This window comes from Mycobacterium sp. 3-98 (assembly GCF_035918355.1).
GTDB lineage: Bacteria > Actinomycetota > Actinomycetes > Mycobacteriales > Mycobacteriaceae > Mycobacterium > Mycobacterium intracellulare.
This window is the reverse complement of the sequence record NZ_CP142360.1, coordinates 623,687-680,262: the sequence shown is the minus strand read 5'-3', so window position 1 is coordinate 680,262 and position 56,576 is coordinate 623,687. Positions and strand designations below refer to the sequence as shown.

The window sequence follows — 56,576 nt, the reverse complement described above, 5'->3', positions numbered from 1 at the left end:
CGCCGCGACCGACCTCGGGCTCAAGGTGGGCCAGCCGGCGACCGTGTTCATCAAATCGACCGAAGTCACCATCGGCGTCGACTAGGGGCGCCGAAAAGCCCTCACCCGGTTTACGTTTCGGCGAGGAAGGCCCGGACCCGATCCAGCACGAGATCGGGTCGCTGATCGACGATCCAATGGCCGACCCCGTCGACCAGTTCGACCTCGAAATCCTTGATGTGGTCGGCATATCCCTCGGTCAGGTCGGCCGTGATCACCGGGTCTTCGGTGCCCGTCAGCCAGCGAACGGGGACGTCGACGCGGGCCCCGTCGTACTCGCCGCGCATCCAGCTCAGCATCTCCCTGGTCTGAAACGACCGGTACCACCGCGACCCCGCCTCGGCGTGGCCCGGCTGCGCATGCACTCGAGGTACAGTCGCACGTCCTCCTCGGGCAGCGTGTAGCCGCCGCCGACCCACGACCCCAGCAGGCGGAGGAACCGCGGGTTCGACGCGCTGATCACCCGGGGGCCGATGACGGGCAACGAGATTGGGATCTGATACCAGAACCGCCAGACGTTGCGCAGCATCGAGGGGGAGCGCTTGACGAACGGCGCCGAGGTGTTCACCCCGAAAAAACCGGTCACCTTGTCCGGATGGCGCAGCATCATGATGAACGCGGCCGGTCCGCCCCAATCGTGGGCCACCAGCTTGACCGACGCGACGCCCAACCGATCCAGCACCCGGGCCAGGTCGTCGGCCATCTCGTCCTTGCGGTAGCTGGTGCGCGGCGCCGAGCTCCAGCCCGAGCCGCGCAGGTCCGGGCACAACACCCGGTACCCGTCGGCGGCCAGCGGGCCGATGAGCTCGCGCCATTCCCACCAGTTCTGCGGGAAGCCGTGCACCAGCATCACCGCCGGTCCGCTGGCCGGGCCCGCGTCCGCGACATGGATCGTCACGCCGTTTCCGAGCTCGACGTAGCGGTGTTCGACGCCGTCCAGCGCGGGCATGGTGACCATGTGTTGAGAACGTAGCGGCTCGGAAAGGGTTAGGCCAGAAACCGCTCCACATAGGGCGCGAAGCGCTGGCGCAGGCTGTGCTCGTTCAGGCCGAACATCTCATACGACGTTTCGACGTTGCCCAAGCGTCCGCGGCGGTGGCCCGCCAGGTAGCCGGCGACGGCCCGGCGCGCCTCATCGGTGTAGGGCTCGCCGGCCAGGGCGTAGACGCGCTCGGCCACGCCGGCTTCGTCGGCCATGAAGTCGTCGAACCGGATGTCGACCGAGCGGTCCGGGCCGATGGTGTCGCGGTCGCGCACCAGCGCGCTGAGCATCTGATCGAGGCGGTCGATCCAGGAGCTGGCGATCTGTTCGACCGGCACCGGCGAGCGGTGCATGCGCGCGGAGTAGGTGATCATCGTGATCATCGACAGCGCCACCGGCACCGGGTCGCGGTGGGTGAACACGACGATGCTGTCGGGGAACACCCGATCCAGCACCGGCACCTGTTCGAGGTGCTGCGGCGACTTGAGCAGCCAGCGCCGGCCCCCGCGCAGGAACTGCATCGCCCGCAGCTGGGTGGCCAGGTATTCGTAGTGCGGCGTCTGGTCGTGGGACTGGTAGTAGTCACGCCAGCGGGGCACGTGGGCGAGCGTCTCCAGCAGCATCGTGGAGACATCGTTGGCCAGCAGCTGGATCTCCTCGTGGACGTGGTCGGTGGTCATTTCGTGCATGAGCGCGAAATGCGGCATCACCGTGTTGATCACCCCGACCGCGACGTCCATCCGGGCCCGCCGCGGATCCGGCTGCACGCCAACCTCGTTCGGCATCGGGAAGGGCTCATTGCTTTCCCAGTACGGCATGGTGCGGAAGGTGGGTGGCGCCGCCAGCAGGTTGTGCAGGTGCGTGGTGCCGGTGCGGGGCAGCCCGGCGATCACCACGGGCGAGGTCAGTTCGATGTCGTTGATCTCGGGATGGCGCCGCAGCAGGTCGGCCAGCAGCAGCCGGTTCTTCAGGATCTGCAGCAGCTGCCCGTAGAAGTTGACAGCCCCGGCGCCGTGCAGCCCGTCGATCTCGCGCAGCGCGGCGAGGAAGACGTCGAGCCGTTCGCGGTAGTCGTCGGGCCCGAAATCGTGCAGGCCGGTGTCCGCACTGGCCTGGGCGTGCAGCGCGTCGGCGTCCAACGGGCACTGCGGGGCCATAGCGCTCATCATGTCGAGGATCTGCTGACCCTCGGCGCTGAATCGGGGCGTGGCCAGGTCATCGAGGGAAACGGAGCGAACGGCATCGGTCACGGCGACTTATGTTACTCTCAGTTTCGTAATGGATGGTGATTTTGGCCGGCCCCGTGATCCGCGTATCGACGCCGCGGTGTTGCGCGCGACGGTTGAACTGCTCGCCGAGTCCGGTTATCCGGGGCTGTTGGTGTCGGCCATCGCCGAGCGGGCCGGCACCAGCAAGCCCGCGATCTACCGCCGCTGGCCCAGCAAGGCGCATCTGGTGCACGAGGCGGTGTTCCCCATCGGCGCGGGCACCGCCATCCCGGATACCGGCTCGACGGCCGACGGCCTGCGCGAGATGGTGCGCCGCACAATGGTTTTCCTCACCACGCCGTCCGCCCGGGCGGCCCTGCCGGGCCTGATCGGCGAGATGGCCGCGGATCCGAGCCTGCACTCGGCTCTGCTGGAGCGCTTCGCCGGCGTCATCGGTGGCGGGCTGGGCGACTGGCTCGCGGCGGCGGCGGCGCGCGGCGACGTGCGCCCGGAGGTCACCGCCGCGGAACTGGCCGAAACCATCGCCGGCATCACGCTGGTCGCCCTGCTCACCCGCCCCACCGAGCTCGATGACGCGTGGGTCGATCGCACGACACGGTTGCTCCTGGAAGGAATCAGCGCATGACGCACGAATCGACGGTCGCGTGGCAGGATCTGTTGAAAACCCTTGGCGGCCTTGATCGCTCGTTTTTGGAGGGTGACCGCGCCGTCACCGATGACCGGCACATCGCCGACGGCTACCGCATGCTCGCCACCACGCTGGGCGTGGCGTTGGACACCTACCTGTTCCCCGAACCCGATCGGCCGCAATTCGTCGCGGTCAACACCCCGTTCCGCCGCGACCGCCGCTGGGGCGGGGACAACACCGACGCCTACTACCACATCTGCCCGGTCGACCCGGCGCGCCGCTACCGCATCAGCGGGAACAAGGGTGACAGCGTGTACTTTTCGGTCACCGCCTACAACGAGCCGACGCTCGGGGCGTGGTCGGACCGGGTGGTCGCGATCGTCCGCGACACCGACCTCGACGTCGACGCCGACGGCAACTTCGCCTTCGAATTCCCCCCGACGGCCGACGCGGCCGTGTTGATGACCCGCGACTACCAGGCCGACCCCCTGACCGGGCGCCCGGTTGTCTGGCGGATCGAGGCGCTCGACGAGCCGGCGCCGATCCGCCACGGCGACGCCGAGACGGCGGCGCGCCTGCGCGCGGTCGCGACCTGGCTGCAAACCATGTTCGCCATCGTGCCGCTGGCCGTGGGCAACCGGGTCGAAGACGCGCACGCCCTCGGGCACGAAACCGCCCACGCCGCAAACGCGTTCGCCGAGCCCTACCAGGTGCCGGACGCCAACTTCGGCTGGTCGGCGCGCGACGCCTGTTACTCGTATGGCAGTTTCGTGCTCGACGAGGACGAGGCGCTGGTGATCACGCATCGGCCGCCGGCGTGCAGGTTCTGGAACATGGTGGTGTGGAACCAGTTCATGGCCACCTACGGCGCCTCGGAGGGCCCCGACGCGCGCTGCTCGATCAACGGCCACAGCGCCGTCGCCAACAGTGACGGCTCGGTGACGATCGTGCTGTCCGGGGCGAAGACCGCGCACCCGAATTCCCTGACCACGCTGGGCTATCCGCGCGGCAACCTGGCCTTCCGGTGGTTCCTCGCCGACGGCGTGCCGCAGCGGCCGGAGGTGAAGCTCGTCAAGGCGGCCGACGCGCCGACGACGACCAGCTGAACCGCCGAGCGTGTAACGAGGGCGAAAAACGCGCGGAAAACCCGCCGCCAGTGCACGTTCGGCGGCCGTCAAGAATCCGAAGCCGCGCGGACCAGCTCGATGGCCCGGCCCAGCGTCTCGAGCTTGGCGTCCAGCGTGTCGCCCGCGGGATAGAGCCGCACGGTGTTCACGCCGGCGTCGCGCCACACCGCGAGGCGCGCGGCCACCATCTCCTCGGTCCCGATCAGCGTGGTCGCCAGCACCATCTCGTCGGTCACCAGCGTGGCCGCGCCGTCGCGGTCGCCGCGCTGCCAGCGCTCGCGTACCTCGGCGGCGACCTCGGACCAGCCCTGCCGGCTGTAGGCCCGGTTATAGAAGTTCGTGCTCGACGATCCCATGCCGCCGAGGCTGAACGCGAGCTCCTTCTTGCGGCCCGCGACCATGCCCCGCAACTCGACTTCGTCAGCGGCGAAGGCGACCTCGGCTCCCTGGCAGATGTCGATGTCGGCCCGGGCGCGGCCGGCGGCCGCCAGGCCGTCGTCAAGGTGGCGGAAATAGGCGTCCTCGGCGCCTTCCGGGACAAAGCTGGTGCCCAGCCACCCGTCGGCGACCCGCCCGGTCAACCGCAGCATCGCCGGTGACAGCGTGGCCAAATAGATCGGGATCGGGTGCTGCGGCCGCGTCGACAACCGCATCGGCACCGCCTCGCCGCCGGGGCGGGGAAGCTCGAATTCCTTACCGGTGTAAGAGATCTTTCCGCCCGCGAACGCCTGCCGGATGATGTCGATGGTTTCGGAGGTGCGCGCCAGCGGCCGCTCGAACGAGACGCCGTGCAGACCCTCGATCACCTGCGGGCCCGAGGCGCCTAACCCGAGCAGGAACCGCCCGTTCGACAGATTGGCGAGCGTGATCGCGGTCTGGGCGATCAGGACGGGCGAGCGGGTGCCGACCTGAATCACGCCGGATCCCAGGAGCATCCGCTCGGTGCGGGCGGCGAGGTAGCCCAGCGCCGACGGCGCGTCCGCGCCCCACGCCTCGGCCACCCAACACACATCGAGGCCCAGCTTTTCCGCCTCGACCGCGAGCGCCACCGCCTGCCCGGCGTCGTCCCCGGTACCGGAGAACTCCACCGTGGTGGCGGTCCGCATCACCGCACTCCGTGCTCGGCCAGCCGTTTGATCGAGGCCAGGGTCTTTCCGATCGCGGCCTCGAACTCCCGCATCCGCACGAACACGATCTTCTGTTCCTTGTCGGGCATCGAGTCGATCGCGGTCGACAACCCCGAACGTCCCGGCCCCATCTGCATCCAGTAGTTCAGGGCCGTGCCGCCGTCGCGGGGCGCCAGCCGGAATCGCCAAACCGAGGCCGGGTTATCGGGACCGCCGACGGCCCAGGCGAATTCGCGTGGCTCGTCGCACGCGACGATCTCAGACGTGGTGCTCCACTGCCCGAACGCCTCGTGCTCGTTGTGTCCGACGAAGCGGGCGCCGACCCGCGGGCCGTCCGATCCCTCGGCCCACTCCACGGCCTGGAGCTCGTTGCTGACCGCGGGCATCAGCTCGATATCGCAGACCAGGTTCCAGACCCGCTGCGGGTCGGCGTCGATCCACGTCGAGGCCTCCACCGTCGGGGTGTCCGCGTAGCGCGCGCCGGTCCATTCCACGGACCTCATTGTCCCCCTCGTCCGGCGCAAGGCAATGCGTCGACGGCACCGAGTTACGCGGCGACCGGCTCGCGGGCGGCGGGCGCGTCGGCGCCGGCTTTGGGCCGCCAGCTGTCCGGGAAGGTCAGCCTGACGATCTTGCGGACGACGGTGCCGAACTGCCGCAGCAGCGGACCGCGGTTGTACGGGATGCCGTAGCGCTCGCAGATCTCCTGCACCTCGGGCGCGATCTCCGCGTAGCGGCGGGCCGGCATGTCCGGGAACAGGTGGTGCTCGATCTGGTGGGAGAGGTTGCCGGAGAGCAGGTGAAAGAGCCGGCCGCCGGTGAGGTTCGCCGAGCCGAGCACCTGGCGGAAGTACCACATGCCGCGCGACTCGTCCCGGGTTTCCTCGACGGTGAATTCCTGTGTGCCGTCCGGGAAGTGGCCGCAGAAGATGATCATGTACGACCACACGTTGCGCATCAGGTTGGCCGTGAGGTTGCCGGTGAAGACGAACGGCGCGAACGGGCCGGCCAGCAGCGGGAAGGCGACGTAGTCCTTGAGCGTCTGCCGCCGGGTCTTGCGCCAGATGGCGCGCAGCACCTCGCGCTTGTCCTCGAGGCGGATCTCGCCGGAGCGGATCCGCTCGGTTTCCAGTTCGTGCAGCGCGACGCCGTACTGGAACAACACCATCAGCAGGAAGGCATACAGCGGGTTGCCCAGGAAGTACGGCTGCCAGCGCTGGTCCTCGCTCATCCGCAGGATCCCGTAGCCGATGTCGCGGTCCATTCCCACGATGTTGGTGTGGGTGTGGTGCATGTAGTTGTGCGAGTGCCGCCATTGATCGGCCGGGCACGCGGTGTCCCACTCGAAGGTGCGGCCGGAGATCGCCGGGTCACGCATCCAGTCGTACTGGCCGTGCATGATGTTGTGGCCGATCTCCATGTTGTCCAGGATTTTGGCGATGCCGAGCATGCCGGTGCCCAGCAGCCACGCGGGCGGCAGGAACAGCAGCACGCGCCCGCCGACCTCCAGCGCACGCTGGGTCTTGATGACGCGGCGAATGTAGTCGGCGTCCTTTTCGCCGAGGTCCGCCATCACGCGCTCTTTGATGGCGTCGAGTTCGCGGCCGAAATCCTCGGCCTGCCCGGGTGTCAGGGTGATCTTGCTGGGTGTCATGGCTTTTCCTCTCAGGTCCGTTGTCTACAGCGAGACGTCCACGTCACCGACCGGAACGGACACGCAGATCTGCACGTCCTCATCGGGTGCGGTCGAGACCGCGCCGGTGACCAGGTTGCGCACGGTGCCGGCGGTTTTGCGCCGCGTGCAGGTGTGACAGATGCCCATCCGGCATCCGTTTTCCGGGGACAGGCCGGCGGATTCGGCCTGTTCCAGCAGCGGGCGTCCGTCGTCGACGATGTCAACGCCGCTGTCGGAGAACGTGACTCGCCCTCCCGACGGGTCAGCCGGTGTTTCGAAGGCCGGCGGGACGAAGCTTTCGGTGTACACGGTGTCGCAGTGCTCCCGCACGGCCTCGACCAAAGCCGCTGGGCCGCAGACGAATACCGCGTCGGGTGAGGGCATCGCGGCGGCCAGGTGTTCCGGGCCGAAGCGTCCGGCCAGGTCGCCGCCGTCGGCGCGGGTGTAACCGCGCAGCACCCGCACCGACTCCAGCGCGGCCAGCTCGTCGCGGTAGCACGCCTCGGCGGGCGTGCGGGCGTAGTGGACGAAGGCGATCTCGCCGCGATGCCCCTGGGCTACCAGGGTGCGCAGCATCGCCATCACCGGGGTGATCCCGCTTCCCCCGGAGACGAACAGGATCCGCCGGGGACGCGGCGCGGGCAGCGTGAAGTCGCCGCCGGCGCCGGCCAAACCGACCACCATGCCGGGACGGGCGTGTTCGTACAGATGGTTCGAGACCAGCCCCCCCTCGTGGCGGCCGATCGTCAGCTCGAGGGTGGCCGCCCCTTCGGCGTTGGCCGGGGAATAGCAGCGGGTGTGCCGGCGCCCGTCGATCTCGACGGTCAGGTTGACGTACTGGCCGGCCCGAACGGTGTGGGTGGCCAGGAAGGTGTCGTTGGGTGTGAGGGTGAGCGTGACGCTGCGGGGTGTGGTCCGGCGCACGTCGGTCACCTTGGCGCGGGCGTCGCCCAGCGTCCATGTCGGTGCGACGAGCTCGGTGTAGCGGTCGACGCCGTGCGGACCGGTCAGCAGGTCTAGAAGCTCCGAACCCAACACGCGCTGGCGGAACGTCCGCGCGAGGACCCGGCCAGAAGCTTGAGCGTTTTGAGTGAACATATGTACACCGTGCGACCGCAACGGCTAGGTAGTCAAGGGTTTACTGGCCCGATGTGGTAGGGTTCACACAGTGAACAGCCGTACTCCTAGCTCACGGGCGCGCGGCTCCGGACGCGAACGCTCGCGGGAAAGTCAGTCGCGCGAGGAGCGCAAGGAGGCGACGCGGCGCGCCATCATCGCCGCGGCGCTCAAGCTCTTGCAGGACCGCAGCTTTTCCAGCCTGAGCCTGCGGGAGGTGACCCGCGAGGTCGGGATCGTGCCGGCGGCGTTTTACCGGCACTTCGAATCGATGGAGGCGCTCGGCCTGGTCCTGATCGACGAGTCGTTTCGCAGCCTGCGTGACACCTTGCGCGACGCCCGCGCCGGCAAGCTCGACCCGAACCGGGTCATCGAGTCGTCCGTCGAGATCCTGGTCGCCAGCGTGGCCGACCGGCGCGAGCACTGGAGGCTGATCGGTCGCGAGCGCAACAGCGGCCTGTCCGTGCTGCGCTACGCCATTCGCACCGAGATCCGGCTGATCACCTCCGAGCTGGCCACCGACCTGGCGCGTTTCCCCGGTTTGAACAAGTGGACCACCGAGGATCTCAACGTGCTGGCGACCCTGTTCGTCAACGCCATGATCGTCATCGCGGAGGCCATCGAGGATTCGCAGAGCGCCGAGGCGACCGAGGACATCCGCCGGCTCGCGGTCAAGCAGTTGCGGATGATCGCGACCGGCATCGCCGGGTGGCAGAGCACTCCCTGATCACATTGGCTGCAGTAAACAGGCGAGCACTGACTTACTCGTCGACCACGTCGTAGAGCGAATCGCCGTCTTCGGGGGTGCCGTCGATCTGGCCGCGATGCGCGCGCCGCGGCCCGTCGTCCACGGGCTCGATGTCATCGGGCACATCGGGCTCCTCGGCGGCCATTCGCTCGTCGAGGGATTCGCCCTCTCGTTCCTCTCTCGCCGTCACACCGAAGCGATTGGCCTCGCTCCAGCCCTCGGGGGGATCGACGACGATGTCGCCGTCGTCGTTGCGCAGTTCGTCGGAGTCGGTTCCTTCGCTCGCGTTCAGGGTGTCGCCCGGTCCGCCCTCCTCGGGAAAGTCGGCGGGATCGACCAGATCGTCGGCTTGGGGGTTCTCGCTCATGCCAAAACGGTTGCCCGCCGGATTGGGTGACTAAACGGCCCGCGGCGCCCGCCACATCGCCCACATCGTCGGGCCGTCGTCCGGCAGCACGATCTCGCGGGTGACGGTGAACCCGAAACGCTCGTAGTACGGGACGTTTTCGAATTTGGTCGATTCGAGGTAGGCCGGACAGTATTCGGCGTCGCAGCGGTCCAGCCGCGACCTCATCAGGGCTTGACCGAATCCCTGGCCACGGACCGCCGGGTCGCTGCCGATGACCGCCAGATACCAGTGCGGTTCCTCGGGGTGCACGCTCTTCATCAATTCCTGGACCGCGCGGCCGCGCATCGAGCGCAGACCGAACACCCGCAGGAACGTGGGCGTCATCGCCAGCTGCGCACCGGGCGTCTCCTGCCACTGGCCGGGCGGATCCCACAGCGCCGCAGCGCCGATGCCCGAATCCTCGGTGGCCACCTCCACGCCGCCGCGGCCGAGATGATGGTGGCGGGTCATCGTCGCGAACAGCCGGGCCAGGCCCGCGGTGCGCTTGTCCTGGTCGGGCATCAGCCAGACCATCACCGGATCGTCGTAGAACGCGCGGGCCAGCGTGCGCGACAGCTCGCGGACGTCGGCGTTGAGCGCCGGGCGGACGTGCGGGGTCATCCACGTCACGCTAGTGGGTGTTGAGGTGATGCGGCGCGGGTATGCCGACCCGGGTGACCGGCATGTCGCGGCGAGCGTTCGGGCGGGTGGCCGCCGCGGGCATGCTCGGGTCCGTCGGGCTGTCGGACGGCTGCACGACGCGGGGCACCGACCACGCCACGTCCGCCGGTCCGCCACCGCCGTCGGGCAAGGGCGTGGGGTTCGTGCTGTCCCACGAGCAGTTCCGCACCGACCGGCTGGTGGCGCAGGCGCAGGCGGCCGAAGAGGCCGGCTTCCACCACGTGTGGGCCAGCGACCACATTCAGCCCTGGCAGGACAACCAGGGCCATTCGATGTTCCCGTGGCTCACGCTGGCGCTGGTCGGCAGCGCCACCAGCCGGATCTCGTTCGGCACCGGGGTGACCTGCCCGACCTACCGCTACCACCCCGCCACGGTCGCCCAGGCCTTCGCCTCGCTGGCAATCCTCAACCCGGGCAGGGTGTTCCTGGGTGTCGGCACCGGTGAACGGCTCAACGAACAGGCCACCACCAATGCCTACGGCGACTACGCCGAGCGCCATGACCGGCTGGTCGAGGCGATCGACCTGATCCGCCGGTTGTGGAGCGGATCGCGAATCTCCTTCTCGGGGAGATACTTTCAGACGAACTCGTTGAAGCTTTACGACGTGCCGGCCGCCCCGCCGCCGATCTTCGTGGCGGCCGGCGGCCCGAAGAGCGCGAAACTGGCCGGGCAGCACGGGGACGGCTGGATCAGCCAGGCCCACGATGTGATGGACCCAAAACTGTTGGCGGCCTTCGGTTCCGGAGCGCAGGCCGCCGGGCGGGATGTCGCCACGTTGGGTAAACGCGCCGAACTGTTCGCGGTCGTCGGCGGCAATGCCGAGGCGGCCCGCGCCGCTACGCTGTGGCGTTTCACGGCCGGCGCCGTCGACCAGCCCAATCCCGTCGAGATCCAGCGCGCGGCCGAGTCCAACCCCGTCGACAAGGTGTTGGCCGGCTGGACCGTCGGCGCCGACGCGGCCCCGCACATCAGCGCCGTGCAGCGGGTGCTCGACGCCGGGGCCGTCCCCTTCCTGCACTTTCCCCAAGACGACCCCATCACCGCCATCGACTTCTACCGCACCGATGTCCTGCCGAAGTTGCGCTGAGCGAACTTGGGGCACCCGTCGTTTCGAAGCTGTTTCGAAGCCCCGGGCCCGGGTATCCGCACCCAACTTCGAGGGACAGCCCAATTGGAAGGCAAAGCATGGACGCAATCACTTTTCTCCGTCAGGACCACAAGAGCGTGCTCGGTCTGTTGGAGACGCTCGACGGCGCGCCGTCGGGCCCCGGCGCGCAGGCGAGCGGCCTGGAAACCATGGTCAACAACCTCATCATCGCCGAATCGCAGCACGAAGCGATTGAGGAGCAATTCTTTTGGCCGGCGGTGCGCGACGCAATGGGCGATGGACTCGTCGACAAGGCGATCGAGCAGGAGCAGGCCGGCAAGAAGCTGCTGCAGCGGCTCGAGGACGGTAAGCCGGGCGAGCCGGACTACCACGAGGCGCTGCAGGAATTCGTCGCGGCGGGGCGCGACCACATCGCCTACGAACAGAATGAGGTGTGGCCCCAAGTCGAAACGGTGCTCAGCCGTGAGGAGTTGGAAAAGATCGGCGAAAAGCTGGAAGCGGCAAAGAAGATCGCTCCGACGCGACCGCACCCGGACACGCCGCCGAACCCGGCCGTGCTCAAGACGATGGGGATGGGCGCGGCGATCGTCGACCACGTCCGGGACGCGGTGACCGGACGCGGCAAGGACAATCCGCCGGATCCGCAGATGCACTGACCCGGCAACGACGATGGCCGGGCGTCTTGATCGGACGCCCGGCCATCTCGTCTCCAATTAGCCTGTGGGAACGTGCTGTTCGTGCGTGAACGGTTTCTCGGCGTTGACGGCCGGCGAGCCCTGCGGGTTCTCCTTGGCGCCGGTGTTCTTGCGCGTGGCGCCGCCTAGCCACTGCTGCTCGGGCTTTTCCACGTACTCCCATTCCGTGCCCTCGGGCCAGGGGCCCTGTCCTTGGTTCCACGGACCGCGAACGGACTCGCCGCCCCCGTTGGACATGTTGAACGCCACGTTCTGGAACCGCGGGTCGCCGGGCAGCTGTCCCGGCGGGAAGTTCACCGGAAGCTCGTTGAGCGCTGCCGTGAACTGCTGATAGTGCGCGACCTCGCGCGTCATGAGGAACGTCAGCGTGTCCTGGACGCCGGGGTCGTCGGTGAACTGCTTGAGGTATTCGTAGACGATCTTGGCGCGCGATTCCGCCGCGACGTTGTTGCGCAGATCGACGGTCGGGTCGCCGTTGGCGTCGATGTAGGCGCCGGTCCAGTTGTTTCCGCCGGAGTCCTTGACGTCCGGTCCACCGCCGCTGAGCACCAGGAACAGCGGGTTGACCGCGACCGAGTGGATGAGGCCGTCCCGGCCGCCGCCGTTCGCCGTCACCGCCGGCATCCAGTCGCATTTCTCGTTGGCGATCTTGAGGTTGTCGTTGAGCCCGTCGAGCAGCATGGTGATCATCGATCCGACCATTTCGAGGTGGCTGAGCTCCTCGGTCGCGATATCCATGAACAAGTCATACATTTTCGGGTTCTTCTGGCGAAGCACGAAAGCCTGGGTGAAGTACTGCAGCGCCGCGGTGAGTTCACCGTTGGCGCCGCCGAACTGGTCCATCAGCAGCGACGCGAATCGAGGGTCGGGCCGGTCGACCCGTACCTCGAATTGAAGATCTTTGTTGTGCACAAACACTGGGGCCTCCCTGGGGGATCGAGATGGGGCTGGTCGACGCCGGATACCCGGGGCCTATGACGCCAAACTCGGGGCATCGCAACTTCCCATCGGTCGGCCGTCCGGCCGGGGCCGCTGATCGCCGGGGTTACGCGTCGGGGATCCATCGTGGAGAATGCGCCCCTATGGAGTCTTTGGACCCAACCTCGAAGCACGAGTTGGCCGTGCGCATTGCCGAGCTCGCCCGCGAGATCGCCACCCCACGTTCGCTGGACGACGTCTTCGCCGACGTGACCACCGCCGCGGTTGAGCTGATACCGGCCGCGGACATCGCGGGGGTGCTGCTGCTCAAGGCGGGTGGGGAGTTCGAATCGGTCGCCGACACCGACAGCCTGGTCGCGAAGCTCGACAAGCTGCAGCACGACTTCGGTGAGGGCCCCTGTCACGACGCCGCCCTGAATGAAACGATCGTGCGCAGCGACGACCTGCGCGACGAGCCACGCTGGCCCAAGTACGCGCCGGCGGCGGTCGAACACGGGGTGCTGAGCAGCCTGTCGTTCAAGCTCTACACCGCCGAGCGCACCGCCGGCGCCCTGAACCTGTTCAGCTTCCGGCCCAACGTGTGGGATACCGAGGCCGAGACCATCGGAACCGTGTTCGCCGCGCACGCCGCGTCGGCGATCATGGCCGGGCGCCACGGACGGCAGATGCAATCGGCCCTGTCGTCGCGCGACCGCATCGGGCAGGCCAAGGGCATCATCATGGAGCGCTACGGCGTGGACGACGTGCGCGCCTTCGAGTTGCTGCGCCGGCTGTCGCAGGAGAGTCAGACCAAGCTCATCGACATCGCCCAGCGCGTGATCGACACCCGCGGCGAGGATTGATCCGCGGCCGCGCGACACCCGAACGTGGACTTGTTGCGCGAAGAGGCCGCGTTTCGCCGCAACAAGTCGACGTTCGACGCGGCGTTTTCAGGCGTCGACGCGGCGTTTTCAGGCGTCGACGCGGCGTTTTCAGGCGACGAAGCGGACGACGCTCTCGGCCACGCACGCCGGCTTGGCCGACCCTTCGATCTCGACGGTGGTCGAGATGGTCGCCTGCACGGCGCCGTTGCCCACGTCGTCGACGCTGACCAACGAACTCTGCGCGCGCACCCGCGAGCCGACCGGGACCGGCGCGGGGAAGCGAACCTTGTTGAGGCCGTAGTTGATTGCGAGCTTGATGCCGTTGACGGTGTAGATCTGGTGCTGCAGTCGCGGCAACAGCGCCAGGGTCATGAAGCCGTGGGCGATGGTCGTGCCGAACGGCCCGGACGCGGCCCGCTCCGGGTCGACGTGGATCCACTGGTGATCGCCGGTCGCGTCGGCGAACAGGTTGACGTCTTCCTGGGTGATGGTGGCCCAGTCACTGTGGCCCAGCTCCTCGCCCGCGGCGGCGGCGAGGTCGGCGACTGATTCGAAGGTGCGCATTGGGTGTTCTCCTTGGTTTCGGCTGCTAACAATAACGGTGGGCCGCACGGTTAGCACCGAGCCCTCGCGGGTGGCAGCCGGTGGACGGACGAACCCATCTCGAGCCATCCCGACGAATTCAATGCGGCCCTGCTCGACTTCCTGGCGCGGTAGCGCCCGGGCGCCGAAGGCCGCGCCGCCCCCGTTTCGCCTGAGCCGTCGGGGGAATTCGGGAGGTGGACGTTGCCGCGCCAGGTGTTCGATGCCGCGGCGTCGCCGTGGGCTTCAGAAAGGAACCGCCATGCCAGACCGCAAGGGCCACAAAGCCGAGGAAGACGTGGAACCCGACACCCACCAAGCTCGGTCCCGCGCCGCCGCGGGTGAGGACGACGGCTCGTACGTGGGCGCCGCGGGCTCCGATGACTCGTTCGATGCCGGCGAATCGGGCGCCGAGGCCCGCAGCGAGCGCGGCTGACGGTTTACCCGAGTGCGCCGATCGCCGCTTGCAGCCTGGTGGTGGCCTGATCCGCGACCTCCTGCAGCGCCCCGGCTTCGCCGGTCACCTTGACCATGAGCTGGGGATCCATGGCCTCGACCAAGACCGCGCCGCCGGCGGGGTCGGAGCGCACCACCACGTTGCACGGCAACAATTGGCCGATTTGGCGGTAAGCGTTCAGCGCCCGGTGCGCCAGCGCCGGGTTGCAGGCGCCCAGGATGAGATAGTCCTCCATCTCCTCGCCGAGCTTTTGCTTGAGCGTGGCCTTGACGTCGATCGTGGACAGCACGCCGAAACCCTGGTCGGCCAGCGCTTGCGTGGTGCGCTCCACCGCGTCCTCGAACGAGGTGTGCAGCGTGGTGCTCAATCCCGGTGTCATGTGATTCCTCCTCTTTCAGCCGTGGACTACCCAGAATTTCGCCCACAATGGGTCGGTGAGGCTGCTGCTGATCGCCGATACCCACATCCCCAAACGCGCCCGCGACCTGCCCGCGCAGGTGTGGGATGAGGTCGCCCAGGCCGACGTCGTCATCCACGCCGGCGACTGGATCTCACCGGAGTTCCTCGATCGCCTCGAAAGCGCCGCGACACGCCTGGTCGGGTGTTGGGGAAACAACGACGGCCCGGCGTTGCGGGCCCGGCTCCCCGAGCGGGCGGACGTGACCCTGGCGGGCGTCCGGTTCACGGTCACCCACGAGACCGGCGCCGCAGCGGGCCGCGACGCGCGTATGTCACGGCTGTACCCGGACAGCCAGGTGCTGGTGTTCGGGCACAGCCACATCCCCTGGGACAGCACCACCGAGACCGGGTTGCGCCTGCTCAATCCGGGGTCGCCGACGGATCGGCGCCGCCAGCCGTTTTGCACGTACATGACCGCCGACGTCGACGACGGCGCCGTGACCGGCGTCGCGCTGCATCGCCTGCCCAGGTAGCGGGTACTTACCGTACGCGGAGCTTCCCCACCTAAATAGCTCGGCTACAGAGGTATCATGGCGGAAGTGAAGACACGCACCGACGTCGCAACCGACCTGTTCGGCGTGGTCGGCCGCTTCCGGCGGCAACTACGCCGGTCGGCCGGCCGGGCGTTCGATTCGTCGCGGCTCTCCGAATCGCAGTCCGAACTGCTGTGGCTGGTCGGCCGGCGTCCGGGAATCTCGGTCAGCGCCGCCGCGGCCGAACTCGGGCTGGTGCCCAATACCGCCTCGACCCTGGTCACCAGGTTGGTCTCCGACGGGCTGCTGCTCCGCACCGCCGGGGACACCGATCGCCGGGTGTGCCAGCTTCGGCTCGCCGAGCCCGCCCAGCAGATCCTCGACGCGTCCCGGGCCGCCCGGCGCGACCTGCTGTCCGAGCTGCTCGACGAACTCGACGCCGACGAAATCGAGTCCTTGGCAAAGGGATTGGAGGTCCTCGACACGATGACCCGCATGCTTCAGGAGCGAAGATCATGAGCGTGACGCTGCCGATGGCCATCGACGCCCGGCACCTGACCTACCGCTACGGCCAGTTCACCGCCGTCGACGACGTGACATTGCAGGTCCGGCCCGGCGAAACCATGGGCCTGTTGGGCCCCAACGGCGCCGGGAAGACGACCATGGTCCGGATGCTGACCACGCTGGCCCCGGTGCAGCAGGGCGAGCTCCACATTTTCGGGATGGACGCGCGCCGCCAAACCACCGACATCAGAAGCAACATCGGCTATGTGCCGCAACAGCTTTCGATCGAGCCCGCGCTGACGGGCCGGCAGAACGTGGAGTGGTTCGCGCGGTTGTACGGTGTGCCTCGCGCCGAGCGCTCCGATCGCGTCGATCAGGCGCTGGTCGCCATGGACCTGCTGGGCGTGGCCGACCGGATGGCGTCGGCCTACTCCGGCGGCATGGTCCGCCGTCTCGAGGTGGCGCAGGCGCTGGTCAATCGTCCGTCGCTGCTGGTGTTGGACGAGCCGACCGTGGGGCTGGATCCCATCGCGCGCGACGGCGTGTGGTCGCAGGTGCGAAAGATGCAGGCGCAGTTCGGCATGACGGTGCTACTGACGACGCACTACATGGAGGAGGCCGACGCGCTGTGCGACCGGGTGGCGCTGATGCACCACGGCGCGTTGCGGGCCGTCGGCGCACCCGACGCGTTGAAGGCCCGGCTGTCCAACGGGTCGCCGGGCGCCACGCTCGAGGATGTGTTCCGCCATTACGCGGCAACGGGTTTGGACGACGAGGCGGCGTCGACGGAGGAACCCGGGTCCATCCGGGAAATCCGTTCCAGCAGAAAGGCGGCGCGCCGTGTCGGTTGATGGCGCCGCGGCGGGGACACTGCTTCGCGCACCGCGGGGATGGCAGCGGGTCGGCGCGCTGACCGGCCGCATCGGAGCATTCGCGATCGTCGAACTGCAGAAGTTGCAACACGACCGGACCGAACTCGTCACCCGGATGGTGCAGCCCGCGCTGTGGCTGCTGATTTTCGGTACCACCTTCAGCCACCTACACGTCATCGCGACCGGATCGGTGTCGTATCTGGCCTTCCTGGCCCCCGGGATCATCGCCCAGTCGGCGTTGTTCATCTCCATTTTCTATGGGATACAGATCATTTGGGATCGCGACGCCGGCGTACTCGCCAAGCTCATGGTGACGCCGGCGCCGGCGTCGGCGCTGATCACCGGCAAGGCGTTCGCGGCCGGGGTGCGTTCGGTGGCCCAGGTCGTCGGTGTGATGGCGCTGGCGTACCTGATGGGTGTAGGACTGACGATCAATCCCCTGCGGATCGCGGCGGCGATGGGGGTCGTCATGCTCGGCGCCGCGTTCTTCGCGTGCCTGTCGATGACGCTGGCCGGCTTGGTGCGCAACCGCGATCGCCTGATGGGCATCGGACAGGCGATCACCATGCCGCTGTTCTTCGCCTCCAACGCGCTGTACCCGGTCGACGTGATGCCGGCGTGGTTGCGCGCGCTGAGCAAGGTCAATCCCCTCAGCTACGAGGTCGACGCACTGCGGGCGCTGCTGATCGGAACCCCGTTCAACCCGGTCGGCATCGTCGTGCTGGTGGTGGCGGCGGTGCTCGGAATCACCACGGCGTCAACGCTTTTGCGTCGCTTGGTCGCCTAGAGCGCCACGGCGGTGCTAGCGCGCCCGCCATCACGTCGCAAGGGCCGGCGCGGTACCGAGAGCCGATCGTGACCCGAACGTGATGATGTCTGGCCGACTCGCAATCGTTAGCTAACCGCGATCTGTCGCTGCGGCCGCGACAACCGAATTCGGCGCTCGCGCTGTGTTTCACTCCCCGAGAACAGATTCCACCGCATGGTGCGGCAGATGAAAGTTGGGATGGGTAGAGAGCTATGTCGTTCATCGAAAAGGTGCGAAAGTTGCGTGGCGCGGGGGCGAACATGCCGCGCCGACTGGCGATCGCTGCCGTGGGGGCCTCCCTGCTGTCCGGTCTCGTCGCCGCCACCGGAGGCTTCCCCACCGCGAGCGCCTTCTCCAAGCCGGGGCTCCCGGTGGAATACCTCGAGGTTCCGTCGCCGTCGATGGGCCGCAACATCAAGGTCCAGTTCCAGCCCGGCGGCGCGCACGCCGTGTACCTGCTGGACGGCCTGCGCGCGCAGGACGACTACAACGGCTGGGACATCAACACCCCCGCCTTCGAGGAGTTCTACCAGTCCGGCCTGTCGGTGATCATGCCGGTCGGCGGCCAGTCCAGCTTCTACAGCAACTGGTACCAGCCGTCGTCGGGCAACGGGCAGAACTACACCTACAAGTGGGAGACCTTCCTGACCCAGGAAATGCCGCTGTGGATGCAGGCGAACAAGCAGATCTCCCCGGCGGGCAACGCCGCGGTGGGGCTCTCGATGTCGGGCGGCTCGGCGCTGATCCTGGCCGCCTACTACCCGCAGCAGTTCCCCTACGCCGCCGCCCTGTCCGGGTTCCTGAACCCGTCCGAGGGGTGGTGGCCCACCCTGATCGGCCTGGCGATGAACGACGCGGGCGGCTACAACGCCAACAGCATGTGGGGCCCGTCCACCGACCCGGCGTGGAAGCGCAACGACCCGATGGTCCAGATTCCGCGGCTGGTCGCCAACAACACCCGCATCTGGGTCTACTGCGGTAACGGCACTCCCAGCGACCTGGGCGGCGACAACATGCCGGCCAAGTTCCTGGAGGGCCTGACGCTGCGCACCAACGAGCAGTTCCAGAACAACTACGCGGCCGCGGGCGGGCGCAACGGGGTGTTCAACTTCCCCGCCAACGGGACGCACTCGTGGCCCTACTGGAACCAGCAGTTGATGGCCATGAAGCCCGACATGCAGCAGGTGCTGCTGGCCAGCAACACCACCGCGCAACCCGCGCAACCGGCACAGCCGGCGCAACCCGCGCAGCCGGCGACCTAAATCCCGGCAAGCCAGCATCGGCAGTAGCGCACCGGTCAGCGCTACTGCCGATGCTCTTTTTCACCCGCGTCGAGCAGGGCGCGCCGATCGGAGTGGAAGTAGGTGTAGCCGGTGGTCAGCGCGCACACGACCGTGGCCACCACCAGCATCCACGTCCCGTTGACGAACAGGCTGATGAACCCGCCCACGGTTGCGCCCACCACGAAGCTGGCGAACAGCAGGAAATAACCCAGCCATTCGGCCGCCGTCCCACCGGCGAGGTGGCGTTCGATGCCCTGGCCCATCTTGACCAGCGTCCCGGTCACGTAGCTGAGCGAGACCGACACCTCGCCGTCCTTGACGAACGATGTGTTGAGGGCCCCAATGCCGAAGGCCACCAACATGATCGGCGCGAAATCGAGCAGATTCTCTTCCCAGCCCTCATCGATGACGTCCACCATGGTGGCCGCCAGCAGGCTGAACGTCGTCAGCACCGTCGGCCCATGCGGGTGCGCCACCCAGAAATGCCGCCGGCACACCGAGGCGATCACCACGCCTGAGACGAAGCAAACGATCAACACGCCCGCCGTCACCGACAGCAACACGTCGCCGCGGAAATACCCGAGCATGGCCCGCTGGGCGTTCCCGGTCATGAAGGTCACGAAGTAGCCGGCGGAATGGGTGAAGGCGGTCGCTCCCAGGATCCCCGCCAGCACCGCCAGCACCCAGGACAACCGCGACTCACTGTTATTGATCTCGTTCGGCACACGCACATGGTTCCAGACGGCGGCGGCGCGTGCAGCGCACGCCGCTTGCCGACGGGCGACTGCGCCCGGCTAAGCCGACGCTACGCAGATGGCGGCGACCCGCTGCGCCCCGGCTACGCCGCGCTTGCGATCGCCGCTCAGACGGCGGTCAGGCGGGCGATGGAACGCAACGGGATCGGCAGCCAGCCGGGCCGGTGCCGGGCCTCGTAGCCGGCTTCGTAAACGGCCTTGTCCAGTTCGTAGGCGGCCAGCAGCTGCGCCGAATCGCGGGGGTCAATCCCGGAGGCCGCCGCGTAGCCGTCGCAGAACGCGGTGCGGTTGCGTTCGACCCACTCGCGGGCCCGGGCCGCCAACTGCTTGTCATCGGCCTGGTCCACCAGCGGCCCGTAGGCGGCGTATTCGAATGACCGCAGGACGCCGGCCACGTCGCGCAGCGGCGAATCGGGCGCGCGGCGTTCCTCGAGCGGCTGCCCCGGCTCACCCTCGAAGTCGATGAGCAACCAGCTCTCCGGCGTGCGCAGCACCTGCCCCAGGTGCAGATCGCCATGGACGCGCTGCACGGTGATCGTCTCGGCGACCAGCTTGCGGAACCGCTCGTCGATGGTCGCGGCGAACTCCTCGAGCTCGGGCACCAGGGCCACGGTCGACGACAGCCGCGCCAGCACGTTCTCCACCGGGAAGACCGCCTGCGCGGTGCCGAGGGTCTCGGCCAGGGTGGCATGCACCGACGCCACGGCCTCGCCGAGGCGGAAGGACTCGCCGGCGAAGTCGCCGCCGACCTCGTACGCGTAGAGATCGGCCTCGGCGAACAGGTCGCGAACGCTGGCGCTGGCCATCGCCCAGCCTTCCGCGGCGTTGGCGGCGAACTCGGTCACCATGCCCAGCGGCCACGTCTCGTCGCCCGGACCCGTCATCTCGTAGGTGCCCAGCAGCCGGGCGACGTGCGGGTTGCCCGCGCGGCCCAGCACGCGGTTGAGCTCGATGTCGGGATTGATGCCGCCGCTGACGCGGCGGAACACTTTGAAGATCGCGTCGCGGTCGAAGATGACGCTCGTGTTGGACTGCTCGGCGTCGGACACGTGCGCCATCGCCTCCAGCGGCAGCTCGGCGTCGGGCTCCTTGGCGAATCTCACCTCGACGCCCGACGCGCCGCGCGCGGCCGACGAGTCGATGAGCGACAGCAAAAACTGCGGCGCGTCGGCGTCGTACATCGCGTCGAAGCCGGTCCGGTCGTCGGCGGCGCCGATGGTGGCGACGTTGCTGTACTCGACGACCGGGGCGGAATCCCATCGCACGATCACCTGGTAGCGGTCGCGGGAACCGTCGGCGTAGGAGGCGTCGACGAGCACCAGGTCGAGGTCGTCGCGCAGCGCCACGACGACGCTCGGCTCGGCGCTGGACAGTTCACGGTTGCGCCCGGCGTACCAACGCTGCTGTGGAAGCCACTCGGACCAGGGCAATTTCTCCGGGGAAGTCATCAGCGCCGCTCCTCTTTCTTGCCTGGATTGACGCCGGCGCGAGTGATCGTCATGCATCCTCCTCGCATCCGCTCAGCCGGAACCAATAGAACCCGTGTCCCGGCAGTGTCAGCAGGTAGGGCAGGTGACCGATGCGCGGAAACTCCACCTGCCCGGTCAGCTCGACCGGCGTGCGTCCGCTCCAATGCTGCAGGTTCAGTTCGATCGGCTGCGGGAACCGCGACAGGTTGTTGACGCACAGCACGGTGTCGCCGTCGCCGGACACCTGCCGCAGGAACGCCAGCACCGACGGGTTCGAGCCGCCCAGTTCCTCGAAACTCCCGATGGCGAAGGCCTCGTGGCGGCGCCGCACGGCCAACATCGTGCGGGTGAAGTTGAGCAGCGACGTGGACGTGTCGCGCTGGGCCTCCACGTTGACCGCCTGATAGCCGTACACGGAGTCCTGGCTGGGCGGCAGGTACAGCCGGCCGGGATTGGCCTTGGAGAAGCCGGCGTTACGGTCCGGCGTCCACTGCATCGGGGTGCGCACCCCGTCGCGGTCTCCCAACCAGATCACGTCGCCCATGCCGATCTCGTCACCGTAGTACAGGACCGGCGAGCCGGGCAGCGACAGCAGCAGCGCGGTGAACAGCTCGATCTGGTTGCGGTCGTTGTCCAGCAGTGGGGCCAGGCGGCGGCGGATGCCGACGTTCGCCTTCATCCGCGGATCCTTGGCGTACTCCGAGTACATGTAGTCGCGCTCTTCGTCGGTGACCATTTCCAACGTCAACTCGTCGTGGTTGCGCAGGAAGATCCCCCACTGCGCCATGTCGGGGATCTCGGGCGTCTGGGCCAGGATCTCCGAGATCGGGAACCGGGATTCCCGGCGCACCGCCATGAAGATGCGCGGCATCAGCGGGAAGTGGAACGCCATGTGGCATTCGTCGCCGCCGGTGCTGGGGTCGCCGAAGTACTCGACGACGTCGGCCGGCCACTGGTTGGCCTCGGCCAACAGCACCCGCCCCGGGAATTCGTCGTCGACGACCTTGCGGACGCGTTTGAGGAAGGCGTGCGTCTCCGGCAGGTTCTCGCAGTTGGTGCCCTCCCGTTCGAACAGGTAGGGCACCGCGTCCAGCCGGAACCCGTCGATGCCCAGGCCGAGCCAGAACCGCAGCACGTCGATCATGGCTTCCTGCACGGCCGGGTTTTCGTAGTTCAGGTCCGGCTGGTGCGAAAAGAAACGGTGCCAGTAGAACTGCTTGCGCACCGGGTCGAAGGTCCAGTTGGACTCCTCGGTGTCGATGAAGATGATCCGGGCGTCGGTGTAGCGCTCGCTCGTGTCGCTCCACACGTAGTAGTCGCCGTACGGGCCGTCGGGGTCGTGGCGCGACTCCTGGAACCAGGGATGCGAATCCGATGTGTGGTTCATCACCAGGTCGGTGATCACGCGGATGCCCCGCTCGTGCGCGGCGTTGAGCAGCGCGACGAAATCCTCGACCGTCCCGAACTCGGGCAGCACCTTGTAGAAGTCCCGGATGTCATAACCGCCGTCGCGCAGGGGCGAGTCGTAGAACGGGGGCAGCCAGATGCAGTCGATGCCCAGCCATTGCAGGTAGTCCAGCTGCCCCAGCAGTCCGCGCAGGTCACCGGCGCCGTCGGCGTTGGCGTCGAAGAACGCCCGCACCAGCACCTCGTAGAACACGGCGTGCTTGAACCAGGTCGGGTCGGTGGGTAGCGCGGCGGCGTTGTTGAAGTCCTCGGCGTCGGGGTGCTCGACGACGCCGTCCTGGACGTGACTGCCCCCTTCGGGATGGTGCTCGACAGCTTCTTTTGCGTCGTTCATCAAATCCACGATGCCACGGGTACCCGAGGCGCGACATTCGGAATCACGCCCACTCCTGGGCGACGAATCACGGCCGGGGGCAAACGAATTGGCCTCCGGCCGGATGTCGTCGCCGGGTGTGTCAGGCCGGCGGCCCCTCCGCCAGCGTGATGTTCGCGGTGCGGTCGCCGCCGTCGGTGGAGCGGTAATGCACGGCGATCGTGTCCCCGGGGTGGTGCGGGACGAGCACCTCGGTCATGGACGTCGCCCCGGTGATCGCGACGTTGTCGACCCCGGTGATGACGTCGCCCGCGGCGATCCCGGCCGCCCCGGCGGGCCCGCCGTTGACCACCCGCTGGACCCGCGCGCCGTTGCCGTTGTTGTCCATCACGCCCAGGCCGAGGAACGCGGTGGGGCCGATGTGCACGGTGTTGGAGCCGGCGCCGGACCTGATCTGGTTGGCGACACCCATCGCGCGGCCGATCGGAATCGCGAAGCCCTGCCCGCCGGACATCTTGTAGCTGTCGGTGGCGGCGGTGTCCACACCGATCACCTGCCCGGCGCTGTTCACCATGGGCCCACCGGAGTCGCCCGGCCTGATCGGCGCGTCGGCCTGGATGAGGCCGCCCAGATTCTCCTGCGCGCCGGTCAGGGTGTCGGTCGCCGAGACGCTCTGGTTGAGCGCGAGGACCTTGCCCGTGACCGCGCTGGGGGTTCCGCCCTGACCGCCGGCGTTCCCCAGCGCGACGATCGGCTCGCCCACCCTGGCCTCACCACCGATCGCGGCGGTGGGAAGCCCGGCGGCACCGCGCAGCTGCAGCACCGCGATGTCTTGTGTGCGGTCGTAGCCGACCACGTCCACGGCGTAGGTCTGCCCGTTGCCGACGGCGAAGGCGCTGATGTCGGTGGCCCCCGAGATCACGTGGTTGTTGGTCAGCACGACACCGTTCGGGTCGATCACGATGCCGGTGCCGGCACCGACGGCGTTGTTGTAGCCGAACTTGGTGTCGATGTTGACCACCTGCGGCCCCACCTGACCGACCATCGCCGACGGGTCCAGCGGCAGGGCGGGCGGTGACGCGGTGGCCATTCCGAGGCCGATACCAGCGTCCAGACCGAGGCCGAGTGCGACCACGGCCACCACGCTGACCACCCTGGACCAGACCGAGCGGTGGTGCGATTTGCTCATCGGTGTCACCCTCCTGCTTCGCCGTAACCAACAAACTGTCCCGGCCTCAGGCTCTGGGCGGCACAATTCGTGTACATAACCGTAATGCAGGTAGCTGTGCACGGCATGTCCCAGGCTCGCGCCGGCCCTGCTGTCACGCACGGCGCGCCCCTAAGCTGACGCGGTGGGCGAATTCGACCCCCGGGCCCGATTCATCGAGTCGCCGGTCGCGCGGTTGGCCACCGTTACCCCGGGCGGAGCGCCGCACCTGGTGCCGGTGGTGTTCGCGGTCGCCGCCGACCCGGGCGGCCGGGACGTGGTGTACACGGCCGTCGACGCGAAACCGAAGACGACGCGGCGGCTGCGCCGGCTGGCCAACATCGAGGCCGACCCGCGGGTGAGCCTGCTGGTGGACCACTACTCCGATGACTGGGCGCGGCTGTGGTGGGTGCGGGCCGACGGTGTCGCCACCATCCACGACGACGGCCGGGCACTGGAATCGGGCCGCCGGCTGCTGCGCGCGAAATACCCTCAGTATCAATCGGTTTCGCTGGACGGTCCGGTCATCGCCGTCGCCGTGCACCGCTGGTCGAGCTGGCATCCCTGATCGGCCGGCCGTTCGATCTGGCCCGACGGTCTTGTGGTCGACGGGAGTTGGGTGAATGGTAGCTAGATAGGGGCTAGCTAGGTCAGCGACCGCGCGCCCCGGCAACCTGGAGGAAGTCATGGCAGACAGGACAACTACTTCCCAAGGCGCGGGAAACGCTCCTACCGCCAACGGTCCGGGCGAGATTCGCAACGTGGTTCTGGTGGGACCGTCCGGCGGCGGCAAGACCACGCTCGTCGAAGCGCTGTTGGTCGCCGCCGGCGTGCTGACGCGAAGCGGCTCGGTGGCGGACGGCAGCACGGTCTGCGACTACGACGAGGCCGAGATCCGTCAACAACGATCGGTGGGCCTCGCGGTGGCCTCCCTGTCGCACGACGGCGTCAAGGTCAACCTGATCGACACGCCCGGCTACGCCGACTTCGTCGGGGAGCTGCGGGCCGGGCTGCGGGCCGCCGATTGCGCGCTGTTCGTGATCGCGGCCAACGAAGGCGTCGACGAGCCCACCAAATCGCTGTGGCAGGAGTGCAACCAGGTCGGCATGCCCCGGGCCGTGGTGATCACCAAGCTCGACCACACCCGCGCGAATTATTCCGAGGCGCTGGCCGCGGCGCAGAATGCGTTCGGCGACAAGGTTTTACCGTTGTACCTGCCGACCGGGCTGCCCTCCTGCCGCGGGCTGATCGGTCTGCTGTCACAGGCGCGCTACGAGTACGCCGACGGCAAGCGCAGCGTGCAGGCGCCGGACCCGTCGGACGCCGCGCAGATCGAGGAAGCGCGCGGGGCCCTGATCGAAGGGATCATCGAGGAGTCCGAGGACGAGTCGCTGATGGAGCGGTATCTGGGCGGTGAGTCCATCGACGAAGCCGTCCTCATCGCCGACCTGGAGCGGGCCGTCGCCCGGGGGTCGTTCTTCCCGGTGATCCCGGTGTGCAGCACCACGGGCGTGGGCACCTACGAGTTGCTGGAGGTCGCCACCCGCGGGTTCCCGTCGCCGATGGAACACCCGCTGCCGGAGGTCTTCACGCAAGTCGGGGCGCCGCGCGCCGGCCTGACGTGCGACACCGACGCGCCGTTGCTCGCGGAGGTGGTGAAGACGACGTCGGACCCCTACGTCGGCAGGGTCAGCCTGGTCCGGGTGTTCTCCGGGACCATCAGGCCCGACACCACGATTCACGTGTCGGGCCATTTTGCGTCGTTCTTCGGCACGTCTAATGGAAACGGGCATGCGCACCCCGATCACGACGAGGACGAGCGCGTCGGCGTCCTGTCCTTCCCGCTGGGCAAGCAGCAGCGCCCGGCCGCGGCCGTGGTGGCCGGTGACATCTGCGCGATCGGCAAGCTGAGCCGCGCCGAGACCGGCGACACCCTCTCGGACAAGTCGGAGCCGCTGGTGCTGAAGCCCTGGACCATGCCCGAACCCCTGCTGCCGGTCGCGATCGCTGCCCACGCCAAGACCGACGAGGACAAGCTGTCGGTGGGGCTGGGCCGGTTGGCCGCTGAGGACCCGACGCTGCGGATCGAGCAGAACCAGGAAACCCACCAGGTCGTGCTGTGGTGCATGGGTGAGTCCCACGCCGGGGTGGTGCTCGACGCGCTGGCCAACCGGTACGGCGTCACCGTGGACACCGTGGAGCTGCGCGTCCCGCTGCGAGAAACCTTCAGCGGCAAGGCGAAAGGCCATGGCCGTCACGTCAAGCAGTCCGGCGGTCACGGCCAGTACGCGGTGTGCGACATCGAGGTGGAGCCGCTGCCGGAGGGCTCGGGCTTCGAGTTCGTGGACAAGGTGGTCGGCGGGGCGGTGCCGCGTCAGTTCATTCCGAGCGTCGAGAAGGGTGTGCGCGCCCAGATGGAGAAGGGCGTGCACGCGGGCTACCCGGTGGTCGACATCCGCGTCACCCTGCTCGACGGCAAGGCGCACAGCGTCGACTCGTCGGACTTCGCGTTCCAGATGGCCGGCTCGCTGGCGCTGCGGGAGGCCGCGGCCGCGACGAAGGTGGCGCTGCTCGAGCCGATCGACGAGATCTCGGTGCTGGTGCCCGACGATTTCGTCGGCGCGGTGATGGGCGATTTGTCCAGCCGGCGCGGCCGAGTCCTCGGGTCCGACACCGCGGGCAACGAACGCACCGTGGTCAAGGCCGAGGTGCCCCAGGTGGAGCTGACCCGCTACGCCATCGACCTGCGGTCACTGGCGCACGGCGCCGCCTCGTTCACCCGGTCGTTCGCCCGCTACGAGCCGATGCCGGAATCGGCCGCGGCGCGGGTCAACGCCGGCGTCTGAGCGTTCAGGCCCCGCGAGCGAACCGTTCGGCGACGGCGCGCCGGTCCAGCGAGCCTTTGGCGGTGTGCGGCAACTCCGCCGCCTGCTGGAAGTCGGTCGGCACCTCGAAGGGGGCCAACCGGTCACGGCAGAACGACGCCAGCTCGTCGGCCGTCGGCGCGGCGGATCCGCGCGCGACGATCACCGCGGCCACGGTCTCGCCGTACAGCGTGTCCGGCTTGCCGAACACGGCCACCTCCAGCACGCCGGGGTGGCTGGCCAGCACCGCCTCGACCCGCTCCGGCGAGATCTTCTCCCCGCCGCGGTTGATGAGTTCCTTGATGCGGCCGCGGATCACGAGGTCGCCGGCCGGCGACAGGGTGCCCAGATCGCCGGTGTGCAGCCACCCCTGGGTGAAGTTGGCGTCGGTGATCGACGGGTCGCCGAGGTAGCCCCGCACCACGGTGGGGCCGTGCAGCCAGACCTCGCCGACGGTCTCGGCGGGCAGCGACTGACCGTCGGGTCCGACGATCCGGATCTGCGGTCCGGTCGAGCGCCCGACGAGACCCGGTGTGGCGCCCGGGTTTTCGCTGTGCCCGGCGCCTTCGACTGCGGTGGTGGCCACCTGGTGGGTCGCCTCGGTCATCCCGAATGCGCACACCACCGGGGCCGAGAACGTGTCCTGCAGGGCCTGCGCCGTCTCGGCGGTCAGCGGCGCGCTGCAGCTGCGGATGAACCGCAGGCCGCCGGCGCCGGCGGGCCGCTCGGTGCGGGCGCGTTCCAACAGGATTTGATGGATCGTCGGGACGGCCGTGTACCAGGTGGCCCGGACCGCCTCGATGTCGTCCCAGAAGGTGTGCGCCGAGAATCGCCCACCCGCGGGCAGTAACACCGTTCCCCCGGACGCCAGGGTCGCCAGCAGGGCGGCGAGCAGGCCGTGCCCGTGGTAGAGCGGCATCACCGCGACGGTCGAATCCCGTTCCCCCAGGGCGTATCCGGCGACGATGGCCGCGACCGAGCCGGCGATGTTGTGGCGCGTCCAGGGCACCATTTTGGGCATGCCGGTGGTGCCGCCGGTGAACATGATCATGGCGTCGTCGTCGCGCAGGCCCTGCGGCGTCGACACGTCGCGCTGCGGTGCGGCGCTGACCGTCAGGGTGACGGCCGGGGCGGCGCCGTCGGGTCCGGCGCTCACCGCGATGGGCCAGGCCGGCGGTGTCGCCCCGGCGGTCTCGTCATCGCCGAGCCGGTCGACGAGCACCGCCCGCGCGCCCACCGCCTCGCTGCGGGCGCGCTGCTCGGTGCCCGGCAGCGCCGGATCGAGCGGAACCGCAACGAGATCCGCCCGGGACGCGGCGAGCAGCCCGACGACGAATTCGGCGTTGCTGCCGGCGCGCAGCGCGACCCGGTCGCCCGGGACCAGGCCGCCGGCCGCCAGTTGTGCGGCCAGATCGTCGACCAGTCGGGTCAAGTCGTGGTAGCTGACCGGGACGCGTTCGGCGGTGACGACCAGCGCGCACGCCTGCGGCGCCCGCCGCGCCGCCGCCTCGACCAGGTCGGCGATGCGCGGGCCGGTGGACGCCGTGACCTCGCCGCCGGTTGTCGAATCGGATCCCATCACCGCGCTCCTTCCCCTCTGTTGCCGTCCTTGTGCCGTCGATGCCACCCTGCCGGGCGGGCTCGCGGCGCGTCCAATACCGATCCGCTTACGACCGATAACCGTCGGCTATCGAAGCGCAACGCCGCCCCTCTGAGCTGTGGCGATAGACGCCGTCGATCATCGGATAGCGGCTTCGACTTGGACACGCGCCGGGGGCCGGGGTCACAGTGATGGCTAGTCATTACCGCCCGCGCACCGAGGAGTCGCCCATGTCCACCGTTTCGGCGTCGGGAAGCGACGCGCGGGGGTCGACCCGCGTGATCGACGGCTTCCACCTCGTGGTGGACGCGCTCATGGCCAACGACGTCGAAACCATCTACGGCCTCGTCGGCATCCCGATAACCGACCTCGCCCGGACCGCGCAGGCGGCGGGCATCCGCTACATCGGCTTTCGGCAGGAAGCCTCGGCCGGCAACGCCGCGGCGGCCGCCGGATTCCTCACCCGCCGCCCCGGCGTGTGTCTCACGACATCCGGGCCCGGTTTCCTCAACGCTCTGCCCGCGCTGGCGAACGCCACGACGAACTGCTTCCCGATGATCCAGATCTCCGGCTCGAGCAATCGGGCGCTGGTCGACCTGCAACGCGGTGACTACCAGGACCTCGACCAGCTCAACGCCGCACGGCCGTTCGCGAAGGCGGCCTTTCGGGTCAACCGGATCGAGGACATCGGTCGCGGCGTCGCGCGCGCGATTCGCACCGCGGTCTCCGGGCGTCCCGGCGGCGTCTACCTCGACATCCCGGGCGACGTCCTGGGCCAGGCCCTGGAGGCCTCGGCCGCCGCCGGCACGATATGGCGGGTCGTCGACCCCGCTCCCCGTCAACTGCCCGCTCCCGACGCGGTCGACCGCGCGCTGGAAGTCCTGGCCCGGGCGCGGCGGCCGCTGATCGTGCTCGGCAAGGGCGCGGCGTACGCCCAGGCGGACAACGAGATTCGACGATTCGTCGAAGCCACCGGCATCCCATTCCTGCCGATGTCGATGGCCAAGGGGCTGCTCCCCGATTCGCACCCGCAGTCCGCGGCCACCGCACGGTCGCTGGCGATCTCACGGGCCGACGCCGTCCTGCTGATCGGCGCGCGGCTGAATTGGCTTCTGGGCCATGGGGAGTCGCCGCAATGGTCCGCCGACACCCAATTCGTGCAGGTCGACATCGCGGCGAGCGAATTCGACAGCAACCAGCCGATCGCCGCGCCGTTGGCCGGCGACATCGGCTCGGCGATGTCCGCGCTGTGTGACGCCGTGACCGCCCGCCCGTTCGCCGCGCCAACGGAATGGGCGACCGAGCTGGCCGACCGCAAGGCGCGCAATGACGCCAAGATGCGCGAGCGCCTCGCCGACGACCCGCACCCCATGCGGTTCTACAACGCCCTCGGCGCGATTCGCGCTGTGCTGCAGGACAACCGGGACGTGTACGTCGTCAACGAGGGCGCCAACGCGCTCGACCTGGCGCGCAACGTCATCGACATGGAGTTGCCGCGGCACCGGCTCGACACCGGAACCTGGGGCGTCATGGGGATCGGCATGGGCTACGCGATCGCGGCCGCCGTCGAGACCGGCGGGCCGGTCGTCGCGATCGAGGGTGACAGCGCGTTCGGCTTCAGCGGGATGGAGATCGAGACCATCTGCCGCTACCGGCTGCCGGTGACCGTCGTCATCCTCAACAACGGCGGCGTCTATCGGGGGGACGAGACCGCGGCACACCCGTCGGACCCGGCCCCCACCGTGCTGAACGCCCGGGCGCGCCACGAGCTGATCGCAGAGGCGTTCGGCGGCAAGGGTTATCACGTCGCCACACCCGATGAGCTGCGCGCGGCGCTGACCGAGGCGATCGGCTCCGGGGCGCCCTCGGTCATCGACTGCGAGCTCGATCCGGCCGCCGGGGTGGAAAGCGGTCATCTGGCCGGCCTGAACCCGGCTCGCGCGGCGGCGGTCAGCGGCGGCGGGTGACGCCCAGGAGTTGGGCGTCGAAAAACTCGTTCAGCGCCAGGCCCGCGGCCGACGCCGCCAGCGCACGCGCGATCGGCGAACCGGGTCCGCTCGCGTTGGTCGCCAACACGACGTCGGCCTTGAGCACCGGATCGAGCATCTCCACCGCCCGGACCTCCGGGCCCAGCGGGGAGGTCCACAGCCACGTGTGCGGCACGATGGAAGCCCACTTTCCGGCGGACGCCTGAGCGAATAGCGAAGCGACGGAGTCGGTTTCGACCTGCGGACTGACGGTGATGCCATGATCGTCGAACGCCTTGTCGATGATCTGACGGTCGCGCATGTCCGGGGTGAGCAACGCCAGCGGCAATTGCGCGGCCTGGGCCCAGGTCATCGTCGCCGCCCCGGATCCCAACATCTCCGCGGGCGACAGCAGCACGTAGCGCTCCTGGTATAGCGGGACCAGGTTCACGTCCGCCTCGTCGGGTGCCGCGTGCACGATCGCGGCGTCGAGCTCGAACTCGCGCAGGCGTCGGTACAGTTCGGTCGCCGCCAGCCGGGACAGGATCTGCACCTTCACCAGTGGGTGCGCCGAGCAGAACGCCGAGAGCACCAACGACGCGGTCGTCGATGCGGTCGGCACGGTGCCCAGCCGCAGCGTCCCCGTGATGCCGGAACGGACGGCGTCGACCTCGGCCTTGAAGGCGTCGTGCTCGGCGAGAATCCGCCTGGCCCACACCACCAACCGCTCGCCTTCGGGGGTGAGGCCCTCGAAGCTGTGGCCACGGTTGATCAGCGTGACGTTCAGCTCCCGCTCCAGCTTGGCGATCGCGGCAGACAGCGCCGGCTGGGATACGAAGCACTTCTCGGCGGCCCGGGCGAAGTGGCGCTCGGAGGCGACCGCAACGAAGTACTCCAGCTGGCGGAAGAGCACCGCACTCCTCGGGTTCCGGGCTCGGGCTTGGGCGCCGATCTCGCTGAGGCTAACGCGCGCCCGACGGGTGCGCCAAGCCCGCGGCGGCACCTTCGACCACACCCGGGCACGATTTGGGGGCTGCGGCCGCGAAAATCGGTGTATCGGTGCCGTTTTCGAAGCGCGTGCCACCCGGGCTGCGCGCCGCCGACCCAATCGAACCCAATCGGCAGTCGAATCGTGACCGCAGCGGGTCCAGTGGGCTGTCATTGTTTGCTGAAACCGGTGATTCGTGGGTAACCCGTAGAATGACCGTGTGTTGATCGCACCATCTCGAAGGGTGGACGCTATGCGTCGAGGTGTTCGTTATCTATTTGTTATGGTCGCGATCACGGTCATGGGCCTGGTGGGATCGGCGGCCCGTGGCAGCGCCGCCGTGCCCACGCCGCACGCCGCACCCGAGGTCGCCTCGATTTTGCCCGCCGACGGCGCCGTGGTCGGCGTGGCGCACCCCGTCGTGGTGACGTTCACCGCACCGGTGGCCGATCGGGCCGCCGTCGAGCGGTCGATTCGTGTGACGTCGCCGGGCGGCACGCCGGGGCACTTCGAGTGGGTTCACAACACGGTGGTGCAGTGGGTCCCCGACCAGTACTGGGCCCCCCACACGCACGTTTCGGTCGGTGTGCAGGCGCTGACGACCGGCTTCGACACCGGCGAAGCGCTGCTCGGTGTCGCCAGCATCTCCAAGCACACCTTCACCGTCAGCAGGGACGGAGAGGTGCTGCGCACCATGCCCGCGTCGATGGGCAAGCCCAGCAGGCCCACGCCGATGGGCAGCTTCACCGCGCTGGAGAAGCAGCGCACCGTGGTGATGGACTCGCGCACGATCGGCATCCCGCTCAGCTCCCCCGAGGGCTACAAGATCACCGCGCAGTACGCCGTCCGGGTCACCTGGAGCGGCGTGTACGTCCACTCGGCCCCGTGGTCGGTCGATTCCCAGGGCTACGCCAACGTCAGCCACGGGTGCATCAACCTCAGCCCCGACAACGCCGCCTGGTACTTCAACCAGGTCAACGTCGGCGACCCCATCCAGGTCGTGGCCTGAGCGTCACCCGCAGTCCCCGGCGTGTGACCGTCGTCACACGCGCCGACAGGAAGACCCGCCCGCGGCGATGAGTTCTCGTTGGAGCGAGGCAGTTGAACGAGAGGCGGGCCATGACCGGCGATGTGAAGCGCACGAAAGTTAGCTCTAGAGGCCCGGCGCGCGAGCGGGTCGCCGCCCGCATCCGCGAGTTGGCCGCGACCGACGAACAGTTCCGCAACGCCCAACCCGATCTGTCGCTGCAGCAGGCGGCGCGCCAACCGGGCCTGCGCCTGCCCCAGATTCTGGAGCTGTTCGTCGAGGGCTACGCCGATCGGCCCGCGGTGGGCTGGCGGGCCAAGACACTGAGCACCGACCCCGCGACCGGGCGTACCACCACGCGACTGCTCCCCCGCTTCGACACCATGACCTACCGCGAGCTGTGGGCCGATGTGCGCGCGATCGCCGCCGCGTGGCGGCACGACGCCGCGAACCCCGTGTCGCCCGGGGACTTCGTCGCGACGGTCGGTTTCGCCAGCGCCGAATATCTGACACTCGACCTGGTCTGCGGCTACCTCGGGCTGGTTGCCGTTCCGCTGCAACACAATACGACCCCCTCACGGCTGCGACCGATCGTCGACGAGGTCGAGCCGTCGATACTGGCCGCCGGCGTCGGTTATCTCGACCTCGCGGTCGAGGCGGCGTCGGGCAGCTCGTCGTTGCGGCGGCTCGTGGTCTTCGATTACCAGCCCGAGGTCGACGAGCAACGCGAGGCGCTGCAGCGCGCCCAGGCGACGCTGGCGGCCGCCGGCGCGGCGGTGACCATCGAGACCCTCGACGAAATCATCGAACGCGGACGCGCCCTGCCGCCCGAGCCCATGTACACCGGTGATACCGATCAGCGGCTGGCGATGATCATGTACACCTCGGGCAGCACCGGATTACCCAAGGGCGCCATGTACACCGAGCAGATGCTGGCCAAGGTGTGGACCAACGAGCTGATGCCCGACTTCGCGGACACACCCGTGTTCAACGTCAACTTCATGCCGCTGAATCACCTCGGTGGCCGGATACCGCTGTCAACCGCGTTCCAGGCCGGCGGCACCAGCTACTTCGTGCCGGAAAGCGACCTGTCCACGTTGTTCGACGACTGGAACCTGGTGCGCCCCACCGAGATGGGCCTGGTACCCCGGGTGGCGGAAATGCTCTACCAGCGCTACCAGAGCGCCGTCGACCGACTCGTGGCTTCGGGCGCCGACGCCGGCTCCGCCGAGGCCCGGGCGCGGGCCGAGCTGCGTGAGCAGGTCCTCGGCGGGCGCATCGTGACCGCCTTCTGCGGGACGGCGCCGCTGGCCGCGGAGATGCGGGCCTTCGTCGAAACCTGTTTGGACGTCCACGTTCTCGACGGCTACGGGCTGACCGAGGTCGGCATGGTGACCAAGGACGGGCGCATGACCCGTCCCCCGGTGCTCGACTACAAGCTCATCGACGTTCCCGAACTCGGCTATTTCCACACCGACAAGCCTTATCCGCGTGGCGAATTGCTGGTGAAGTCGCTGACCGCGACGCCGGGCTACTTCAAACGACCGGACGTCACCGCCAACGCGTTCGATCCCGACGGCTACTACCGGACCGGCGACGTGATGGCCGAGCTCGAGCCGGACCGGCTGGCCTACGTCGACCGCCGCAACAACGTGTTGAAGTTGGCGCAGGGCGAGTTCGTCGCCGTCGCCCGCCTGGAGGCCGTCTTCGCCAGCGCGCCGCTGATCCGCCAGATCTTCGTATACGGCAACAGCGAACGCCCCTATCTGCTGGCCGTCGTCGTGCCGACGGCCGACGCCGCGGAGCGATTCACCGAAGATCCCGAGGGCCTCAAGGCCGCCGTCGCCGAATCCCTGCGCCAGTCGGCGCAACTCGCCGAACTGCAGTCCTACGAGGTGCCCGTCGACTTCATCGTCGAAACCGAGCCGTTCAGCGAGGACAACGGCCTGCTCTCGGGCGTGGGCAAGCTGCTGCGGCCGAAGCTCAAGGAGCGCTACGCCGACCGGCTCGAACAGCTCTACGCCGAGCTGGCCGAAAACCGCGTGACCGAGTTGCGTGCGCTGCGCGAGGGGGCGGACAAACACCCCGTCGTCTTCACCCTCACCCGGGCCGCCGAGGCGCTACTGGGTGTGGCCGGCGGCCCGCTCGCCCCCGACGCACTCTTCATCGAACTCGGCGGCGATTCCCTGTCGGCGCTGACCTTCTCCAACCTGCTGCGCGACATCTTCGACGTCGACGTGCCGGTGGGAATGATCACCGGGCCCGCCACCGACCTGGGCCAGCTCGCGGAATACGTTGAATCCGAACGCAAATCGGGATCGCGGCGGCCCACATTCGCGACTGTGCACGGACGCGACGCCGCCGAGGTCCGCGCCGCGGAGCTCACCCTCGACAAGTTCATCGACGCGACGACCTTGGCCGCCGCACCGAACCTGCCGCGCGCGACCGGCACACCCCACACGGTCCTGCTGACCGGCGCCAACGGCTACCTCGGCCGCTTCCTGGCCCTCGAATGGCTCGAGCGCCTCGCCGAGACCGGCGGGAAGCTCGTCTCCATCGTCCGCGCGACGGACACCGCGACGGCCGGCAAACGGCTGGAGGCCGTTTTCGACAGCGGGGATCCGCAGTTGCTGGAGCGGTTCCGGACGCTGGCCGCCGAGCACCTGGAAGTCATCGTCGGCGACATCGGTGAGCCCAATCTCGGCCTGGACCAATCGACTTGGCAGCGCCTGGCCCAGAGCGTGGATCTGATCGTCCACCCGGCCGCGCTGGTCAACCACGTGCTGCCGTACGACCAACTGTTCGGCCCGAACGTCGTCGGCACCGCCGAGTTGATCCGCCTGGCGATCACGACGCGCATCAAGCCCGTCACCTATCTGTCGACCGTCGCCGTGGCGATGACGGTCGATCCCGGCGAGTTCGCCGAAGACGGCGACATCCGCGCGGTCAGCGCGGTACGCCCGATCGACGACAGCTATGCGAACGGGTACGCGAACAGCAAGTGGGCCGGTGAGGTGTTGCTGCGTGAGGCGCACGACCTGTGCGGGTTGCCGGTCGCCGTCTTCCGCTCCGACATGATCCTCGCGCACAGCCGGTATGCCGGGCAGCTGAACGTGCCAGATGCCTTCACCCGCTTGATGTTCAGCCTGCTGACCACCGGCATCGCGCCGACCACGTTCTACCGGACCGACGAACACGGAAACCGAGCCGTGGCCCACTACGACGGGCTGCCCGCCGACTTCGTGGCCGAAGCGGTCACCACGCTCGGCGAACAGATGGCGGCCGAGGAATCCGGCGAGTACCGCTCCTATGACGTGATGAACCCACACGACGACGGCGTCTCCCTGGACGTGTTCGTCGACTGGCTGATCGCCGCCGGACACGACATCCGGCGCATCGAGGACTATGACGAATGGCTGGGCCGCTTCACCACGGCGCTTCGCGCGTTACCGGACAAGCAGCGCCAGCATTCGGTGTTGCCGTTGCTGGACGCCTACCGGGAACCCGCGACGCCACTGCGGGGAGCGCCGGCCCCCACCGACGTCTTCCGCCACGCGGTGCGGACGGCCAAAATCGGTGCGGACGAGGACATTCCGCACCTGTCGGCGGCGTTGATCGACAAGTACGTCGCCGACCTACGCCTGCTGGGCTTGGTGTAGCCCCGTGCGGTGCTAGCCGGGCAGTCCCCGCTTGATCGCATCGTCTTGCTTGCGCGCGATGTCGACGGTCACTGCCGGGTCGAACGGGTCGTCGGGTGCGCTGTCGAATTCCAGGGTGACGAGCGCCTTGCCTTCGGTGAACAGCAGGACCGTCATGGCTTGGGAGTTATCGGGCGAGGCACCCGAAATCGCCGACCCGTTGGCGCCCACGGCGAGCGGCCGCCAGTCGCCGACCACCTTGCCCGCGTATTCGGCTCTGCTGCCGGCGAGTTCGGCCGCGGCGGCCGACGGGTCGGCGGTCACCACGATGGTGTCCCACAGCCGGCGGCCGCTGTCGGCGTTGGCGAACAGCTGCGCGACCCCCGGCGCGTTGTTGGGGTTGAGCATCGGCGACTGGGGTGCGGTGAGACCCCCGCCCACGTCGCCCGGCTTGATCAGCAGATAGCCGTAATCGGTGGGTTGCCCCGGCGGCGGCCCGGTGACCGCGCCCGAGTCGGTCGGGGATGCGGACGGGCCCGACTCCGCCGCCGACGGCGGCGGGGGCTTGTCGGAGCCGCCGCAGCCCGTGCTCGCGGCGCCGACCGCGACGATCGCGGCCGCGTGCCACACGACCCGGCCGGCGATACCGATCCGAGGAGCCCCCACGCATGTTCCTTCCACGCGTCATCCGTGCCCGAGTTGCTACGAACATATGCCCAACGGGCCGCCGGTGGGTAGCTCTTTGCGTGCCTATGCTGGCGTGGGTGGGGGCATCGTCGCGGTGAGGAGATCGGCATGACCGCTGCAGCGGCGCGCGCCGTACGGTTCGACCGGTACGGGGGGCGTGAGGTGTTGTACGTGGCGGACATCGACATGCCCACGCCCGGGCCGGGCGAGGTTGTCGTCGAGGTCCGCGCGGCCGGAATCAATCCCGGCGAGGCTGGCATCCGGGTCGGGGCGATGCACGAGAGGTTCCCGGCCACCTTTCCCTCCGGGGAGGGCAGCGACCTCGCCGGTGTCGTGACCGCGGTGGCGCCCGGGGTCACCGAATTTGCGGTCGGCGACGAGGTTTTGGGATTCAGCCTGCGCCGGTCCAGCCACGCGACCCACGCCGCCGTGCCGGTGGGTCAACTGATTCGTAAGCCCGCCCAACTCGGTTGGGAGACGGCGGGTTCGCTCTACGTGGCCGGCGTGACCGCGTACGCGGCCGTGCGCGCGGTGGCGCCGCAGGCCGGTGAGACGGTCGCCGTGTCGGCGGCCGCGGGCGGGGTGGGCAGCCTGGTGGTGCAACTTCTGGCGCTGCGCGGGGCGCGCGTGCTGGGCATCGCGGGCCCCGGCAACGCCGACTGGCTGCGCGCGCATGGCGTCGTCCCGATCGCCTACGGTGACGGGCTCGCCGGGCGATTGCGCGACGCGGCGCCCGACGGCATCGACGCGTTCATCGACTTGTTCGGCCCGGACTACGTCCAGCTCGCGGTGGACCTCGGCGTCGCGCCGGAGCGGATCAACACCATCATCGCCTTCCAGAAGGCCGGCGAGGTGGGCGCCAAGACCGAGGGCAGCATGGACGCCTCGACACCCGAGGTGCTCGCCGAGATGGCCGGCCTGATCGCCTCCGGCGCCGTCGACTTCGACATCGCCGCGACCTATCCGCTGGACCGGGTCGCCGACGCCTTCGCCGAACTCGAGCGACGGCACACCCACGGGAAAATCGTTCTGCTGCCTACCGACTCACAATGACGAGACCGGCCCGACGACCCCTGCCTGCACGATTTTGATGATGACGAACGCGACGGCGACCACGAGGTAGCCGCGCAGGGTGAACAACCCCGCCCGGCGCATCGGCGACATCGCGGGCCGGTCGAGCAGGGCCAGGTTCGGGGTGACCCAGCCGGCCCGGTCCTGGCGGCGCACGGCCCGCCGTTCGGCACGGGTGAGCGATGCGGCGTCGTCGAGTTCGTCGACCTGCTCCGGGTCCAGCCCGCCTCCGAGCGTGCGCACGATGGCTTCCGCCTCGGCCAGGCTGCGATGCCTGCGGCCGACGACGACCATCACCGCGCCGCCGGCGATGCCGACCGCGGCGCCGGCGGCGAGCCCGGTCTCTATGGTGGCGGTGGACAGGTCCGGGAAGAAGGTCGTCGCCGTCAACGCCAGGGACAACAGCACCAGACACCACACGATGCTCCACGCAACGATGTTCTGCCGCACCGTGTTCACCCACGGTCCCAACACCGCGCGGTCGTTGCACAGCAACACCAGAAACACGGTGGCCGAGGGAAGCAGCACGCCGGCGAGCGCCTGCACGCCCTGGGTCACCAGGCCGAGGACGTGGTCGGGGCTGAAGGACACCGCGGCCGACACCGCAAGCAGCACCGCGTAGCCGCCGTAGAACACCGGCGCCTCGCCGATCTTCCAGTGCAACGAGTGCCGCTTGCCCAGGGCGTCGCCGACGGCATAGGTGGTCGCCAGGCCGACGGCGTTGGCGCCGATCAGCGACGCGTCCAGCAGGATGATCGCGAACAGCGCCCCCACCGTGCCGCCCAGATGCCGCGACAACCCCGCGGCGACCGCTCCGGCGTCGGTGAAGTGCCCGGCGTCGGCGGTGCCCGCCATCCCGAAGGCCGTCACCGCCATCAGCGCCGTCGCCCCGACCATGACCACGACGATTCCGATCACCAAATCGGCCCGGCCGTAAGGGATCCAGCGCGCGGTGATGCGCTTGTCCACCACGTTGGACTGCTGGAAGAACAGCTGCCACGGCGCGACCGTCGTCCCCACGATCGCGACCACCAGCAGCAGCACGGTCGAGTTCAGCCCGCCGGGGAACTGCGGGATCAGCCCGGCCGCAGTCGCTTTCGGGGCCGGATGCGCCAGCAGCACCATCGGGATGATCAGCACGTTCACCGCGATCAACAGGAACATCAACCGCTCCCAGCGGCGAAACGAACCCCCGGCCACGACGGCGAACAACAGCACCGCGGCCGCTGGGACGGCGACGAACTTCGGACAACCCAAGAACCCGAGAGCCATTGACACACCGATGAATTCGGTGACGATCGTCAACGCGTTCAAGATCAGCAGGTCGCCGACGCTGAAGGCGCCCCAGAACTTGCCGAACCGTTCGAAGATCAAGCGCGCGTGACCCACCCGGGCGACCGCGCCCAGCCGCAGCACCATTTCCTGGTTCACGTAGAGCACCGGGATCATCAGCACCAGCGTCCACAGCAGGCCCATCCCGTAGTCCTGGCCGGCCTGGGCGTAGGTCGCGACGCCACCGGCGTCGTTGTCGCCGACCATCACGATCAGGCCGGGACCGGTGATGACCGCCAGTGTCTTCAGCCGCCGCCAGCGGCCGGTCACGGTCCCGTCGATGCGCCCGATGCGACCGAACGCGCCGACGATGTCGCCGACGTGCGCGGTGTCGAGCACCGTCGACGCCGGCGCCTCGGCGCGCGGGTTCTCCGCGGCGGCGGCCGTGCGGCCCGAACCCAGGCCACGGCCGCCGCCGGTGTGGATCGACGTCATCTGGTCCTCGCTGTACGAATCGCTCTCACCACGGGTGAGGGCATGCGGATGCACTCGATGCGCGGGGCGAATCACCAGTGGTTGTCGGGGCGTCCCGACGCGTGCCCGCCCAGCGAGGCGGTGACCACCGCGATCGGCATCCGCGAGACGTACAGGTTGGCGCGCTCCTGCGGGGTCAGGTTGGTCCGCAGGTGCAGCTTGTCGGCCAGCAACCGGCCCGCGCGCAGCATCGACCGCCGGCGTCCCCGCGGAACGGCGGAAAAACGGTGCGTAACAACAAAAGCCATGATCTTCTCCTGCCAGGGGTCCGATCGGCATCGGCACTGTCCGTGGGACGTGTCAGCCGCGCAGGACCAAACGCAAGGTCAGGCGGCGGAAGGAATGCCGGAGCCGGATCGGGACAAAACGAATTTCGGATGCGGACTATCGCCGGGACTCATCTCGCCCTCACCTCCTCACGGCCGGGACACACGCGGGTGTCGTCACATTCACCTGAACGAGAGAGGCAGGAATGACCGACGGCACCAAAGCCGCCGGTCGCACCCCTCTCGTCGGAGCTTCGGCACTGCACGGCGTATCCGGAACGTTCCAGAAGCCACTTGGGCTCAACCCTTGGGTCCGGGAAGAGCTGTCCTGACCCGGGGCGTCTCTCGACGTTCGGGGTCAGTGGCCTGTATCCATGCAGACGCCTCACCTACCGAGGTGCTTGCGGAGTCCATAGTGGCACCGCGGCCCGGGCTCGTCAAACTCATTTGCGCTGAGCGTGGCGCCGTCGGCGGGCTCCCAGCGCCCACCCAGGCCTCACGTCGGGTTCGATTGCCCGGCTCCTCACTCGCGCCGTTCCGGCGCTCACCGTCGCCGGGCTAGGCTCGATTGCCCGGCTCCTCACTCGCGCCGTTCCGGCGCTCACCGTCGCCGGGCTACGCTCGGCGAGATGACCACAACGCTGCAGGATCCCCGGGTCGCATCGACGCTCGACCGCATGTACGCCGAGTCGAAGAACCAGATGTCGCTGTTGCGCGAGCGGCGTGGCACCTTCGATCAGCCGATGTCCGCCCAGGAGCGGGCCGACGCGATGAGCGAGTTCTACATCCCCGTGACGCCCGAAGCCGGCCGGCTGCTGTATTCGTTGGTCCGCGCCACCCGCCCGGCGACGGTCGTCGAATTCGGGATGTCGTTCGGCATTTCCGCCGTTCACCTGGCCGCCGCGGTGCGTGACAACGGGAGCGGCCGCGTCGTGACCACCGAGCTCAGCGCCGCCAAGATCGCGGCCGCGAAGAAGACGTTCGCCGAGACGGGCTTGGACGATGTGATCACGATCCTGGAGGGCGATGCGCTGAGCACGTTGGAAAGCGTGGACGGGGCGGTCGATTTTCTGCTGCTCGACGGTTGGAAAGATTTGTACCTGCCCGTGATCGAGCTGCTGGAGCCCCGGCTGTCCACGGGTGCGTTGGTCATCGCCGACAACGCCAGCTCGGCCGATATGGCCCCGTATCTCGACCGCGTGCGCGACCAGGCCAACGGCTACGTCAGCTTCAACTTCCAGGTCCGCGACAGCGACAGCATGGAGATCAGCTGCCGCACAGGCACTTAGCGGCTAGCGCAGCGACTCCTCGAGCCACGGCGTCAGCCACTTCACCCCTTCCGGGGTCAGGTGCACGCCGTCGCTGCGCACCTTGATGCCGTCGACCTTGGCGGTATAGACGCCGTCGGGGCACAGCTTCTTGTTCAGGTCGAGGATCGCGACGTTCGGGTGGTGGCTGACGGTCTTGCGCAGCATGGTGTTCCACAGGTTGACCCGGTCCGGCTGGTCCTCCGGATACAGCCGGCCGTCCGGCTTTTCACCGCCGCGGCTGTAGGGCACGGTCGCCACCACCACCCGCACACCGGTGGAGCCGGCGATGGTCAGCGCCCGCTCCAGCTCGCCGTTGAGGTAGGCGTCGAAGGTCGGGTCGCCGATGTGGGTCCACTGGCCCTCGTTGACGCGGTCCACGGTTTCCCAGCGGCCGATGATCAGCAGCGCGACGTCGGGTTGGTCCTGGGCGACCTGCCTGGCCCATCGGATCGGCCAGCCGTCGCACTCGGATCGCTGCTCGAGGGTTTGGCCCACATACCGGTACGGGGTGCCGCGCACCAGGCTGCATCCGATGACGGTGTGGTCGAGGAACGCGAATCCCGGCGTCGGCGGGAGGTAGTGCATCCACGTCCACCCGATCGAGTCCCCGAACACCGATACGGTGAACGGCCGGTTGGGATCCCGCGGCCTGCTTTCGCCGGGCGGCGACGGCGAGACGGCCGCGACCGCGGAGACTCCGGGCGGCAAGCCCGGCTCGCGCAGCCCCGGCCCGGTTCCCACCGGAACCACCAACAGCGTCACCGCCGCGGCGCTGGCGACGGTCGCCGCCGCCAGCGGTAGCAGTGGCACCCGCGCCGGCCGCCAGCGCCGGATGGGCTGCTCGAGCACCCAGTACGACGCCGCGGCCAACACCACCGTGGCGGCGCACCGCGCGGCGAACAGCGGCAGCCCGGACCACCCGGTGCGTTCGCCGTTGAGCGCCAAGAAGATCGGCCAGTGCCACAGGTACACGCCGTAGGAGATGGTGCCGAGCCACACCAGCGGCGGCAACGCGAGCGCGCGCGCGACGACGCCGCGCTGCTCCAGGGCGACCGGGGCGATGACGAACACGGCCGCGATCGCGACGCCGATCAGCAAGCCGTGGCGGAATTCGCCGCTGGCGCCGGTGGCGTAGTGGGTCGCGGCCGCCAGACCCGCCAAGCCCAGCAGCGGCAGAATCCGGGCGGCGCGCCGCCCCCACCGCGTGCGGATCATGCACCAGCCGCGGTTCATCGACGGCCAATCCCGCACCAGCAGGGCCGCTGCCGACGCGCCGACCAGGAGCGCCTGCGCGCGGGTGTCGGTGCCGAAATAGATCCGGTCGCGGGTGCCGTCGGACACCATGACGATGGCGAGCGCCGCGGACGCCAGGGCCCCCACGGTGGCGATGACGAACGTCGCGAAGCGCACGCCGCCGACGGTGGCCCGGGTGAAACGGCGCCTCGCGCGCGCCGCCAGCGCCAGCGTGACCGCGATCAGCAGCAGCGGCCAGACGAAGTAGTACTGCTCCTCCACGCCGAGCGACCAGGTGTGCTGCAGCGGCGACGGCGGTGCGCCCTGGGTGAAGTAGTCGGTCTTCTGGGCGACGAACCGCCAGTTCGCCAGCCACACGAACGCCGCGATGGCGTCGTCGCGCAGGCCGGTGAGCGACCGCTCGGGCAGCAGCTGCCGGGCCGCGGCCACGGTGAGCACCATCAACACCAGCGCCGGCAGGAGTCGCCGCGCGCGCCGGATCCAGAAGCCGGTGAGGTCGATGCGACCGGTGCGTCCCAGCTCGTCGAGCAGCAGCGAGGTGATGAGGAATCCGCTCAGGACGAAGAAGACGTCGACGCCGATGAATCCGCCGCTGACGCCGGGGATGCCGCCGTGCCCGATGAGCACCAGCGCAACGGCGATCGCGCGCAGGCCGTCGAGCGCCGGGATTCCGCTGCGCCCCTCCGGCCCGTCCCAGACCCCCAGCCGGCCGACCCGGCGCACGGGGGCGACCCATCGGGGCCGAGAACGACGAGCCGGTGCGGGGTGAGACCCGCCCGGCTCGATGCTCGCTGTCAGCGCGCCGTGACTACCATCCCGCCCGGCGCCATGGTTGATGCCGATACGTCGCTGCCCCTCCTCGTGAACGGAGCCAGCTTAAGGGCGGACGCGCGGGATCGCGTGGAGGACACGCAACGGTTTTCCGCTGCGCTGCGTTCGGATTTCGGGGTCGGGCGTCAGGCCTTGCCGGGCGCGTAGCCCAGGGTGCTCTTGACCTCCAGGTACTCGTGGAAGCCGAATTCGCTCCATTCGCGGCCGTTGCCGCTGCGCTTGTAGCCGCCGAACGGCGCGTTCATGTCGAACGCGTGATTGATCGTCACCCATCCCGCGCGGATCCGGCGGGCAACCTCGCGCGCCTTGTCGAGGTCGGCCCCGGAGACATAGCCGGCGAGGCCGTACTCGGTGTCGTTGGCGATCTCGACGGCCTGGTCGATGTCGTCGTAGCCGAGGATGCACAGCACCGGCCCGAAGATCTCCTCGCGCGCGATCGTCATGTCGTTGGTGACATGCGCGAAGACGGTCGGCTTGACGTAGTACCCCGTGTCCAGCCCCGCCGGTCGGCCCGGGCCGCCCGCGACCACGGTCGCGCCCTCGTCGATGCCCTGCTGGATCAGCCGCTGCACCTTCTCGAACTGCGTCCTCGACGCCACGGGCCCGATCGCCGTCGCGTCGTCGGCGCTGCCCACCTTGACCTGTTCGGCCACCTCGCGCGCGATCGTAATGGCCTCGGCCATCCGTGAATTCGGCACCAGCATGCGCGACGGCGCGTTACAGCTCTGCCCGGAGTTGGGCATCATGTTGGCCACGCCGGCGCGGACGCCGTCGGCGAAGCCGCCGTCGTCGAGGACGATGTTGGGGCTCTTGCCGCCGAGTTCCTGGGTCACTCGCTTCACCGTCGGGGCGGCGTTCTTGGCGACCTCGATGCCGGCGCGGGTGGACCCGGTGAACGACACCATGTCGATGTCGGGATGGCTCGCCAGCGCCGCGCCCACGCCCGCGCCGTCACCGTTGACCAGATTGAACACCCCGGCCGGCACGCCCGCGGCAGCCAGGATCTCGGCGAAGATGTACGGCGAATACGGCGCGACCTCAGAGGGTTTCAGGACGACGGTGCAGCCGGTGGCCAGCGCCGGATACACCTTGACAGCGACCTGGTTGATCGGCCAGTTCCACGGCGTGATCAAGCCGCAGACACCGATCGGCTCCTTGGCGATCAGGGTCTCCCCTTTGTGTTCGGAGAACGGGAAGTTCTTCAGCACGTCGATGGCCGTCGTGAGGTGGCCGATGCCGAGGAAGACCTGCGGGCCCGCGGCGAGCGAGGGCGGCGCGCCGATCTCCTCGGTGACCGCCTCGGCGAGATCGTCGGCCCGCTTCTGGTATTCGGCGAGGATGGACTGCAACAGGTCCAGGCGCTGTTCGCGGGTGCTCTGCGACCAGCCCGCGAAGGCGCGCCGGGCGGCCTGAACCGCCACGTCGACGTCGGCCGCCGACCCCAGCGAGATCTTTCCCGAAACCTGCTCGGTCGCCGGGTTTTCCACCTCGAAGGGGTTGGGCCGCACCGGGTCGGCCCATTGTCCGTCGATGTAGAACTTCAGGTATTCGCGCATAGCTAGCACTCTTCCTTAGTTGCGGCGCTCACTGGGTGCCTTCTGCATACCAGGTACGGAATCGGTCGTACTTGGGCATCTCCTCGGAGTTGGCCTTCGGGTCGATGCACACGTGCACCACACCGACTTTGCCGCTGGCGTAGGCGCGTGCGATGGCCGGCCCGATCTCGGATTCCTTCTCGACGAACTCGCCATGGCACCCGAAGCCCTCCGCGATCTTGTCCATCCGGACGTCCTTGCTCCAGTGCACGCCCGGCTGCGGTGACGGCTGGGCGAACGTGCGCTTGTAGACGCCGACCTCCAGGCCCCACTGGTGGTCGACGCCCACCACGCACACCAGCGGAAGGTTCTGCCGCGCAGCCGTTTCCAGTTCCGCGATGTGGAAGAGGAAGGCCGAGTCGCTGGTCAGCAGCATGACGGGGCGCTTGCCGCCCTCGGCGACGGAAGCCCCGACCGCGTAGGGCAGGCCGGTGCCGAGGTGGCCGAAGTTCTGGTTCCAGATGACATCGCGCGGTTTGGCCTGCGAGTAGGTCCACTGAAAGATGACGGTCGCGCCGCCATCGCGGACCATGATGGCGTCGTCGAGTTCGTTGAACGCCTTGGTGGCCTCGACGACATAGCGCGCCGGGTGGATCGGCGAACGACCCGACGGCGCGGTCTCGGCGAGCTGTGCGAGCTCCTCGGCGTCGGCCTTGACCAACTTCTCGAGGCTGGGCGACGGGGTGCGCGGGGTGTCCCGGAGCGCCTCGACCAGCTGCGGCACGACGCCGCGCAGATCGCCGACCAGCGGCACGTCGAACTGTCGATTGACGCCGATGGCGGCCGGGTCCTGCTCGACGTACACCCATTTGCGATTCGCGTCGTTGCCCGCCCAATGCTGGGTCCGGCCGTAGTGCATGGGCTCACCGAGTTCGGTTCCCAGCGCGACGCACAGGTCGGATTGCTCGACCGCCTCGTTGGCGGCCGGGGAGAACAGGTAGGGGAAGGTCCGCTCCTGCAGGCCCGGGATGTACGAAGTACCCCCGGAGGTCTGGATGACCGGGCAGGCCATCAGGTCGGCGAGCTCCTTCACCGCGGGGCCGGTGCGCGACGTGTGCACGCCGTGGCCCACCAACAGGATCGGGCTCTTCGCTTCGCGAATCAGCTTGGCGGCCTTGGCGATCTCCGGGGCGCCCGCCCCCTGGTTAACGAGGCGATACCGATGCGGCGGCAGCGGATCGGCCACGTCGAGCTCTTCGAGGATGACGTGCGACGGGTATTCGACGTAGGCCGGGCCGGGAGTGCTGGACATGGCCCGGCGGATGGCCTCATGGATGATCTCGTCGGTCTGGTCGGCGTACTCGATGGACGCGCTGTACTTGACGGACGGGGCGAAAAGGGGCTCCTGGCGGACGAATTGGATGCGCCCGCGCCGCACCCGGCGCTCGGTGATGCGGGCGCGCTGGCCGCCGAGGAAGATCACCGGCGAGTTCTCCACGAGCGCGCACTGGATCGCTCCGGCCATGTTCGCCATGCCCGGGCCGAGCGTCCCGATGCACAGCCCGGGCTTGCCGGTCATCCGTGACGCCGCCTCGGCCATGAAACCCGCGCTCAACTCGTGATGCGGCGCGACCACCGACCACCCGCGCGCGTCGGCCTCGGCGAACATGTGCACGAAGTTCGGGTCCGGGATCCCGAACAGGGTGTTCACCCCTTCGGCCTCGAACAGGTCGAGAATGCGCTTGTACACCGGCACGGTCATTGTTGAAGTTCCTCTCCCTGGCGAGCAGACGCAAAATCGTGCTCTGGCGGTGTGTTTCGTGCGAGTCCGGAACCGCTCGCGCCGATTTCGGCGAGCACGTCCTCGGTATGGGCGCCGAGTTCGGGCGCCGGCCCCGCGACGCGGCCCGGTGTCTGGGAGAACCAGGTGGGCACGCCGGGGAAGCGCACCGGCCCATGCGGGGTGTCCACGGTCTCGAACATGCCGACGGCCTTGAGATGCGGATCGTCGAACAGAGCGCCGGGCGTGTTCAACGGCGCGGCCGGGATCTCGAGTTCGCGCAGCAGCTCCAACCACTCCGCGGTGGATCGCTCTTTCATGGTCTCTGCCACCAGCCCGTAGATGGTGTCGATTTCGCGGGCGCGCTGTTCCAGCGTCGCGTACAGCTCGCTGGCCCACGGCGGCCGCACGGCGTTCATGAACGCGTTCCAGTGCTTGTCGTTGTAGATCAGTGCGGCGATGTGGCCGTCGCTGGTGCGGTACGGACGGCGGTTGGGCGCCACGGTGCGCGGATACACCGCGGGCCCCAGCGGGGGATCGAACAGGGCGCCGTTGGCATGCTCGACGAGCATGAACGACGCCATGGTTTCGAACATGGCGACCTCGACCTCTTGGCCCTGCCCGGTGCGCTCGCGGTGGAACAACGCCATCGTCGTTGCGTACAGCGCTGTCAGCCCGGCGATCTTGTCGGCCATGATGGTGCCGACGTAGTCGGCCTCGCCGGTCAACTGCTGCTGCACCGCCGGCAGGCCGCATTCGGCCTGGATCGTGTCGTCGTAGGCCGGGCGGTCCCGATCGGGTCCGCGTCGCCCGTACCCGTAGCAATTGGTGTAGACGACTTTGGGATTGATCGCGGCGACGTCGTCGTAGCCGAAGCCGAGCTTGGCGATCGCCTTGGCGCGCATCGAGTGGATGAACACGTCGGCGGTCTCGACCAAAGCGCGTAGCGCCCGCTTTCCGGCATCGGTCTGCAGGTCGAGCACGACGCTGCGCTTGCCGCGGTTGACGTTGACGAACACCCCGCTCATGCCCGGCGCCGGGCCGACCGAGATGTAGCGGGTGTTATCGCCTTGGGGCGGTTCGACTTTGATCACATCGGCGCCCATGTCGGCCATGATCTGGGTGCAGTAGGGCCCCATCACCATCGCGGTGAGATCGATCACGCGCACACCGGCCATCGGGCCCGCGGGGCTAGCCATTGAGCGCTCCTTGATCGGGCGAGCCATGGAGTTCGCTTGACCTCTGCGCCAGCTCGAAGCTGTAGCGGATGTGCTCGTCATGGCCATCCGGGACGACCGGGAAGATCAGCGGCGCCTCCGCGTAGCGGATCGCGTCCAGATGGCTGCCGACGTCCTCGATCGTCCACGACGACCGGCACACGCCGGGGCTCTCCGCGACGACCGCCCGGGCCACGCGGCCCGCCAGCGCGATGTATATTTCCCCGGTCACCGAGCAGGATTCGTGCGCGAGCCAACCCACCACGGGCGCAACGAGTTCCGGTCCCATCGGCGGGTAGGCGGAGGTGTCGATGCCGTCCGCCATGCGCGTCACCGCCGCCGGCACGATCACGTTGCAGCGGACGCCCTCGGCGGCGCCCTCGAGCGCGGCGACATTGGACAACCCGATGACGCCCGCCTTGGCGGCCGCGTAGTTGGCCACGTCGCGGTTTCCGTACAGGCCGCCGATCGACGACGTCAGCACGATGCGGCCGTAGCCCGCCCCGCACATGAGCGGGAACGCCGGGCGCACGACGTTGAACGCGCCGCGCAGGTGCACATCGAGCACGGCGTCGAAGTCCCCGTAGCTCATCTCCTTCAGCGAGCCGCGGCGGACGTTGCCGGCGTTGTGCACCAGGATGTCGACGCGGCCATAGTGCTCGAGCGCGGTCGCGATGATCGCGTCGCCGCCCGCTGCGGTCGCGACCGAAGCGCTGCACGCGACGGCCTGCCCGCCGGCCGCGGTGATCTCGGCGACGACCCGCTCCGCCGGACCGGCGTCGACCCCTTCGCCGTCGAGGCCGCCGCCGACGTCGTTGACGACCACCTTCGCCCCACGCGCGGCCAGCAGCTGCGCGTAGGCGCGACCCAACCCGCGGCCGCCCCCGGTCACCACGGCGACGCGGCCGTCGAATCGTAGTTGCTCTGCAGGGGTTTCGCTCAAGTGCCGAGCACCAACCCGTCCAAGTCGCCCTTGTCACGCCACACGCGCAGCAAGTCCTCGAACGCGTAAAAGCCGGGGCCGTACGGTTCGCCCAGGTGTGACCGGATGCCCTCTCCCCCGCCGCCGCCTTCGTTGTTGTAGTAGCCGGGTGTGCACTGGGCGTCGAACGCCGAGTTGTCGACGGCGGTTTCCCGGATCGTCGCGCACCACTGCTCCTGGGCCGCCGCGCTGGGCTCCACGGTGGTCGCGCCCCGCTTCAACGCCTCGGCGATGATGTAGGCGATGTGCTCGCCCTGCAGCTCGTAGTTGGCGGCGATGTTGGCGGAGATGCCGACCTGGGTAAAACCGGTATAGAACTGGTTCGGGAAGCCGCGGCTGGTCATCCCGTGCAGCGTCTTGTAGCCGTCGCGCCAGTGGTCGAACAGCGACAGCCCGTCGCGGCCCTCGATCGTCTCCATGGAATAGCGGCGGCTGATCTCGGTGGTGATCTCGAAGCCGCTGGCATAGATGATGCAGTCGACCTCGTACTCGACGCCGCCCGCCACCAGCCCCTTTTCGGTGATCCGTTCAACCCCTTTGGAATCGGAGACGTCGACGAGGGTGACGTTGGGCCGGTTGAACATCGGCAGGTACTCGTCGTTGGACAGTGGCCGCTTGCACAGGAACCGGTAGTAGGGCTTGAGTGCCTCGGCGGTCTGCGCGTCCTCGACGATCACGTCGATGCGGCGGCGCAGCCGCTCCATCAGCTTGTAATCCTCTTCCTCGCGGATCGCCATGAACTGCTCGGGCGTCAGCGACGCGGGGTCGTCCAGCGCGAGCACCCGGGCCGCGGTGTTGCGCCCGAGTTCGGTCCAGAAGTCGCACACCAGGTCCGGCTGACCCAGCGCCATGCCCTCGAAGGTCCAGGAGTGGAAGTTGCGTTGCCGTTCCCGCTGCCAGCCCGGCCGCAACGATTTCACCCACTCCGGGTCGGTCGGCGCGTTGTTGCGTTCGTCGACGGTCGAAGGGGTGCGCTGAAAGACGTAGAGGTGCTGGGCGTCTCGGGCCAGGAACGGGACGATCTGGATCGCGGTGGCGCCGGTGCCGATGACGGCGACCCTCTTGTCGGCGAGCTTGTGCAGGTTGCCGCCGCTGTCCCCGCCGGTGTAGTCGTAGTCCCACCGCGACGAGTGGAACGCGTGGCCCTTGAAGTCCTTGATCCCAGGAATGCCGGGCAGTTTGGGCCGGTGGAAGGGGCCCGACGCCAGCACCACGAACCGGGCGCGGATGTCGTCGCCGCGGTTGGTGCCGATTCGCCAGCGCCTGATCTCCTCGTCCCAACGCAGGTCGCGCACCTGGGTGGAGAAGATCGCCGAATCGTAGAGGCCGAAATGCTTGCCGATGTTGCGACAGTGCTGGTAAATCTCGGCGCCGTCGGCGAACTTCTTCGACGGCATGAAATCGAGCTCTTCGAGAAGCGGGATGTAGCAGTAGGATTCGTTGTCGCACTGGATGCCCGGGTACCGGTTCCAGTACCAGACACCGCCGAAGTCGCCGCCGAGTTCGATCACGCGTACGTCGTCGACGCCCGCCTTCTTCAGGTGCGCTGCCGACAGCAATCCACCGAAGCCGCCACCGAGGACCGCGACGTCGATGTCCTCCGAAATCGGGTGGCGTGGCGCGGCCGGGGTGTAGGGATCGACCTCGTAGTACCCGGCGAAGTCGTCCTCCAGTTCGATGTACTGCTTGGAACCTTCCTTGCGCAGCCGCTTTTCGCGTTCCAGCCGGTACTTCTCGCGCAGCGCGGCGATGTCGACGTCGTCGGGCGTCTGGGTGGGCCCGCAGCTGTCCTGGTGCATGGTCATGCCGATGGTGACTCCTTGCGTGACAGTTCCTGGGGCTCACCGGTACCCATGTATCTCGACAATTGGTAGTGCAGGTTGACGGTGCTGCGTTCGCGGTACGGGTTGGGCTTGGTGCCGGCGAAGCCGAGTGACTTCATCCCCTGCTGCACGGCCGCCATGTTGGAGAAGTCCTGCGGTAGGACCGACCGCCAACGGGGATCCCCGACCGGGGTGTACTCCCACTCGGTCTGGGGCTCTTGGCCTTTCGGGTACAGCTCGAACACCGACACCTCGAAGATGCACTTGTCGGGGTTGTAGCTGGGGTGCGGTCGCGCGCCGTAACACAGCGCGCTGGTCAGGCCCTGTCCGATCTGGAAGTTCGGAAAGATCTGCCACGCGGTGCCGGCCTGCCCGAGGATGTCGGCGGGGATCGTCGGCCAAACGACGCCACGGGCCTCGTCGTCGCGGCGCGCCGATGCCAGCCAGTGCTCGAGGACCTTGTCGGCCGGCGTCCCCTCGGGCAACTCGTCGACGAGTCGCTTGGCCGCGTTCACCAGCGTCTGGGTGGTGGTGGCGTTGGTCTCCTCCATCGTGTACACCTGCATCTCCGCGGTGGACACCCGCGGGTCGGCGCCGATGCCGAGGCGGATCTTGGACTTGGTGGCCTCCATGTCCTCTGGGGCGTCGTAGCCGATGTTGCTGTGTCTGCCTTGGGCTTTCGCCCACCCCTTGAACTCGCCGAACTTGTTGAACTCGGGGTGCGTGGTGTAGACGTGGTAGGTCTCGTTGAACGCTTCCAGCGCGACCTTCCAGTTGCAGTCAAATTCAAGCCATTTGCGCCACTTGTAGCGCATGTTCTCACACCCGAACGGGTCGAGGATCTTCGCGGCGGGGAACAGGTAATCGGCCAGCGGCTCGCAGTCGGGGTCCATGTTGATCCACAACCAGCCGCCCCAGGTGTCGACCCGAACCGGTCGAAGGTGGGTGTTGTCCGGGGTGAGCGCTCCCTGCCAGTCCTGTTGCTCGCGGATGTGCGTGCACGCCCCGTCCAAGCCATAGGTCCAACCGTGAAAGCCGCAGACGAACGACTTTCGGGTGCGGGCACAGGCGTTCTTGGCGCCCTCGGGGGTGTCGATCAGCCGGCGGCCGCGGTGCATGCACACGTTGTGGTGCGCGTGAAATTCGTTGTGGCCGGTGCGCACCACGATGATCGAGTCGTCGAGGATGTCGTAGGTCAAATAGCTGCCCACCTCGGGTAGTTCCTCGACGCGGCCGACCTGCTGCCAGACCCGCCGCCACAGCCTGTCGCGCTCGGCGCGGGCGTAGTCCTCGGAGATGTATGCCTCGACGCCGATCGTCATCGGGGACGAGAGTTCCTCGGCCCCAGCGGAATTCGTGCCCTTGGCGAGATCGGTCATCACATCCTCCTAATGGCCGCGCGGAAGGATTCGTCACGCAAGAAGAGCGACGTGTTGTCGGCGCCGAGATGGCTCCATTTGAGGTCCAGGCCGCCGTCGACCAACAGCGTCTGGCCGGTGATATAGCTCGACATCTCCGAGAGCAGAAACAGGATGGCGCCGGCCTGCTCCTCGGGCCGGCCCCGCCGTCCCATGGCGATCGCCTGCCGATCCCGTTCGGGGTCCTCGTCGACGTAGGTGCGCGAGGCCGCCGTCTCGGTGACGCCGGGCGCGACGGCGTTGACCCGGATTCCGGCCTGCGCCAACTCGAGGGCCATCGTGCGGGTCATCGCGGTGATCGCGGCCTTGGCGGTCCCGTAGGCGATGTGAAACGGCGCGGTGTTCATGCCGCTGATCGACGAGATCGACACGATGGACCCCGGCAGTCTTTGCGCGACGAGCTCGGCCGCCACGGCCTGGCTCATGAAGAACGCCGTCTCGAGGTTGTCGGCGAAGATCTTGCGCCAGTCGCCGCGGGTCACGCGCGTCGACGGCATCCACGTCGACGGCTCGGCGCCGCCGGCGACATTGACCAGCCCGTACAAGCTTCCGTCGGCGCGGCGCGCGTGGTCGATCACCGCGGCGATGCCCTCGTCGGTGGACGCGTCGGCCGCGACGGGCACCACGGCCAGGCCGTGGGCGGCCAGCGGGGCGATGTGCTCGTCGAGGTTTTCCTTCGATCGGCTCACCGCGATCACGGTGGCCCCGGCCCGGGCGGTCACGGCTGTGACGGTGGTGCCGATGCCGCCTCCGCCGGCGCCGGAGACCACCACGACGCGACCATCAAGCCTGAGGTGCCCGAATTGATCGTCCATGACCTGCTTTCGGCCGCCGACGGCGCCGTCCCGCGCCGGCCGCGACATTCGCTACCAGTTTGTCCGGACAAAATATGGCGTTCTGTCCTTGGGAGAACACTATTCCGACCGGCGGACTTCGCTGTCAAGATCGAGCCCGGACACCATAGTGGCTATTGTCTGGACTACGAGGAATTGATAACGTCCAGCCCAACCGGCTGACGGAAGGACCTCGGCGAGCATGTCCATTTCAAGGGCCCTCTCAACGCAGCCCACGCGGTACGCAGTCCCGGACGCGATCGACGTCGCTCCGGGCTGGGAACTCGACCGGTTGACCGCGCCGAGCCGGCTGTTCGGGGCCAACGGGCTGCGCACCGGCCCGGACGGCCGCATCTACATCGCGCAGGTGACCGGCAGTCAGATCAGCGCGCTGGACCACCGCACCGGGGAACTGGTGACCACCAGTCCCAAGGGCGGCGACATCGTGGCACCCGACGACGTCGCGTTCGATCCCCGCGGCAACCTGTACGCGACCGAGGTGATGGACGGCCGGGTCAGCGTGCGCGAGACCAGCGGCCGGACGCGGGTGCTGCGCGACGACGTCCCGTCGGCCAACGGCATCACGTTCCATGACCGCCGGTTGTTCATCGGTGAATGCCGGGAGGGCGGGCGGCTGCTGGAATTCGACCTGTCGGGCGGCCCGCCACGGGTGCTCTTGGAGAACGTGCCCTCACCGAACGCGATGGAGGTCGGTCCCGACGGCCTGCTGTACTTCCCGGTGATGGGCGCCAACGAAATCTGGCGCGTCGACCCCGACGGCGGCGAGCCACACTGTGTCGCAAAAGATCTCGGCGTCCCCGACTCGGTGAAGTTCGACGCCCGGGGCTACCTCGTCTCCACCCAGGTGGCCAGCGGGCAGGTGCTGCGCATCGATCCCCGCAGCGGCGAACGTCGCCTGCTCGCCCAGCTGAATCCGGGGCTGGACAACTGCACCTTCGTCGGCGACCGGCTGTTCGTCTCCAACTTCAGTGGCGAGATCACCGAGATATCGCCCGACGGCGCAACGACATCGGTGTTGCCGGGCGGACTCAACTGGCCGCTGGACCTGGCCGTGGGCCAGGACGGGCAGCTCTACATCGCCGACGGCACGTACTTCTATGTCGTCCTGCCCGACGGGTCCCTGCAGACCGCGGGAATGTTGTTCAGCCCCGGCTATCCCGGGTTCCTGCGCGGCCTCGCCGCCGGCGGGCCCGGCGAGTTCGTCGTCACGACCTCGGGCGGCCAGGTCGCCCGTTACCGGCCCGAAGCCGGCGAAACCGAGGTGCTGGCCGACGGTTTCGACCAGCTCTACGGTGTCGCGGTGACCCCAGGCGGTGTGGTGGTTGCGGAGTTGGGGACCGGGCGGGTGTTGTCGCTGCGGTCCGGAGGTGTCGACGTGCTGGCGACCGATCTGCGCGAGCCGGTCGGGGTCGCGATCGACGCCGACGGGGCCCCGCTGGTGGCGGAGGCGGGCGCGGGCCGGGTAGTCCGGCCGGCCGGGTCGCGGGCCGACACCGTCGTGGCCGATCTGCAACGGCCGCAGGGCATTCTGGTCCGCGACGGTGTGCTCTACGTGGTCGATGCCGGCGCCAAGGAACTGATCGCCTTCGACCTCGCCGGCCACGGACGCCGGACGATCGCGTCCGGGCTGCCGGTCGGTCCCCCGCCGGGCGTGACTCCCAAGCCACTGCGCGGCATGCCGCCGTTTTCGGGGCCACAGGGTCCGTTCGCCGGCATCACGGCCGCGGCCGATGGGACGCTGTACATCTCGGCCGACGGCGAGGGCAGCGTGCTCGCCCTGCGCCCCACGGGCCACTGATGTCCCAGGCCATCGCGGGCGACCACCGCTACCTGCAGATCGCCCGCACGCTGCGCAAGGAGATCGTCGACGGGGTCTACCCGGTGGGGTCGCAGCTGCCGACCGAGCACCAACTGTGTGAGCGCTTCGCGGTGAGCCGCTACACCGTTCGCGAAGCGTTGCGCCGGCTCCGCGAGGACAACCTGGTCGCCTCCCGGCCGCGGGCGGGCACCCGGGTGGTACCCCGCCCGGCGTCGAGTTCCTATGCCCAGGACGCGATGTCGATCGACGACCTGCTCGCGTTCGCCGCCGGCGCGCAGCTGACCATCGAATCCAACGCGATGGTGACGATCGACGACGACCTCGCCGCCCGGACCGGACTCGAGCCCGGCACCCAGTGGCTCTCGGTGCGTGGCTACCGGCAGGCCGACGGCGCGTCGGTGCCGATGTGCCGGACGGAGTACTACATCAGCCGCAGTTTCGCCGCGGTGGGCAGGCTGCTGCAACGCCATGCCGGCCCGATCTTCCCGTTGATCGAGGATCTTTTCGGCGTGAGCGTCGCCCAGTTGCACCAGGAGATCGCGGCCGTCCTGCTCTCCCCGGAACTGGCCGACGGCCTCGGCGTGGACGCGGGAACGGCCGCACTGCAGATGCGGCGCACCTACACGACCTCCGACGGCGAGGTGGCCCAGGTGACGATCAACACCCACCTGTCGTCGAGGTTTCGGTATGCGATGACCATGCGTCGCGTCACCGGTCAGGCCGGCTGAGTTGCTCGCCCGGGCCCGCCACGACGCGGCGCATGCGTCAGAGGCCTACCGGCGCGGACTGTGGGTGCACACCACGCTCGCCGATTCCCTGCGCGCGGCCGCGCAGACGTCGCCGCACCGAACGGTGTTGGTGGACAAGGATGTTCGGCTGGACTGCGCCACACTGCACGCGCAGGCCGGCGCGCTGGCCGCGGCGATGCTGGCGCGCATGCCCACCGGCAGCGTCGTGTCCTTCATGCTGCCGAACTGGCATGAGTCCGCCGTCATCTATCTGGCCGCGACGCTGGCCGGCATGGTGGTGAACCCGATCCTTCCGTCGCTGCGCGACCGCGACCTGCGCTTCATTCTCGAAGACGCCGGCACCGCAATGCTATTCGCCCCGCACCGATTCGGCGGCCACGACTACGGGGCGATGCTCGAACGGGTGACGGCCGCGATGGACACCGCGCCCGAGGTCGTGGTGCTGCGCGAAACCGGGCACGCCGGTCCGCACACCCCCTATCCGGACCTGCTCGACCATGCGCCGGACCCCGCGACGCTTCCGGCGCTCGATCCCGACGCCGCGCGGATGATCCTGTACACCTCGGGGACCGCCAGCCGCCCGAAAGGTGTCCTGCACACTCACAATTCGCTGCATGCCCTGATCCGCCAGCTCCGCGAGCACTGGAGCATCGAGCCCGGCGACACGTTCCTGGTCCCGTCGCCGGTCGCCCATATCGGCGGCTCGATCTATGCCTTCGAATGCCCGCTGCTGCTGGGCACCACCGCGGTGCTGATGGACCGGTGGGATCCGGCGCAGGCGGTCGCGCTGATGAACGCCGAACGGTGCACCCACATGGCGGGGGCCACGCCGTTTCTGCAGCAGCTGCTGTCCGCCGCCGAAGGCCGCGGCACCCGCCTGCCCGACCTGAAGGTGTTCATCTGCGGCGGCGCGTCGGTATCGCCGTCGCTGATCCGGCGCGCCGCAGACTATTTCGCCCGCGCGGTGGTCACCCGGGTGTACGGCTGCACCGAGGTGCCCGTCGCGACCGTCGGCGCGCCCCGGCCCGACGAAGCCGACAGCGCCGCGGATACCGACGGCAGGGCCGGCATCGCCGAGATCAAGCTCGTCCCCCA

The 56,576-nt window shown here is 68.7% G+C and carries 50 protein-coding genes, 1 pseudogene and 1 riboswitch (2 of these 52 running past the window's edge); of the genes and pseudogenes, 23 read left to right on the top strand and 28 right to left on the bottom strand.

Features of this window, described 5'->3' with window-relative positions; all coding sequences use genetic code 11:
* Positions 1-85: the 3' end of a TOBE domain-containing protein gene (locus QGN30_RS03355; RefSeq protein ID WP_008262084.1), read on the top strand. The gene continues 128 nt to the left of window position 1, outside the view; 85 of the gene's 213 nt are visible here — the last part of the coding sequence; the start codon falls outside the window, past its left edge; it ends in the stop codon at positions 83-85.
* A 25-nt stretch (positions 86-110) separates the two neighbouring features.
* On the opposite strand, the pseudogene QGN30_RS03350 reads toward QGN30_RS03355, so the two are convergent.
* Both QGN30_RS03350 and QGN30_RS03345 read right to left on the bottom strand, forming a co-directional pair.
* Positions 111-997: pseudogene (locus QGN30_RS03350) on the bottom strand (alpha/beta fold hydrolase).
* A 29-nt stretch (positions 998-1,026) separates the two neighbouring features.
* Complete coding sequence (locus QGN30_RS03345; protein ID WP_009956659.1) at positions 1,027-2,271, bottom strand: sulfotransferase family protein; 1,245 nt, start codon at positions 2,269-2,271, stop codon at positions 1,027-1,029.
* 28 nt (positions 2,272-2,299) lie between these two features.
* On the opposite strand from QGN30_RS03345, the gene QGN30_RS03340 reads away from it, so the two are divergent.
* Positions 2,300-2,875 carry a TetR/AcrR family transcriptional regulator gene (locus QGN30_RS03340; protein WP_009956660.1) on the top strand — a complete coding sequence of 192 codons (576 nt, stop codon included), beginning with the start codon at positions 2,300-2,302 and terminating at the stop codon, positions 2,873-2,875.
* Entirely contained in the window at positions 2,872-3,984 is a 1,113-nt protein-coding gene (locus QGN30_RS03335) for a DUF1214 domain-containing protein (protein ID WP_009956661.1), read from the top strand. The genes QGN30_RS03340 and QGN30_RS03335 overlap by 4 nt, the downstream gene beginning before the upstream one ends.
* A 68-nt stretch (positions 3,985-4,052) precedes the next feature.
* Here the strand turns inward: QGN30_RS03335 and QGN30_RS03330 are convergent, their stop codons facing one another.
* The 4 genes from QGN30_RS03330 to QGN30_RS03315 are packed head-to-tail and all read right to left on the bottom strand — an operon-like array spanning position 4,053 to position 7,905.
* Entirely contained in the window at positions 4,053-5,111 is a 1,059-nt protein-coding gene (locus tag QGN30_RS03330; protein ID WP_038538144.1) for an LLM class flavin-dependent oxidoreductase, read from the bottom strand.
* Positions 5,111-5,635 carry an SRPBCC family protein gene (locus QGN30_RS03325; RefSeq protein ID WP_198346185.1) on the bottom strand — a complete coding sequence of 175 codons (525 nt, stop codon included), beginning with the start codon at positions 5,633-5,635 and terminating at the stop codon, positions 5,111-5,113. The genes QGN30_RS03330 and QGN30_RS03325 overlap by 1 nt, the downstream gene beginning before the upstream one ends.
* A gap of 44 nt (positions 5,636-5,679) precedes the next feature.
* The gene (locus QGN30_RS03320) at positions 5,680-6,786 is read right to left on the bottom strand and encodes a fatty acid desaturase family protein (RefSeq protein ID WP_038538147.1); all 1,107 of its coding nucleotides are present in this window, start codon (positions 6,784-6,786) and stop codon (positions 5,680-5,682) included.
* Positions 6,787-6,810: 24 nt separating this feature from the next.
* On the bottom strand, positions 6,811-7,905 hold the full coding sequence (locus tag QGN30_RS03315) for a ferredoxin reductase (protein ID WP_038538150.1): 1,095 nt from the start codon (positions 7,903-7,905) through the stop codon (positions 6,811-6,813).
* Between the two features lie 70 nt (positions 7,906-7,975).
* Between QGN30_RS03315 and QGN30_RS03310 the strand changes: the two genes are divergently transcribed.
* Positions 7,976-8,650 (top strand): TetR family transcriptional regulator, encoded by a 675-nt coding sequence (locus QGN30_RS03310; protein ID WP_008262100.1) that lies wholly within the window; start codon positions 7,976-7,978, stop codon positions 8,648-8,650.
* Between the two features lie 34 nt (positions 8,651-8,684).
* On the opposite strand, the gene QGN30_RS03305 is transcribed toward QGN30_RS03310, so the two are convergent.
* A complete protein-coding gene (locus QGN30_RS03305; protein WP_248923284.1) occupies positions 8,685-9,038 on the bottom strand; it encodes a hypothetical protein in 354 nt (117 codons plus the stop codon).
* Between the two features lie 30 nt (positions 9,039-9,068).
* The gene (locus QGN30_RS03300) at positions 9,069-9,680 is read right to left on the bottom strand and encodes a GNAT family N-acetyltransferase (RefSeq protein ID WP_038538877.1); all 612 of its coding nucleotides are present in this window, start codon (positions 9,678-9,680) and stop codon (positions 9,069-9,071) included.
* Positions 9,681-9,733: 53 nt separating this feature from the next.
* Here QGN30_RS03300 and QGN30_RS03295 point away from each other — a divergent pair, with 53 nt between their 5' ends.
* Both QGN30_RS03295 and QGN30_RS03290 read left to right on the top strand, forming a co-directional pair.
* The gene (locus QGN30_RS03295; RefSeq protein ID WP_225331194.1) at positions 9,734-10,828 is read left to right on the top strand and encodes a F420-dependent hydroxymycolic acid dehydrogenase; all 1,095 of its coding nucleotides are present in this window, start codon (positions 9,734-9,736) and stop codon (positions 10,826-10,828) included.
* A 98-nt stretch (positions 10,829-10,926) separates the two neighbouring features.
* Positions 10,927-11,505 carry a hemerythrin domain-containing protein gene (locus QGN30_RS03290; protein ID WP_009956674.1) on the top strand — a complete coding sequence of 193 codons (579 nt, stop codon included), beginning with the start codon at positions 10,927-10,929 and terminating at the stop codon, positions 11,503-11,505.
* A 57-nt stretch (positions 11,506-11,562) separates the two neighbouring features.
* On the opposite strand, the gene QGN30_RS03285 is transcribed toward QGN30_RS03290, so the two are convergent.
* Positions 11,563-12,462: a manganese catalase family protein gene (locus QGN30_RS03285; protein WP_009956675.1), complete on the bottom strand. Its 900-nt coding sequence runs from the start codon at positions 12,460-12,462 to the stop codon at positions 11,563-11,565.
* 164 nt (positions 12,463-12,626) lie between these two features.
* Here QGN30_RS03285 and QGN30_RS03280 point away from each other — a divergent pair, with 164 nt between their 5' ends.
* Entirely contained in the window at positions 12,627-13,325 is a 699-nt protein-coding gene (locus tag QGN30_RS03280) for a GAF and ANTAR domain-containing protein (RefSeq protein ID WP_009956677.1), read from the top strand.
* A gap of 129 nt (positions 13,326-13,454) precedes the next feature.
* Here the strand turns inward: QGN30_RS03280 and QGN30_RS03275 are convergent, their stop codons facing one another.
* Positions 13,455-13,910: a MaoC family dehydratase gene (locus QGN30_RS03275; protein ID WP_008262120.1), complete on the bottom strand. Its 456-nt coding sequence runs from the start codon at positions 13,908-13,910 to the stop codon at positions 13,455-13,457.
* Positions 13,911-14,190: 280 nt separating this feature from the next.
* On the opposite strand from QGN30_RS03275, the gene QGN30_RS03270 reads away from it, so the two are divergent.
* On the top strand, positions 14,191-14,364 hold the full coding sequence (locus QGN30_RS03270) for a hypothetical protein (RefSeq protein ID WP_008262122.1): 174 nt from the start codon (positions 14,191-14,193) through the stop codon (positions 14,362-14,364).
* Positions 14,365-14,368: 4 nt separating this feature from the next.
* Here the strand turns inward: QGN30_RS03270 and QGN30_RS03265 are convergent, their stop codons facing one another.
* Positions 14,369-14,764: a DUF302 domain-containing protein gene (locus QGN30_RS03265; RefSeq protein WP_038538156.1), complete on the bottom strand. Its 396-nt coding sequence runs from the start codon at positions 14,762-14,764 to the stop codon at positions 14,369-14,371.
* 55 nt (positions 14,765-14,819) lie between these two features.
* Here QGN30_RS03265 and QGN30_RS03260 point away from each other — a divergent pair, with 55 nt between their 5' ends.
* The 5 genes from QGN30_RS03260 to ag85C all read left to right on the top strand — a co-directional run bounded on the left by QGN30_RS03260 (position 14,820) and on the right by ag85C (position 18,763).
* Complete coding sequence (locus QGN30_RS03260; protein ID WP_008262133.1) at positions 14,820-15,317, top strand: metallophosphoesterase family protein; 498 nt, start codon at positions 14,820-14,822, stop codon at positions 15,315-15,317.
* A gap of 57 nt (positions 15,318-15,374) precedes the next feature.
* Entirely contained in the window at positions 15,375-15,836 is a 462-nt protein-coding gene (locus tag QGN30_RS03255; RefSeq protein ID WP_008262134.1) for a MarR family winged helix-turn-helix transcriptional regulator, read from the top strand.
* The gene (locus QGN30_RS03250; protein WP_038538160.1) at positions 15,833-16,672 is read left to right on the top strand and encodes an ATP-binding cassette domain-containing protein; all 840 of its coding nucleotides are present in this window, start codon (positions 15,833-15,835) and stop codon (positions 16,670-16,672) included. Before QGN30_RS03255 ends, QGN30_RS03250 begins: the two co-directional genes overlap by 4 nt.
* Positions 16,662-17,480 (top strand): ABC transporter permease, encoded by an 819-nt coding sequence (locus QGN30_RS03245; RefSeq protein WP_008262137.1) that lies wholly within the window; start codon positions 16,662-16,664, stop codon positions 17,478-17,480. The genes QGN30_RS03250 and QGN30_RS03245 overlap by 11 nt, the downstream gene beginning before the upstream one ends.
* Before the next feature lie 233 nt (positions 17,481-17,713).
* Positions 17,714-18,763, top strand: a complete 1,050-nt coding sequence (ag85C, locus tag QGN30_RS03240; protein WP_008262140.1) for a diacylglycerol acyltransferase/mycolyltransferase Ag85C — start codon at positions 17,714-17,716, stop codon at positions 18,761-18,763.
* A gap of 41 nt (positions 18,764-18,804) precedes the next feature.
* Here the strand turns inward: ag85C and QGN30_RS03235 are convergent, their stop codons facing one another.
* The 4 genes from QGN30_RS03235 to QGN30_RS03220 all read right to left on the bottom strand — a co-directional run bounded on the left by QGN30_RS03235 (position 18,805) and on the right by QGN30_RS03220 (position 23,977).
* Entirely contained in the window at positions 18,805-19,509 is a 705-nt protein-coding gene (locus QGN30_RS03235; protein WP_008262142.1) for a YoaK family protein, read from the bottom strand.
* A 137-nt stretch (positions 19,510-19,646) separates the two neighbouring features.
* Positions 19,647-20,987: a maltokinase N-terminal cap-like domain-containing protein gene (locus QGN30_RS03230; RefSeq protein WP_008262144.1), complete on the bottom strand. Its 1,341-nt coding sequence runs from the start codon at positions 20,985-20,987 to the stop codon at positions 19,647-19,649.
* A gap of 49 nt (positions 20,988-21,036) precedes the next feature.
* Complete coding sequence (treS, locus tag QGN30_RS03225) at positions 21,037-22,809, bottom strand: maltose alpha-D-glucosyltransferase (protein WP_008262145.1); 1,773 nt, start codon at positions 22,807-22,809, stop codon at positions 21,037-21,039.
* 121 nt (positions 22,810-22,930) lie between these two features.
* Positions 22,931-23,977, bottom strand: coding sequence for a S1C family serine protease (locus QGN30_RS03220; protein WP_009956681.1), 1,047 nt, complete (start codon positions 23,975-23,977; stop codon positions 22,931-22,933).
* Between the two features lie 163 nt (positions 23,978-24,140).
* Between QGN30_RS03220 and QGN30_RS03215 the strand changes: the two genes are divergently transcribed.
* Positions 24,141-24,563 (top strand): TIGR03668 family PPOX class F420-dependent oxidoreductase, encoded by a 423-nt coding sequence (locus QGN30_RS03215; protein ID WP_008262148.1) that lies wholly within the window; start codon positions 24,141-24,143, stop codon positions 24,561-24,563.
* Between the two features lie 118 nt (positions 24,564-24,681).
* Positions 24,682-26,841, top strand: a complete 2,160-nt coding sequence (locus QGN30_RS03210; RefSeq protein WP_009956683.1) for an elongation factor G-like protein EF-G2 — start codon at positions 24,682-24,684, stop codon at positions 26,839-26,841.
* A gap of 4 nt (positions 26,842-26,845) precedes the next feature.
* Here QGN30_RS03210 and QGN30_RS03205 read toward each other — a convergent pair whose 3' ends face one another.
* Positions 26,846-28,438: a FadD7 family fatty acid--CoA ligase gene (locus QGN30_RS03205; protein WP_008262151.1), complete on the bottom strand. Its 1,593-nt coding sequence runs from the start codon at positions 28,436-28,438 to the stop codon at positions 26,846-26,848.
* Positions 28,439-28,689: 251 nt separating this feature from the next.
* Between QGN30_RS03205 and oxc the strand changes: the two genes are divergently transcribed.
* A complete protein-coding gene (oxc, locus tag QGN30_RS03200) occupies positions 28,690-30,426 on the top strand; it encodes an oxalyl-CoA decarboxylase (protein ID WP_009957107.1) in 1,737 nt (578 codons plus the stop codon).
* On the opposite strand, the gene QGN30_RS03195 is transcribed toward oxc, so the two are convergent.
* A complete protein-coding gene (locus QGN30_RS03195; RefSeq protein ID WP_038538163.1) occupies positions 30,410-31,339 on the bottom strand; it encodes a LysR family transcriptional regulator in 930 nt (309 codons plus the stop codon). The genes oxc and QGN30_RS03195 overlap by 17 nt on opposite strands.
* A gap of 328 nt (positions 31,340-31,667) precedes the next feature.
* Here QGN30_RS03195 and QGN30_RS03190 point away from each other — a divergent pair, with 328 nt between their 5' ends.
* Together QGN30_RS03190 and car are read left to right on the top strand one after the other, a co-directional pair.
* The gene (locus QGN30_RS03190) at positions 31,668-32,423 is read left to right on the top strand and encodes a L,D-transpeptidase (RefSeq protein ID WP_038538166.1); all 756 of its coding nucleotides are present in this window, start codon (positions 31,668-31,670) and stop codon (positions 32,421-32,423) included.
* A 110-nt stretch (positions 32,424-32,533) separates the two neighbouring features.
* Positions 32,534-36,100 (top strand): carboxylic acid reductase, encoded by a 3,567-nt coding sequence (car, locus tag QGN30_RS03185; protein WP_248923285.1) that lies wholly within the window; start codon positions 32,534-32,536, stop codon positions 36,098-36,100.
* 12 nt (positions 36,101-36,112) lie between these two features.
* On the opposite strand, the gene QGN30_RS03180 is transcribed toward car, so the two are convergent.
* Positions 36,113-36,745 (bottom strand): hypothetical protein, encoded by a 633-nt coding sequence (locus QGN30_RS03180; protein WP_008262159.1) that lies wholly within the window; start codon positions 36,743-36,745, stop codon positions 36,113-36,115.
* Between the two features lie 129 nt (positions 36,746-36,874).
* On the opposite strand from QGN30_RS03180, the gene QGN30_RS03175 reads away from it, so the two are divergent.
* Positions 36,875-37,819, top strand: coding sequence for an NADP-dependent oxidoreductase (locus tag QGN30_RS03175; protein ID WP_008262161.1), 945 nt, complete (start codon positions 36,875-36,877; stop codon positions 37,817-37,819).
* Here QGN30_RS03175 and QGN30_RS03170 read toward each other — a convergent pair.
* Positions 37,811-39,604 (bottom strand): NRAMP family divalent metal transporter, encoded by a 1,794-nt coding sequence (locus QGN30_RS03170; protein ID WP_225331189.1) that lies wholly within the window; start codon positions 39,602-39,604, stop codon positions 37,811-37,813. The genes QGN30_RS03175 and QGN30_RS03170 overlap by 9 nt on opposite strands.
* A gap of 71 nt (positions 39,605-39,675) precedes the next feature.
* A complete protein-coding gene (locus QGN30_RS03165) occupies positions 39,676-39,891 on the bottom strand; it encodes a hypothetical protein (RefSeq protein WP_131810750.1) in 216 nt (71 codons plus the stop codon).
* A gap of 249 nt (positions 39,892-40,140) precedes the next feature.
* A riboswitch (M-box (ykoK) riboswitch) is annotated at positions 40,141-40,313 on the bottom strand.
* Positions 40,314-40,538: 225 nt separating this feature from the next.
* On the opposite strand from QGN30_RS03165, the gene QGN30_RS03160 reads away from it, so the two are divergent.
* A complete protein-coding gene (locus tag QGN30_RS03160; protein ID WP_038538175.1) occupies positions 40,539-41,198 on the top strand; it encodes an O-methyltransferase in 660 nt (219 codons plus the stop codon).
* 3 nt (positions 41,199-41,201) lie between these two features.
* On the opposite strand, the gene QGN30_RS03155 is transcribed toward QGN30_RS03160, so the two are convergent.
* The 8 genes from QGN30_RS03155 to QGN30_RS03120 form a co-directional block, all read right to left on the bottom strand.
* Complete coding sequence (locus QGN30_RS03155) at positions 41,202-43,196, bottom strand: acyltransferase family protein (protein ID WP_038538178.1); 1,995 nt, start codon at positions 43,194-43,196, stop codon at positions 41,202-41,204.
* A 233-nt stretch (positions 43,197-43,429) separates the two neighbouring features.
* Positions 43,430-44,860 (bottom strand): aldehyde dehydrogenase family protein, encoded by a 1,431-nt coding sequence (locus tag QGN30_RS03150; RefSeq protein ID WP_038538181.1) that lies wholly within the window; start codon positions 44,858-44,860, stop codon positions 43,430-43,432.
* A gap of 28 nt (positions 44,861-44,888) precedes the next feature.
* Positions 44,889-46,601, bottom strand: a complete 1,713-nt coding sequence (locus QGN30_RS03145) for a thiamine pyrophosphate-binding protein (protein ID WP_014386087.1) — start codon at positions 46,599-46,601, stop codon at positions 44,889-44,891.
* The gene (locus QGN30_RS03140) at positions 46,598-47,797 is read right to left on the bottom strand and encodes a CaiB/BaiF CoA transferase family protein (protein ID WP_038538184.1); all 1,200 of its coding nucleotides are present in this window, start codon (positions 47,795-47,797) and stop codon (positions 46,598-46,600) included. Before QGN30_RS03140 ends, QGN30_RS03145 begins: the two co-directional genes overlap by 4 nt.
* 13 nt (positions 47,798-47,810) lie before the next feature.
* Positions 47,811-48,779, bottom strand: coding sequence for an SDR family NAD(P)-dependent oxidoreductase (locus QGN30_RS03135; protein ID WP_014381505.1), 969 nt, complete (start codon positions 48,777-48,779; stop codon positions 47,811-47,813).
* The gene (locus tag QGN30_RS03130) at positions 48,776-50,623 is read right to left on the bottom strand and encodes a flavin-containing monooxygenase (protein ID WP_248923286.1); all 1,848 of its coding nucleotides are present in this window, start codon (positions 50,621-50,623) and stop codon (positions 48,776-48,778) included. Before QGN30_RS03130 ends, QGN30_RS03135 begins: the two co-directional genes overlap by 4 nt.
* Positions 50,620-52,020 (bottom strand): aromatic ring-hydroxylating oxygenase subunit alpha, encoded by a 1,401-nt coding sequence (locus tag QGN30_RS03125; protein ID WP_026071112.1) that lies wholly within the window; start codon positions 52,018-52,020, stop codon positions 50,620-50,622. Before QGN30_RS03125 ends, QGN30_RS03130 begins: the two co-directional genes overlap by 4 nt.
* Entirely contained in the window at positions 52,020-52,874 is an 855-nt protein-coding gene (locus QGN30_RS03120) for an SDR family NAD(P)-dependent oxidoreductase (RefSeq protein WP_036459965.1), read from the bottom strand. The genes QGN30_RS03125 and QGN30_RS03120 overlap by 1 nt, the downstream gene beginning before the upstream one ends.
* A gap of 220 nt (positions 52,875-53,094) precedes the next feature.
* On the opposite strand from QGN30_RS03120, the gene QGN30_RS03115 reads away from it, so the two are divergent.
* The 3 genes in view from QGN30_RS03115 to QGN30_RS03105 are tightly spaced (at most 1 nt apart) and all read left to right on the top strand, a layout consistent with a single transcriptional unit that may run on beyond the window.
* Positions 53,095-54,711: an SMP-30/gluconolactonase/LRE family protein gene (locus tag QGN30_RS03115; RefSeq protein WP_041785322.1), complete on the top strand. Its 1,617-nt coding sequence runs from the start codon at positions 53,095-53,097 to the stop codon at positions 54,709-54,711.
* Complete coding sequence (locus QGN30_RS03110) at positions 54,711-55,460, top strand: GntR family transcriptional regulator (protein ID WP_008262192.1); 750 nt, start codon at positions 54,711-54,713, stop codon at positions 55,458-55,460. Before QGN30_RS03115 ends, QGN30_RS03110 begins: the two co-directional genes overlap by 1 nt.
* A gap of 1 nt (position 55,461) precedes the next feature.
* Positions 55,462-56,576: the 5' portion of an AMP-binding protein gene (locus tag QGN30_RS03105; protein ID WP_202284553.1), read on the top strand. The gene runs 508 nt beyond the window's last position; 1,115 of the gene's 1,623 nt are visible here — the first part of the coding sequence; its start codon is at positions 55,462-55,464; its stop codon lies off the right edge, out of view.

Coding starts and splice junctions, on each gene's coding strand:
- QGN30_RS03340 (WP_009956660.1), top strand. CDS start 2,300: ATGGATGGTGATTTTGGCCGGCCCCGTGATCCGCGTATCGACGCCGCG.
- QGN30_RS03335 (WP_009956661.1), top strand. CDS start 2,872: ATGACGCACGAATCGACGGTCGCGTGGCAGGATCTGTTGAAAACCCTT.
- QGN30_RS03330 (WP_038538144.1), bottom strand. CDS start 5,111: ATGCGGACCGCCACCACGGTGGAGTTCTCCGGTACCGGGGACGACGCC.
- QGN30_RS03325 (WP_198346185.1), bottom strand. CDS start 5,635: ATGAGGTCCGTGGAATGGACCGGCGCGCGCTACGCGGACACCCCGACG.
- QGN30_RS03320 (WP_038538147.1), bottom strand. CDS start 6,786: ATGACACCCAGCAAGATCACCCTGACACCCGGGCAGGCCGAGGATTTC.
- QGN30_RS03315 (WP_038538150.1), bottom strand. CDS start 7,905: ATGTTCACTCAAAACGCTCAAGCTTCTGGCCGGGTCCTCGCGCGGACG.
- QGN30_RS03305 (WP_248923284.1), bottom strand. CDS start 9,038: ATGAGCGAGAACCCCCAAGCCGACGATCTGGTCGATCCCGCCGACTTT.
- QGN30_RS03300 (WP_038538877.1), bottom strand. CDS start 9,680: ATGACCCCGCACGTCCGCCCGGCGCTCAACGCCGACGTCCGCGAGCTG.
- QGN30_RS03290 (WP_009956674.1), top strand. CDS start 10,927: ATGGACGCAATCACTTTTCTCCGTCAGGACCACAAGAGCGTGCTCGGT.
- QGN30_RS03280 (WP_009956677.1), top strand. CDS start 12,627: ATGGAGTCTTTGGACCCAACCTCGAAGCACGAGTTGGCCGTGCGCATT.
- QGN30_RS03275 (WP_008262120.1), bottom strand. CDS start 13,910: ATGCGCACCTTCGAATCAGTCGCCGACCTCGCCGCCGCCGCGGGCGAG.
- QGN30_RS03270 (WP_008262122.1), top strand. CDS start 14,191: ATGCCAGACCGCAAGGGCCACAAAGCCGAGGAAGACGTGGAACCCGAC.
- QGN30_RS03265 (WP_038538156.1), bottom strand. CDS start 14,764: ATGACACCGGGATTGAGCACCACGCTGCACACCTCGTTCGAGGACGCG.
- QGN30_RS03255 (WP_008262134.1), top strand. CDS start 15,375: ATGGCGGAAGTGAAGACACGCACCGACGTCGCAACCGACCTGTTCGGC.
- QGN30_RS03250 (WP_038538160.1), top strand. CDS start 15,833: ATGAGCGTGACGCTGCCGATGGCCATCGACGCCCGGCACCTGACCTAC.
- ag85C (WP_008262140.1), top strand. CDS start 17,714: ATGTCGTTCATCGAAAAGGTGCGAAAGTTGCGTGGCGCGGGGGCGAAC.
- QGN30_RS03230 (WP_008262144.1), bottom strand. CDS start 20,987: ATGACTTCCCCGGAGAAATTGCCCTGGTCCGAGTGGCTTCCACAGCAG.
- treS (WP_008262145.1), bottom strand. CDS start 22,809: ATGAACGACGCAAAAGAAGCTGTCGAGCACCATCCCGAAGGGGGCAGT.
- QGN30_RS03220 (WP_009956681.1), bottom strand. CDS start 23,977: ATGAGCAAATCGCACCACCGCTCGGTCTGGTCCAGGGTGGTCAGCGTG.
- QGN30_RS03210 (WP_009956683.1), top strand. CDS start 24,682: ATGGCAGACAGGACAACTACTTCCCAAGGCGCGGGAAACGCTCCTACC.
- QGN30_RS03205 (WP_008262151.1), bottom strand. CDS start 28,438: ATGGGATCCGATTCGACAACCGGCGGCGAGGTCACGGCGTCCACCGGC.
- oxc (WP_009957107.1), top strand. CDS start 28,690: ATGTCCACCGTTTCGGCGTCGGGAAGCGACGCGCGGGGGTCGACCCGC.
- QGN30_RS03190 (WP_038538166.1), top strand. CDS start 31,668: ATGCGTCGAGGTGTTCGTTATCTATTTGTTATGGTCGCGATCACGGTC.
- car (WP_248923285.1), top strand. CDS start 32,534: ATGACCGGCGATGTGAAGCGCACGAAAGTTAGCTCTAGAGGCCCGGCG.
- QGN30_RS03175 (WP_008262161.1), top strand. CDS start 36,875: ATGACCGCTGCAGCGGCGCGCGCCGTACGGTTCGACCGGTACGGGGGG.
- QGN30_RS03170 (WP_225331189.1), bottom strand. CDS start 39,604: ATGACGTCGATCCACACCGGCGGCGGCCGTGGCCTGGGTTCGGGCCGC.
- QGN30_RS03165 (WP_131810750.1), bottom strand. CDS start 39,891: ATGGCTTTTGTTGTTACGCACCGTTTTTCCGCCGTTCCGCGGGGACGC.
- QGN30_RS03160 (WP_038538175.1), top strand. CDS start 40,539: ATGACCACAACGCTGCAGGATCCCCGGGTCGCATCGACGCTCGACCGC.
- QGN30_RS03150 (WP_038538181.1), bottom strand. CDS start 44,860: ATGCGCGAATACCTGAAGTTCTACATCGACGGACAATGGGCCGACCCG.
- QGN30_RS03145 (WP_014386087.1), bottom strand. CDS start 46,601: ATGACCGTGCCGGTGTACAAGCGCATTCTCGACCTGTTCGAGGCCGAA.
- QGN30_RS03140 (WP_038538184.1), bottom strand. CDS start 47,797: ATGGCCGGTGTGCGCGTGATCGATCTCACCGCGATGGTGATGGGGCCC.
- QGN30_RS03130 (WP_248923286.1), bottom strand. CDS start 50,623: ATGACCATGCACCAGGACAGCTGCGGGCCCACCCAGACGCCCGACGAC.
- QGN30_RS03125 (WP_026071112.1), bottom strand. CDS start 52,020: ATGACCGATCTCGCCAAGGGCACGAATTCCGCTGGGGCCGAGGAACTC.
- QGN30_RS03120 (WP_036459965.1), bottom strand. CDS start 52,874: ATGGACGATCAATTCGGGCACCTCAGGCTTGATGGTCGCGTCGTGGTG.
- QGN30_RS03115 (WP_041785322.1), top strand. CDS start 53,095: ATGTCCATTTCAAGGGCCCTCTCAACGCAGCCCACGCGGTACGCAGTC.
- QGN30_RS03110 (WP_008262192.1), top strand. CDS start 54,711: ATGTCCCAGGCCATCGCGGGCGACCACCGCTACCTGCAGATCGCCCGC.